At 56.9% G+C, this 56,870-nt stretch carries 57 protein-coding genes (1 of these 57 running past the window's edge); 30 read left to right on the top strand and 27 right to left on the bottom strand.

Annotation, left to right across the window (positions count from 1 at the left end; genetic code table 11):
• From EXR70_02510 to EXR70_02500, 3 genes are all read left to right on the top strand, one after another.
• A protein-coding gene (locus EXR70_02510) for an MFS transporter (GenBank protein MSP37352.1) crosses the window boundary here: on the top strand, positions 1–153 show its end. It extends 1,065 nt beyond the left edge of the window; 153 of the gene's 1,218 nt are visible here — the last part of the coding sequence; the start codon falls outside the window, past its left edge; the stop codon is at positions 151–153.
• 47 nt (positions 154–200) lie between these two features.
• Complete coding sequence (locus EXR70_02505) at positions 201–953, top strand: NAD-dependent deacetylase (protein ID MSP37351.1); 753 nt, start codon at positions 201–203, stop codon at positions 951–953.
• 212 nt (positions 954–1,165) lie between these two features.
• Entirely contained in the window at positions 1,166–2,170 is a 1,005-nt protein-coding gene (locus EXR70_02500) for an amidohydrolase (GenBank protein ID MSP37350.1), read from the top strand.
• A 70-nt stretch (positions 2,171–2,240) separates the two neighbouring features.
• Here EXR70_02500 and EXR70_02495 read toward each other — a convergent pair whose 3' ends face one another.
• Positions 2,241–2,726: a cupin domain-containing protein gene (locus EXR70_02495; GenBank protein ID MSP37349.1), complete on the bottom strand. Its 486-nt coding sequence runs from the start codon at positions 2,724–2,726 to the stop codon at positions 2,241–2,243.
• Between the two features lie 8 nt (positions 2,727–2,734).
• On the bottom strand, positions 2,735–3,115 hold the full coding sequence (locus EXR70_02490; GenBank protein MSP37348.1) for a RidA family protein: 381 nt from the start codon (positions 3,113–3,115) through the stop codon (positions 2,735–2,737).
• A gap of 133 nt (positions 3,116–3,248) precedes the next feature.
• Between EXR70_02490 and EXR70_02485 the strand changes: the two genes are divergently transcribed.
• From EXR70_02485 to EXR70_02470, 4 genes are read left to right on the top strand one after another with little or no spacing between them, the layout of a single operon-like run.
• Positions 3,249–4,655, top strand: a complete 1,407-nt coding sequence (locus tag EXR70_02485; GenBank protein MSP37347.1) for a radical SAM protein — start codon at positions 3,249–3,251, stop codon at positions 4,653–4,655.
• 15 nt (positions 4,656–4,670) lie between these two features.
• Entirely contained in the window at positions 4,671–5,831 is a 1,161-nt protein-coding gene (locus tag EXR70_02480) for an ABC transporter substrate-binding protein (protein ID MSP37346.1), read from the top strand.
• 3 nt (positions 5,832–5,834) lie between these two features.
• Entirely contained in the window at positions 5,835–6,827 is a 993-nt protein-coding gene (locus tag EXR70_02475; GenBank protein ID MSP37345.1) for an ABC transporter substrate-binding protein, read from the top strand.
• A gap of 16 nt (positions 6,828–6,843) precedes the next feature.
• A complete protein-coding gene (locus tag EXR70_02470; GenBank protein ID MSP37344.1) occupies positions 6,844–8,244 on the top strand; it encodes an MmgE/PrpD family protein in 1,401 nt (466 codons plus the stop codon).
• A gap of 3 nt (positions 8,245–8,247) precedes the next feature.
• Here EXR70_02470 and EXR70_02465 read toward each other — a convergent pair whose 3' ends face one another.
• Together EXR70_02465 and EXR70_02460 are read right to left on the bottom strand one after the other, a co-directional pair.
• Positions 8,248–9,735 carry a TM0106 family RecB-like putative nuclease gene (locus EXR70_02465; GenBank protein MSP37343.1) on the bottom strand — a complete coding sequence of 496 codons (1,488 nt, stop codon included), beginning with the start codon at positions 9,733–9,735 and terminating at the stop codon, positions 8,248–8,250.
• 168 nt (positions 9,736–9,903) lie between these two features.
• Positions 9,904–11,481 (bottom strand): hypothetical protein, encoded by a 1,578-nt coding sequence (locus tag EXR70_02460; GenBank protein ID MSP37342.1) that lies wholly within the window; start codon positions 11,479–11,481, stop codon positions 9,904–9,906.
• A gap of 318 nt (positions 11,482–11,799) precedes the next feature.
• On the opposite strand from EXR70_02460, the gene EXR70_02455 reads away from it, so the two are divergent.
• Positions 11,800–13,224 carry an MFS transporter gene (locus EXR70_02455; protein ID MSP37341.1) on the top strand — a complete coding sequence of 475 codons (1,425 nt, stop codon included), beginning with the start codon at positions 11,800–11,802 and terminating at the stop codon, positions 13,222–13,224.
• A gap of 16 nt (positions 13,225–13,240) precedes the next feature.
• Positions 13,241–14,209 (top strand): hypothetical protein, encoded by a 969-nt coding sequence (locus EXR70_02450; protein ID MSP37340.1) that lies wholly within the window; start codon positions 13,241–13,243, stop codon positions 14,207–14,209.
• Between the two features lie 19 nt (positions 14,210–14,228).
• On the opposite strand, the gene EXR70_02445 is transcribed toward EXR70_02450, so the two are convergent.
• The 5 genes from EXR70_02445 to trpE form a co-directional block, all read right to left on the bottom strand.
• Entirely contained in the window at positions 14,229–14,378 is a 150-nt protein-coding gene (locus tag EXR70_02445; GenBank protein ID MSP37339.1) for a hypothetical protein, read from the bottom strand.
• Positions 14,351–14,812 carry a hypothetical protein gene (locus EXR70_02440; protein ID MSP37338.1) on the bottom strand — a complete coding sequence of 154 codons (462 nt, stop codon included), beginning with the start codon at positions 14,810–14,812 and terminating at the stop codon, positions 14,351–14,353. The genes EXR70_02445 and EXR70_02440 overlap by 28 nt, the downstream gene beginning before the upstream one ends.
• Positions 14,813–14,929: 117 nt before the next feature.
• On the bottom strand, positions 14,930–15,349 hold the full coding sequence (locus EXR70_02435) for a hypothetical protein (protein ID MSP37337.1): 420 nt from the start codon (positions 15,347–15,349) through the stop codon (positions 14,930–14,932).
• 3 nt (positions 15,350–15,352) lie between these two features.
• Positions 15,353–15,919: an aminodeoxychorismate/anthranilate synthase component II gene (locus EXR70_02430; GenBank protein ID MSP37336.1), complete on the bottom strand. Its 567-nt coding sequence runs from the start codon at positions 15,917–15,919 to the stop codon at positions 15,353–15,355.
• Positions 15,916–17,403, bottom strand: a complete 1,488-nt coding sequence (trpE, locus tag EXR70_02425) for an anthranilate synthase component I (GenBank protein ID MSP37335.1) — start codon at positions 17,401–17,403, stop codon at positions 15,916–15,918. Before trpE ends, EXR70_02430 begins: the two co-directional genes overlap by 4 nt.
• Before the next feature lie 292 nt (positions 17,404–17,695).
• Between trpE and EXR70_02420 the strand changes: the two genes are divergently transcribed.
• The 13 genes from EXR70_02420 to EXR70_02360 all read left to right on the top strand — a co-directional run bounded on the left by EXR70_02420 (position 17,696) and on the right by EXR70_02360 (position 31,869).
• Positions 17,696–19,393, top strand: a complete 1,698-nt coding sequence (locus EXR70_02420; protein ID MSP37334.1) for a hypothetical protein — start codon at positions 17,696–17,698, stop codon at positions 19,391–19,393.
• A 3-nt stretch (positions 19,394–19,396) separates the two neighbouring features.
• Positions 19,397–19,729 (top strand): hypothetical protein, encoded by a 333-nt coding sequence (locus tag EXR70_02415; protein ID MSP37333.1) that lies wholly within the window; start codon positions 19,397–19,399, stop codon positions 19,727–19,729.
• Positions 19,730–19,811: 82 nt separating this feature from the next.
• Positions 19,812–20,237: a TraB/GumN family protein gene (locus tag EXR70_02410; protein MSP37332.1), complete on the top strand. Its 426-nt coding sequence runs from the start codon at positions 19,812–19,814 to the stop codon at positions 20,235–20,237.
• The gene (locus EXR70_02405; GenBank protein ID MSP37331.1) at positions 20,234–20,701 is read left to right on the top strand and encodes a TraB/GumN family protein; all 468 of its coding nucleotides are present in this window, start codon (positions 20,234–20,236) and stop codon (positions 20,699–20,701) included. Before EXR70_02410 ends, EXR70_02405 begins: the two co-directional genes overlap by 4 nt.
• On the top strand, positions 20,701–21,201 hold the full coding sequence (locus tag EXR70_02400; protein MSP37330.1) for a CBS domain-containing protein: 501 nt from the start codon (positions 20,701–20,703) through the stop codon (positions 21,199–21,201). Before EXR70_02405 ends, EXR70_02400 begins: the two co-directional genes overlap by 1 nt.
• 15 nt (positions 21,202–21,216) lie before the next feature.
• The gene (locus tag EXR70_02395) at positions 21,217–21,711 is read left to right on the top strand and encodes a YajQ family cyclic di-GMP-binding protein (protein ID MSP37329.1); all 495 of its coding nucleotides are present in this window, start codon (positions 21,217–21,219) and stop codon (positions 21,709–21,711) included.
• A gap of 192 nt (positions 21,712–21,903) precedes the next feature.
• Positions 21,904–22,299 carry a peptide-methionine (R)-S-oxide reductase gene (gene msrB, locus EXR70_02390; GenBank protein MSP37328.1) on the top strand — a complete coding sequence of 132 codons (396 nt, stop codon included), beginning with the start codon at positions 21,904–21,906 and terminating at the stop codon, positions 22,297–22,299.
• 1 nt (position 22,300) lies between these two features.
• Positions 22,301–22,753, top strand: a complete 453-nt coding sequence (locus EXR70_02385; GenBank protein MSP37327.1) for a PaaI family thioesterase — start codon at positions 22,301–22,303, stop codon at positions 22,751–22,753.
• 26 nt (positions 22,754–22,779) lie between these two features.
• The gene (locus EXR70_02380; GenBank protein MSP37326.1) at positions 22,780–23,724 is read left to right on the top strand and encodes an aldo/keto reductase; all 945 of its coding nucleotides are present in this window, start codon (positions 22,780–22,782) and stop codon (positions 23,722–23,724) included.
• 225 nt (positions 23,725–23,949) lie between these two features.
• Complete coding sequence (locus EXR70_02375; GenBank protein ID MSP37325.1) at positions 23,950–24,960, top strand: hypothetical protein; 1,011 nt, start codon at positions 23,950–23,952, stop codon at positions 24,958–24,960.
• 12 nt (positions 24,961–24,972) lie between these two features.
• A complete protein-coding gene (locus EXR70_02370; protein ID MSP37324.1) occupies positions 24,973–25,977 on the top strand; it encodes an ABC transporter substrate-binding protein in 1,005 nt (334 codons plus the stop codon).
• A 33-nt stretch (positions 25,978–26,010) separates the two neighbouring features.
• Positions 26,011–28,863 carry a hybrid sensor histidine kinase/response regulator gene (locus tag EXR70_02365; protein ID MSP37323.1) on the top strand — a complete coding sequence of 951 codons (2,853 nt, stop codon included), beginning with the start codon at positions 26,011–26,013 and terminating at the stop codon, positions 28,861–28,863.
• Between the two features lie 12 nt (positions 28,864–28,875).
• Positions 28,876–31,869 (top strand): response regulator, encoded by a 2,994-nt coding sequence (locus EXR70_02360; protein ID MSP37322.1) that lies wholly within the window; start codon positions 28,876–28,878, stop codon positions 31,867–31,869.
• A gap of 9 nt (positions 31,870–31,878) precedes the next feature.
• On the opposite strand, the gene EXR70_02355 is transcribed toward EXR70_02360, so the two are convergent.
• On the bottom strand, positions 31,879–32,988 hold the full coding sequence (locus EXR70_02355; protein ID MSP37321.1) for an aldo/keto reductase: 1,110 nt from the start codon (positions 32,986–32,988) through the stop codon (positions 31,879–31,881).
• Positions 32,985–33,614 (bottom strand): DoxX family protein, encoded by a 630-nt coding sequence (locus EXR70_02350; GenBank protein MSP37320.1) that lies wholly within the window; start codon positions 33,612–33,614, stop codon positions 32,985–32,987. Before EXR70_02350 ends, EXR70_02355 begins: the two co-directional genes overlap by 4 nt.
• Before the next feature lie 15 nt (positions 33,615–33,629).
• Here EXR70_02350 and EXR70_02345 point away from each other — a divergent pair, with 15 nt between their 5' ends.
• Positions 33,630–34,976 (top strand): MFS transporter, encoded by a 1,347-nt coding sequence (locus tag EXR70_02345; GenBank protein ID MSP37319.1) that lies wholly within the window; start codon positions 33,630–33,632, stop codon positions 34,974–34,976.
• Positions 34,977–35,002: 26 nt separating this feature from the next.
• A complete protein-coding gene (locus EXR70_02340) occupies positions 35,003–35,965 on the top strand; it encodes an amidohydrolase (GenBank protein ID MSP37318.1) in 963 nt (320 codons plus the stop codon).
• A 19-nt stretch (positions 35,966–35,984) separates the two neighbouring features.
• Here the strand turns inward: EXR70_02340 and EXR70_02335 are convergent, their stop codons facing one another.
• Complete coding sequence (locus EXR70_02335; protein MSP37317.1) at positions 35,985–37,064, bottom strand: LLM class flavin-dependent oxidoreductase; 1,080 nt, start codon at positions 37,062–37,064, stop codon at positions 35,985–35,987.
• Here EXR70_02335 and EXR70_02330 point away from each other — a divergent pair.
• Positions 37,052–38,179, top strand: a complete 1,128-nt coding sequence (locus EXR70_02330; GenBank protein MSP37316.1) for a hypothetical protein — start codon at positions 37,052–37,054, stop codon at positions 38,177–38,179. The two genes, EXR70_02335 and EXR70_02330, sit on opposite strands and share 13 nt — an antisense overlap.
• Positions 38,180–38,232: 53 nt before the next feature.
• Here the strand turns inward: EXR70_02330 and EXR70_02325 are convergent, their stop codons facing one another.
• From EXR70_02325 to EXR70_02315, 3 genes are all read right to left on the bottom strand, one after another.
• Entirely contained in the window at positions 38,233–38,829 is a 597-nt protein-coding gene (locus tag EXR70_02325) for a hypothetical protein (protein ID MSP37315.1), read from the bottom strand.
• A 292-nt stretch (positions 38,830–39,121) separates the two neighbouring features.
• Complete coding sequence (locus EXR70_02320; GenBank protein MSP37314.1) at positions 39,122–40,408, bottom strand: MFS transporter; 1,287 nt, start codon at positions 40,406–40,408, stop codon at positions 39,122–39,124.
• Positions 40,409–40,435: 27 nt separating this feature from the next.
• Complete coding sequence (locus tag EXR70_02315) at positions 40,436–40,831, bottom strand: VOC family protein (GenBank protein MSP37313.1); 396 nt, start codon at positions 40,829–40,831, stop codon at positions 40,436–40,438.
• A 114-nt stretch (positions 40,832–40,945) separates the two neighbouring features.
• On the opposite strand from EXR70_02315, the gene EXR70_02310 reads away from it, so the two are divergent.
• Together EXR70_02310 and EXR70_02305 are read left to right on the top strand one after the other, a co-directional pair.
• A complete protein-coding gene (locus tag EXR70_02310; GenBank protein ID MSP37312.1) occupies positions 40,946–41,302 on the top strand; it encodes an ABC transporter substrate-binding protein in 357 nt (118 codons plus the stop codon).
• Positions 41,303–41,317: 15 nt separating this feature from the next.
• The gene (locus EXR70_02305) at positions 41,318–41,980 is read left to right on the top strand and encodes a hypothetical protein (GenBank protein MSP37311.1); all 663 of its coding nucleotides are present in this window, start codon (positions 41,318–41,320) and stop codon (positions 41,978–41,980) included.
• Positions 41,981–41,994: 14 nt separating this feature from the next.
• Here EXR70_02305 and EXR70_02300 read toward each other — a convergent pair whose 3' ends face one another.
• The 3 genes from EXR70_02300 to EXR70_02290 are packed head-to-tail and all read right to left on the bottom strand — an operon-like array spanning position 41,995 to position 44,524.
• Entirely contained in the window at positions 41,995–42,498 is a 504-nt protein-coding gene (locus tag EXR70_02300) for a hypothetical protein (GenBank protein ID MSP37310.1), read from the bottom strand.
• A gap of 23 nt (positions 42,499–42,521) precedes the next feature.
• Positions 42,522–43,526 (bottom strand): ABC transporter substrate-binding protein, encoded by a 1,005-nt coding sequence (locus tag EXR70_02295; GenBank protein ID MSP37309.1) that lies wholly within the window; start codon positions 43,524–43,526, stop codon positions 42,522–42,524.
• Positions 43,493–44,524, bottom strand: a complete 1,032-nt coding sequence (locus EXR70_02290; GenBank protein ID MSP37308.1) for an ABC transporter substrate-binding protein — start codon at positions 44,522–44,524, stop codon at positions 43,493–43,495. Before EXR70_02290 ends, EXR70_02295 begins: the two co-directional genes overlap by 34 nt.
• A gap of 165 nt (positions 44,525–44,689) precedes the next feature.
• On the opposite strand from EXR70_02290, the gene EXR70_02285 reads away from it, so the two are divergent.
• Complete coding sequence (locus EXR70_02285) at positions 44,690–45,490, top strand: hypothetical protein (GenBank protein ID MSP37307.1); 801 nt, start codon at positions 44,690–44,692, stop codon at positions 45,488–45,490.
• Between the two features lie 9 nt (positions 45,491–45,499).
• Entirely contained in the window at positions 45,500–46,054 is a 555-nt protein-coding gene (locus tag EXR70_02280; GenBank protein ID MSP37306.1) for a hypothetical protein, read from the top strand.
• A gap of 169 nt (positions 46,055–46,223) precedes the next feature.
• Here the strand turns inward: EXR70_02280 and EXR70_02275 are convergent, their stop codons facing one another.
• The 7 genes from EXR70_02275 to EXR70_02245 all read right to left on the bottom strand — a co-directional run bounded on the left by EXR70_02275 (position 46,224) and on the right by EXR70_02245 (position 53,167).
• Positions 46,224–47,219 carry an extracellular solute-binding protein gene (locus EXR70_02275; GenBank protein ID MSP37305.1) on the bottom strand — a complete coding sequence of 332 codons (996 nt, stop codon included), beginning with the start codon at positions 47,217–47,219 and terminating at the stop codon, positions 46,224–46,226.
• Positions 47,216–47,854: a cysteine hydrolase gene (locus EXR70_02270; protein MSP37304.1), complete on the bottom strand. Its 639-nt coding sequence runs from the start codon at positions 47,852–47,854 to the stop codon at positions 47,216–47,218. Before EXR70_02270 ends, EXR70_02275 begins: the two co-directional genes overlap by 4 nt.
• A gap of 355 nt (positions 47,855–48,209) precedes the next feature.
• Positions 48,210–49,136 (bottom strand): ABC transporter substrate-binding protein, encoded by a 927-nt coding sequence (locus EXR70_02265; protein ID MSP37303.1) that lies wholly within the window; start codon positions 49,134–49,136, stop codon positions 48,210–48,212.
• A 96-nt stretch (positions 49,137–49,232) separates the two neighbouring features.
• Positions 49,233–49,742: a hypothetical protein gene (locus EXR70_02260; protein ID MSP37302.1), complete on the bottom strand. Its 510-nt coding sequence runs from the start codon at positions 49,740–49,742 to the stop codon at positions 49,233–49,235.
• Between the two features lie 3 nt (positions 49,743–49,745).
• Positions 49,746–50,765, bottom strand: a complete 1,020-nt coding sequence (locus EXR70_02255) for an N-acetylmuramoyl-L-alanine amidase (GenBank protein ID MSP37301.1) — start codon at positions 50,763–50,765, stop codon at positions 49,746–49,748.
• 191 nt (positions 50,766–50,956) lie between these two features.
• On the bottom strand, positions 50,957–51,955 hold the full coding sequence (locus EXR70_02250; GenBank protein ID MSP37300.1) for an ABC transporter substrate-binding protein: 999 nt from the start codon (positions 51,953–51,955) through the stop codon (positions 50,957–50,959).
• 168 nt (positions 51,956–52,123) lie between these two features.
• Entirely contained in the window at positions 52,124–53,167 is a 1,044-nt protein-coding gene (locus EXR70_02245) for a hypothetical protein (GenBank protein MSP37299.1), read from the bottom strand.
• 294 nt (positions 53,168–53,461) lie between these two features.
• Between EXR70_02245 and EXR70_02240 the strand changes: the two genes are divergently transcribed.
• Positions 53,462–54,433: an ornithine cyclodeaminase family protein gene (locus EXR70_02240; protein MSP37298.1), complete on the top strand. Its 972-nt coding sequence runs from the start codon at positions 53,462–53,464 to the stop codon at positions 54,431–54,433.
• Between the two features lie 50 nt (positions 54,434–54,483).
• Here EXR70_02240 and EXR70_02235 read toward each other — a convergent pair whose 3' ends face one another.
• Both EXR70_02235 and EXR70_02230 read right to left on the bottom strand, forming a co-directional pair.
• Positions 54,484–55,857 carry a UbiD family decarboxylase gene (locus EXR70_02235; protein MSP37297.1) on the bottom strand — a complete coding sequence of 458 codons (1,374 nt, stop codon included), beginning with the start codon at positions 55,855–55,857 and terminating at the stop codon, positions 54,484–54,486.
• 165 nt (positions 55,858–56,022) lie between these two features.
• Positions 56,023–56,870: hypothetical protein (locus EXR70_02230; protein ID MSP37296.1), on the bottom strand; the 848-nt coding region annotated here is incomplete at its 5' end.

Here is a 56,870-nt window from a genome sequence, read left to right as displayed (position 1 = left end):
ATCGGTGGCGGCGCGATCCCGACGTTTATCGGCATGATGGGCGATGCCAAACTGTTCGCTTTGGGATTCACCCTTACCGGTCTGTTAATTACTGCTGCTGGCGTACTTGCGATGTCGCTCAAGTTGCCGGCGTCGGCCAAAGGCGGCCATTAGTTTTCGGTTGTAAGCGGCACATTGGCTGTTCTATAAATTGTTTTACCATGAAGCTCGATGAGTTCGCCGCAAAGATTCGCGGCAACGATCGGATCGTAGTTTTTACCGGCGCGTGTATCAGTACGGAATCCGGCATCCCGGACTTCCGCAGCCCCGGTGGAATTTGGACGCGCTATCGGCCGGTGACGTTTCAAGAATACCTGACGAGCGAAGCCGCGCGCATCGAAGCCTGGAAGCGGCGGCTCGACGGCTGGGAGCAATACAAAAACGCCAAGCCCAACGTCGGTCACTACTTCGTGCAGTCGCTGAGCGTGAAAGAAAAGCTCGTCGGTCTGATCACGCAGAATGTCGACGGTTTGCACAGCATCGCCGGCGTGCCGGACGGTAAGATCGTCGAGTTACATGGTTCGAACCGGAAGATCGTTTGCTTGAACTGCGCCAGGGAGTTCGAGCCCGAGCCGATCATCAATCGACTGGTCGGCGATTTTTCCTCGCCGAAGTGTGACAGCTGTGATGGCATTCTTAAATCGGCGACGGTTTCTTTTGGCCAGGCGATGCCCGAGCAGGCGATGCGCGTGGCGCAGGAGTGGACCGAGCAAGCGGAGATTTTCATCGTCATGGGCTCGTCGCTGCAAGTGCAGCCGGCGGCGTCATTCCCGGTGGTGGCGAAACGCAACGGCGCGCTGTTGGCGATCATCAATCGGGAAGAAGGGCCGTTGGACGACATGGCCGACTTCGTTCATAACGGCGCCATCGGCGAGTTCTGCGGCAAGTTCGGCGAGATGATCGCCGATGGCTGAGTCGGATTCGGAAAATTAGCTGCAAAGAACGCAAAGGACGCAAAGAGGAACCCAGTTTGCAGGGGCGTATGGCATACGCCCTCTTTTGCGCGGAGACGTAACCGACATCTTCACCACGAAGGACACGAAGCTCGGAGTTCTGATCATCCAAACCCTTCGTGCCTTCGTGGTGAAAAGTTCCGTGATCTAGTTGTGCTCAAGAAGGAGACTTTATGGCTGACTGGAAGATGATCGATGCTGACGGGCATATCCGCGAGGTCGAGAGCGATGTCTACGAATATCTACCGGACTATTACAAGGCGCGGCGCGAGGCGGTGATGTATTTCCCGCTGCTGCCGCATCATGGCTGGCACCGCCAGGCGGGGCGCGAGGGGATCGGCGCGTCGTTCTTGATTCCCTCGCTGCAAGACTGGCAACAGGCTTTGGATATCGGCCAGCTCGAAGCGGCGGTGATTTATCCGACGCGCTGGATGCATATCGGCCAGGTCGGCATGGCCGATTTCGCTGTCGATTTGAGCAAGGCCTACAACGATTATCTTTACGATCGTTTTCTGCGCCACGAGCCGCGCATGAAAGGCATGGCGATTTTGCCGATGCAAGACGTTCCCGCCGCCGTTGCCGAGCTGCGCCGCGTCGTCAAAGATCTCGGCATGGTCGGCGCGGTGCTGCCGGCGGACGGTTTGCCACGGCCGCTGGGTCATCCGGAGTTTCATCCGGTCTACGAAGAGGCCAATCGGCTGGGCTGCATGCTGGCGGTGCATTCGCAGAATTCCTTGCGCAACAACGATCTGTTCATGTACCGCGGCGAGGCGGCGACCTTGGCCCATGTCTGGCCGCAGATGCGCCAGTTCACCAACTTCATGTTCTCAGGAATTCTCGGCCGGCTGCCGGATTTAAAAATTGCTTTCTTAGAAGCCGGCTGCGGCTGGGTTCCCTATCTGATGAGCAAGATGGGCAACCGCATGGGCGAAGCATTGCCACCGGCAAAACTGATCGAGCGCGGACAAATATATTTTCAGTGCGGCGAAGAGATGACGACCGGGCGCGATTTAGAGTTGCTCGGCGATGAGTGTCTGTTCTGGGCGTCGGATTTTCCCCACGAAGGTATCGTCAGCATGAAAAAAGCCGTGCAGGAGTTTCTCGACCGCGACGATATTTCGGACGCGTCGAAGCGGAAAATTAGTTACGACAATCCGAAGAAGCTGTATGGGATTTAGAATCTCTGGCGTGCCGGGTTACGGAAACCGCCGGGGTACAGCATGCCGCACCCCGGCAAACATTTTTCGATTATCCCGCGTTTAAATCCGCTTGGACTTTCTGTCGGGTATCTTTGCGCGTGACGTAATCGATGATCTGAATATTTTCCGAAGGCCCGGAGCGGTTGCCCATCATGATCATCGGTTTGTCGTTGCAATTTTCCAATTGATAGAACGAGCCGCCGGTGATGGTCGCGGCCATGCCGGGTTTGAGCACGGCTGTGCCGCCGTCGGGGAAGCGCATGGTGCATTCGCCGTCGATGACATAAAACGTCTGGTCGGCGTTGTGGCAATGCATGTCGTCTTTATGTCCGGGTTTGTAATAGTGCATCCAGGCGTGGAAGCGCGGCGTGTTGAAAATCTCTTTGCGCTTTTTTTCCTGGTGGGCGAAATCGACCATGTCGATGACTTCGATGGGCATTGGGGTGTCCTCCTGATTATTTACAGTTTGAAATTTGTTCGGTTTGCGGAAACCCGCCCCTACGTTCGGATTTATTTTTGCGTTCTTTGTGGCCATTCTTTTTTCTAGAGCACCGCGGTGATTTCGATTTGAAATAAATTCTTGCCGCGCAGCTCGACTTTGAGGGCGTGGCGGGCGGGGCGGTCGTGGGCGTCGGGAAACATTTTCTCCCAAGGGCCGTTGACGTTGTCGCGATACTTCTCGTCTTTCAAATAGACTTTCATGTAGGCGATGTTGTCGACGCTGCCGCCGACGGTTTCCATGAACAGACGCAGATTGCGGAACATCGCTTCGGCCTGTTTGTCGGGATTATCCGAGAGCACTCCAGTCTTGGCGTCTTTGCCGCCGATGGCCGAGGAAAAAACCATATTGCCGATGACTACGCCATTGGGAATCGGCGCGCCATGTTCCATGCCGGGGACGTGAATGCTTTTGCGTTTTGCCATAGCGAAATCTCCTTGATTCGTATCGTTGCCCTTCTCATAGCACGGCGCCGCAAGCTGGTCCAGTTCGCTGGCGCCGGGGGAAAATCGGTGCTATGGGAAGGACCAACCTATAACCCCAACGAAGGAGTCGCCCATGGAAGCGGTTGCCCAAAGTGAAACTGGCCGGACGTTGAACGAGCTGGAAGCGTATTTCAAAAAATATTCGGACATGCCGCGCGAAGTCGTGCTCAAACACGATCTCTTGCGCGATGGCCATTGGTTCACCGATGCGGCGTTGGAGTTGGCGTCGGACGCGTTGGTGAAATCCTACCGGCTGTTTTCCTACGATCTGATGCCGATGAAAGACATGAAGCGCAAGGAGCATCGCAAGATCACCGAGTGGTTCACGATGCGCGGCGGGCAATACGGGCTCAGGCCGGTGACGGTGCAGACGACTTTGAATTCGGATTCGCCTTACGTGATCGACGCGGTCGATGGCAAGCCGAAGTTGTTTCTGCAAGGAAAAGAGCTGTGCGACGTAGCGTTTCCGCCGCCGCTGAAATATTACACGCGCAAGTTCGAAGACGGCACGGCATATCACGAGATCATCGCCTATGGTTACTTCGTTACGGCGTTTCGCAATTGCCAATACTGGGGACCGGATGAGGAATGCCGCTTTTGCGATATCAATATCAATGCCCGGCAGATGAAAGATTCGAAAGACTTCACCTTCAATCCGCCGGTGAAGCCGATGGACTACATGGTCGAAGTGGCGCGTTCCATCGAACAGGACGCGACTGACGAAGTCGGCTTCACGCCGCTGATCGATTACCTGATCACCGGCGGGACGATTACTAAAACATTGCACGGCAAAGACGAGGACACTTTTTATTGCGAATACGCCGAGGCGCTCAAGTGGAGCGGCCACCGTCGTCATGTTTATTTACAAACCAACGCCAAAGACAAAGACGCGCTCAAACGTTTCCGCGCCGCCGGCGTCGACGGCCACCACGCTAATATGGAAGTGTGGGACCGCAAATTATTCGAATGGATCAATCCCGGCAAGAACCGGAGGATCGGTTGGGACAACTGGGTGCAAGGGATGGTCGATGCGGTGGACGTCTTCGGCGAAACCAACGTGCGGCCGAACTTCGTTAGCGGCGTCGAGATGGCGCGTCCCTACGGGTTTGACAACGTTAAGGACGCGGTGAAATCGACCAGTTCGGGATTCGATTTCATGATGAAGCGGGGAATCTTTCCGCGTCTCAACCAATGGCGCCGGGAGCCTGGTTCCAATCTCGTATCGAGTCATGCGCAGCCGATGATCCCGTTGGAATTCTACTTGGAGTTGATGGCCAACTATTACGCGACGTGGAAAAAATACAGTCTGCCGATCGCGCCCCACAACAGCGTCCACCCCGAGACCCGCATCATGGGCCGCGGCCACGGCACCTACGACGACATTATTCTGCTTAATGAAGTTGTCGACTACGAAGCGCGAGTCGACGACGCGCTGAAAAATGGCTTGAAGGCTTGCGTGCACGGCCATACGAATGCGTGAGGATTCTATCTTTTTATTGGATTCTTCCGGGACTACTGTAAAGATGTTTTCACCACGAAGGACACGAAGAGCACGAAGTTCGGAGTCATAATTATCCGAAACCTTCGTGACCTTCGTGCTCTTCGTGGTGCACAAAATAGAGTGAACGTGGCACACTATCCTCACAAAAGCCTGAAGAACCTATTATTGCTTGGCTTCTTGTTCGGTATCTTGCCCGCGCGGGGGAGTGCCGCCGAGTTGCCGGTGGTGCGCTTGGCGCACGCCGCTTTCAACGAAAAAGTCGAAGCGTTGTGGTTGGGCGTCGAGCAAGGTTTGTTTCGCAAACAGGGAGTCGACGTTCAACTGGTCTACATTCGCACCGGGCCGCAGACCATCGCCGCGTTGGTTAGCGGCGAGATTCAGATGATCTACAGCATTCCCGCCGTGGTGTTGAGCGCGGCCGCGAGCGGCATGGACCTGGCGATGTTCGGCGGCATCGTCAACAAAGCTGAAGGCGATATTGTCGTCGCGCCGGCGATTCGTTCGCCGGAAGATCTGAAAGGCAAACGCATCGGCGTGCAGAGCATCGGCGGCGGTATTTGGTCCCAGACCATGCTGGCGCTGGAACATTTCGGCTTGGAACCGACCCGCGACAAGATCAACGTGATGGTGATAGGCGGCGACCAGTCGGTGATCGCCCAGGCGCTGGCCAACGGCATTATCGATGCGGCTTATCTCGGCTACACTTTCAGCACTGGACTCAAGGCCAAAGGCTTTCGCGTGATTCTCGATCTCGGCAAAGCGACGATTCCTTATCAAGGGTTGGCGCTGATCGGCCGCAATTCGGATTTAAAGCAAAACCCGGCGGTGGCCGACGCGGTCCTGCGCGGCGTGCTCGATGCGGTGGCGTTCGTGCAGACGCCGGCGCGCAAAGATACGGTGGTCAGATCGCTGATGAAAAATTTGCGCCTCTCGGACATGCGCGAAGCGGAAAGCGGTTACAACGCGCTTCAGTGGCTCTACAACTTGGACGTCACTCCGGAGATAACCGGGATCAGAAACATGCAGCGGCTATTGGCGACGACCAACCCCAAGGTTAAAACGGTTCGAACCGAAGATGTCGTGAACGAAGACTCGGTGCGCCGGGTCAAGCAGAGCGCTTTTTACCGCGAGCTGGTCGAGCGCGCGAAGAGATAGTCGATGGTTATGACTGTAAGGTCAATATTATTTCTGTTGCTGCTGTTCGTGGCAACAACTTTATCACCGGCAACTTCGCCAGCCGCGGACAAACTGCGCATCGGCTATGGCGCGCCGTCGGTGACCATGGCGCCGCTGTGGATCGCCCAAGAAGGTAAAGTTTTCGCGCGCAACGGTTTAGATATCGAGGTGCTTTATTTGGAGAGCGCGCTGGTGCAGCGGGCGTTGATCGCCGGGGAGATTTCATTCGGCGAGATGACCGGTGCATTACTTTCGGCGCCGCGTTTGCAGGGCGCGGATGTCACCATGGTCTTGGGCTTCGTCGACCGTTTGCTGTTTCGCCTGGTGGTGCGCGCCGATATCAAAAGCGCCGCCGATCTCAAAGGCAAACGGTTCGGCACATCGCGTTTCGGCGCCGCCCTCGATCGCGCCGCGCGCTTGGCGCTGCCCAAGCTCGGCATCCATCCCGACAAAGACGTGATCTTCGTGCAGATCGGCAGCGAAGCGACTTTGCTGACGGCGCTGCTCGGCAAGTCGGTGGATGCGACCTTGTTGCAGCCGCCGCGTTACAATAAGGCGGTCGAGGCCGGCATGAATGTGCTGGCTAATTTAGAAGAAATGAAGATCCCATTCCAACATACAGGTTTGGTGACGACGCAGCGGTTTATCGCTAAGAATCCGGATATTTCACGACGGGTGGTAAAGTCGTTCGTCGACGCCATTCATCTGATGCGGAGCAATCCTGACCTCGCCAAGAAGGCGATCAACCGTCATATGCGGCTCAACGACGAGCGCGAGTTGGAAGAGAGCTATCAGCTGCTCAAGCGCGTCGCGTTGATCAAGCCGTATCCTTCGTTAGAAGGCATTAAAACTATTCTCAACGATTTGATCGACCAGCTTCCGGCGGCTAAAACCGCCGATCCTAAAGACTTTGTCGACACGCGATTTCTCGAAGAACTCGACAAATCGGGTTACATCGATCGCTTGTATCGCTGAGGTCTCAGGTGAAATCATGATCGGCAGCGGCACGCTTACAAAAACACTAGCCAGCTATTTCGCCACCGTCAACTATAACGCTCTCGACGGCGATTCGTTGCGCGTAACCAAGGAGCATATTCTTTACACGCTCGGCACGGTGCTCGCGGGTTCGAGCGCGCCGGGCGCTCAAGAAGTGCTGGCTGGCGTGCGCGCATTCGGCGCGGGGCAGGAGAGTTCGGTGTTGCCGCGCGGCGAGAAGTTGCCCGCGCCATCGGCCGCGCTGGTTAATGCCGCGATGGCGCACAGCCGAGAGTTGGACATCAACGACGACCGCATCGCCTATAAGTCGAGTGTCGCCGCGGTTCCCGCCGCGCTGGCACTCGCGGAAAAAATCGGCGGCGTCAGCGGCAAAGATTTTATCGCCGCGGTTTGTGTCGGCGTCGATTTCGGCATTCGCGTTGGCTTGGCGACCAATCCTAAGCCGGTGCACGCTCAGGCCATCGCGCTTGGTCCGCTCGCCGCCGCGGTGACTTGCGGCAAGATTCTCGGTCTCGATGAAGCCGCTATGGCGAATGCGTTGGGCATCGCCTACTGCCGCGTTTCATTCACCGGGAACAGCACGGTTTCGCCATCACTGACCAAGCGGTTGGGCATCGGTTTCGCAGCGCAAAGCGGTGTGCTGGCGGCATTGCTCGCTTCGGCTGGTTTCCCCGGCGCCGGCGAACTGTTTCAGGGCAAAGGCGGCTATTACAATTTCTTCTTCAATCAAGACGGCGATTACGAGTTAATCTTAGATCAACTGGGCAAGCGCTTCGAGATCGTCGAAGTTGGACCGAAGCCGTATCCCTCTTGCCGCTACACCCATCCGGCGGTGACCGGCGTGTTGAGTTTACTCGGCAAACATTCGCTGGGCTGCGCTGACATTGCGGAAGTGCGCGTGCAGATCGGCGCGCGCGATATGCGCTCGGTGGGCGGCTGGACCGATGCAGATAAAAAGAATAAGTATCGCCCCGAAGGGATCGTCGACGCGCAGTTCAGTATTCCTTACACGGTGGCGGCGACGCTGGTGCATGGCCGGCTCTCGTTGGCGGAATTCACCGACGACAAATTGCGCAGCGAAGAAATTTTGAATGTCGCCAGCCGGGTGAAAACGATTCTCAACCCCGAGCTCGACAACTGGCCGCTGGACGTCAAGCCGCAGCTATTGGAAATCGTCACCCACGATGGCAGGTCGTACCGCGAGCGCATCGATTATCCCAAGGGCAATCCGAAAAATCCCGTGACTTCCGCTGAATTGGTCGAAAGCTTTCGCTCCATGGCGAGCTATTCCGTGCAACCCTTGGCCCCGGCGCAAGTTGACGATGCCATCGATTTTATTTTGCACTTAGAAAACGCTCGCGATGTGTCGGCCGTTGCAAAACTCCTGACTGCATAGCCGTTACAGCTTTAGCCGGCGCGACAATTCCTCATCGACATGCCACATGGCCTTGCAGTCGTCCTCGTTGTAGATCAGCGCGCGGTCGATGGCGAACAGATCGGCGTTGTCGAGATAGTCCCAGTAACAAACCATCGATTGATAGGCGCCGAACTCTTTTTGGCGCCAGTGAAAGCCGAGGGCCGGGGCGACGGATTTGATCGAGAAGCTTGGCACCGGCAAGTAGACGGCCGACTGAATCGCGCTTTTCAAATCGACGCATTTGTCGATTATTTGTTCGATCATGCCGGCGAGCAGCGGCCAGCGGCGCACAACAGCGCGCATTTGGTGAATCTCAAAATCGGTCCAATGATAAAGACAAACCTCGCGCGGGTCGCCGATGTAATCGAAGAATTCGCCGAATATCCGCTCTTCGTCTTCGGCGCCGCGGGCGAGAAATTTTACAAATTGATTACCGCCGGCATCATAACATCCAATTAGATAAGTATGCGGCGGCTCGCTCGGATGAACCGAGTCGGAAGTTTCAAAATCGAAATAGAGCCGGCGTTTGGCGCGGGGAATATTGAGCCGCTTGCCCGGCATCACAACCGGCGCGTCGAGCTTGTAAGCTTGGCCGACGTGATAGGCGCTCTCGCCGTGGCGCGCGCCGATGATTTCGACAATTTCTTCTAGGCGTAGATTCCACAGCCAATCAACTCTCTGGATGCCCGCCTGGCGCAATTTTTCGCGTTCGCGTTTCTGGATGCCCGCCAGCAACAGTAAATCTTTCTCGTCCAGCAGCCGTTGGTTGGCGTAGAGCCGCCATGGCGAGCTGGCGGCGTTGGGCGGCCGTTTGGCTTCGGGGACGACGCTGCCTTCGCGCAGCGAGCGCCAGAGTTGGCGCGCCGCGTCGATCTCCATTTCTTTGCCATCGTAGGCAACCGTTTCGCTGCTGTCTTTGAGCACGATGATCATTTGCGGCGGACAATAACCTTGCAGCAGGGCGAGGTTTTGATTGTAAAAGCTTGCTTGCAAGATGTGAGAAATTTGCAGCGCCGCCGATCTTTTGATTTCCACCACGCGATAATGAAATGGACCGAGATCGGACGGCGCCGAGTGGTCGCGGATCAACAGATCGCCTTTGCCGTAGCTGTCGCGGCGCAAATCCCACAGCTGCGGCTGGTAAATCGTCGCGGCGCCGTCGAGCATAGCGCGCAAGGTATTTTTCAGCGCCGCGAAGCCGAAGCCTGGTTTGATTTCGACGGCGTCGGGAAAGTTCGTCTCGACCCAGCGCGCTTCGTAATCGAGGCCTTGCTGCATTCTGAGCTTTTCGTAGCGCGTGGTTTCATCGACCGCGGCGTCTTTGGGCGCATGATGCTCGCACCAGAGCCAAAAGGGATCTTTCACGAGGTAATAGCTCAACGACGGGCGGAAGAGATCGTGGCGATTGAATTTCTTACCAGCGGTGGCGCGCTGGATCAGTGCTTCTAGTGTGATCGGCTGCTTGGTCATATTCGATGGTCATCGTCGGCCAATGACTCGAACAGTGACAAGATCGCCATGAAAATGAAAGCGCCGCTGGCACGGCAAGAATGCAGTCACTGCAAAACCACACAGGGCGCGTTCAACAGTCGGGTGACAAAACGCCTCGGGACTATTTTTACGCGGAGCAGCGCTGGCTTAGTTGGCGGCGGCGAGCCGAGCGCTATCTTTTCTGATGTAGCCGGGCGGCCGACCATATTTGGAATGGATCTCCAACCAGCCGTTCTTACCGCTCACCACGCTGACTTTAGTGCCTGGCTCGACTTCCCCCATGGCTTGAGAGAGTTCGCTGGGCGCGGTGTAGACGCGGCTTGAGTGGGTGACTTCATAGGTGCCGGATATGTTGGCCTCGATGCGCGCGGTTTGGATTGGCTTTACCGGCGCGACTTTTCGCTCGGCGTTGGGCGGCGTGGCCTGCGACTCGCTGGCGGCGGGTTCATCGATTTTTTTAGCTTCGACGGTGTCCACGGCGACGACGGGCGGCGCTTCCACTTTGAGTTGCCGATGTTCCGGTAAGGCACTGGCGGTGACGCTGGCCGGCGCGGTGGTGCCGCTGTTGTTCATGTGCCATAACCCGGCTGCTAATGTGCCGCCGGCGGCTACCATGATGACCGCGGGAAATAGACCGAACAAGCGGCGCGGTTTTTTGTCGCTGTTCGCCGCGGCGATCACTTGTTCAGATGTGGCGATCGCGGCGTCCTCGGTGAAGTTGCGCTCGTTGGTCGTTGTCTGAAGCTCGGCCAATGGCGCGGCACGAAATTCATTGAAGCCCGCCACCGGTGATGTGCTGACTTCCGGTTTGGCGACGACTTTCGACAATTCCGCCAAAGCTTGCTGATATTCGCGCTGCTGTTCTTCCAGCAACGCTTGTTTGGCGAGCAATTTGTCGAAAGGTTCGCGTAGCGCGGTGAGCCTACGGCTATCATCCTCGGCGCTCTTGGCGCGCGCTTCCCAAGTCGCTAGCTCTTCATCGAAACTTTGCCGCTCAGCGCGCAGCGACTGTAGGAACCGTTCCGACTCCGCCAAGCGCTGGGTCAAGGTTTCGAACTCGTTGGCGTTGATTGTTGCCACCGCCAGTTCCTTTTCTAACTCGGCGATTCTTGCTTCCAGGCTATGTTTCTCTTCTCGGTGGTTCATCTCGATGGCGTCGACGTTCTCAAGCTTGTGCTCGAGGTTCTCGACATCGCGGATCTTCGCCCGCTGGTCGGCCAGTTGCTGCTGCAAGTCGGCGACTTCATTTTCGAGCTGTCGTTGGCGCTCATCCGCGCTGGCACTATTGGCCGCTTGTGGCACCGCATGATGCTGCGCGCTATTGGTTTCGAAGCGTTTTTGCAAATCGTCGAGTTCGTTCTTGAGCTTCTCGTTGGTCGATTGCAGCCATTGGGCGTTGGTTTGAGCGATCTCGACATTGCGCAGCGCCATCGTCAGCTCTTCATCGCTGGATTTGCCCGACTCCGAATGGCTTGCCGCCGCGGCGAGGTTTCGTTCGAGTTCCTGGTTGCGCGCACGCAGCTCAACGAGTTCGGTGCGATTGCCGCTACTGCTGGCTGGCGATTCGGCCGCTGTCATGGGCGTGCCGCCTTCCAATTTGGCGAGCACGGTGTCGAGCTCTTGGCGTTTTTTCTTGAGCTCCTTTTCGGAAGCGACTAGAAAGACCCCCAACATTGCGATGGCGGCCCCGGCGATCATTACGATCCAGATAAATAGGCTTTCCATATCCGACTCCTTAAATAACCAATTACATGGGCTGAGATGTTTTAACTTCGCTAGAATTGTGCCAAGTGAAAAAACCCTTCCGTTTACGCCCTGGAATACCGAGTTGTGACAGCCGGCAACACCGATCGATAGAGCAATCGTGATCACCTCGAACCGCGACTTTGGACAAAATCGTGAGTCGAGGTAAAAGTTGTAATTTGCCGTCCTCGCAACTCGCTATGGGAATGTTTTGATTCACGGCAAATTACCATGAAATTTCCTTGGTACCTAGAGATCGTCGCGGACTTGGAGTATGCCAATTGAAACTCAAATCGTTTGATGACTCAGATGACGACGCCAGCGCAACTTGATCTCACACCGCTTTCACGCGCCGAAGAACGGGCGATGCTTACGGTTACTTGTTTGGCGGCGTTTCTCTTTTTCAACAGCTTCGGCAGCATCGCAGTGGCGCTTCCGGCGATGCAAAAACAGTTCGGCAACAGCTTGTCGGAAATTCAATGGATCACCTTGATGGGCGTGGTGACGATTTCCAGTTTGTCGTTTTGTTTCGGTCGTGCCGGCGCCATCCTCGGTCAGCGTCGGCTCTACAAGATCGGCGTGGCACTCTACGCCGTCGGCGCCGGCTTGGGCGCGCTGGCGAATTCTTTTTCCCGGCTACTGATCGCCAGAGCGGTGATGGCGGTGGGACTGGCGATGGCGCTGCCGATGTCAACGGCGTTGCTTGCCGGTAGTTTCGCCGCCGAGCGGCGCGGCCAAGTGCTCGGTACCTTCGCCTCGGCCATCGCCGTGGGCCGCATGACCGGACCGACCGTCGGTGGCTTTCTCTTGCAGCTCGGCGACTGGACCTGGATCTTCTGGATGAACTTCATCGTCGGTTTCGCCGTGACCGGGGCGGTAATAAAAATTTTTCGCGGTAGCGGCGAGCGGCGGCCGGAGAAATTCGACCTCTGGGGGTCTCTGACGTTGCTAGTCGGCTATCCGTCGTTATTGATCGGTTTGAGCTTCGGCGCTAGGCTCGGTTGGAATTCGCCCTGGGTGCTCGCTTGGTTTGTCGTCGCTGCCGTCGGCCTGGCGAGCTTTGTCTTGATCGAGTTGCGCGCCGAGAAACCCTTGATAGATGTCGCGATCTTTCGCAACCTGAACCTTTCCGCGGCCATCGTCGCGCTGATTCTCTGTCACATGATCTACAATCCGATCGCCTTGGCCTCGCCGCTTTACCTGCAAAATGTTCTTGGTGCCAGCGCCGTCGGCGCCGGTTTCCTGTTGGCGATCTTACCGCTGTCGACGGCGTTGGCGTCGCCGTTGAGCGGCCGCATGGCCGATCGCTTCGATTCTTCGTCAGTGGCTGCGGTCGGCATCGCGTTGATCGTCGCCGGGATTGCTTGCTACGCGGCCTTGGGCGTCGATTCCCATTTCGCCGTGGTCGGCGCGGTGCTCGGCCTGCTCGGCGCGGGCATCGGCTGCTTCACGCCGGCGAATCAGAAATCGGCCTTCGCCGCGGTGGAGCAAAATGATTACGGCGTGTTGGCGGCGATGCTGAGTTCTTTCGGTACCGCGGCTGGGACCATCGGCACGACCATCGTCGTGGCGCTGATGGAAATCGACGGCGGGCCTAAGCTCTGGTCTTCTCAGGCGGTGTTCGCTGGGGCACAGCGTTTTTCATTTGCGTGGTTGGTGCCGATTGGGCTAGTAGCCATAGTGATTTCTTGGCGGGCGCGCTCGCGCGCCGGTAAAAATAATTGAGCGAAGAGGAGCAAACATGGTTGTCGATTTTCAGCATCACTATATTCCGATCGAATTGGCGAAAAAACGCGGCCTCTATTCCGAGACCGGCAATACCTTGCTTCAGGAAGGCGGTCTGCCGGCGACCACCATGCATCGGCGGCTCTACGATTTGGATTTGCAGCTGCAAGACATGGCCGAGGCGGGAGTCGATATGTCAGTCTTGTCTTGTCTGCTCGGCTGGTCGGCGCCGCTCGACGAATGCCGCTTCATCAACGACGATCTTGCCGCGATTGAGAAAAAATATCCGCGTCGCTTCGTCGGCTTGGCCCAGGCGCCGATCTTGGAAGGGCCGCCGGCCATCGCCGAACTGCGCCGGGCGATCGTCGATTTAAATTTACGCGGCGTTACTATCACATCCCAGGTCAACGGCCTTTCTCTCGACGCGCCGGAGCTTTTCCCGCTTTATGAATTGCTTTGCGAACTCGATGTCCCGTTGTTCGTCCATCCGGCGCTGGTGCCCACCGGTTACGAGCATTTGAAAGACTACGATCTGCCGCGGGTGCTCGGCCGTGAAGTGGATTTGACCGTGGCAACCACGCGCTTGATCGCCGGCGGGGTTTTCGACCGCTATCCTGATTTGAAAATCGTCATGGCCCACTTTGGCGGCGGCATCGCCGCGGTGAAAGACCGTTTAGTCGCCAAGGGTTATCGCTTCGGCTCGCTGAAAAAAAACTTCGGAGAATATTACGACATGGTTTTCTTCGACATGGCTGGCTTTGAAGGCGGCGTTACCGCGCTCAACTGCGCTCTCGCAGGCATCCGCCCCGAGCGCTTGGTTTTCGCCAGCGATTATCCGCAGGATTTTACCGGCGTGAACACCGACACCGGCAAGGGCATGGCGGCGCTAAAAAATTATGTGGAGACAATTCGAAATCTATCGCTCAGCGAAAGCGCCAAAGCAGATATGCTTGGCGGCACCGCGTTGCGGCTGCTGAAACTTTGATGGCGCTGTTGTCGGGCGGTTACTGAACTTCCGCCGGGCGGGCGAAGCTGGCGTCGATGTAGCCGGGCTTGTTGCCTTTTTTCGATTCGATTCGTAACCAGCCGTGATCGTTTTCGACAACTTCGACGCTGGTGCCCTTGGTCAGGTCGGCGACCACCGGATACTGCAATCCCGGTCTGCTGCGTAACGGCGTGGCGGAAACGGCGTGGCGGAAATGGTCAAATACTTGCCTTCGCCCGTATGCCGCTCGCTGCTAACGATGCCGGCAGCTTCGCGCGCGTCGCCTTGCCAGGCGCGCACGCCAGACATGGCGATGAAGCCAGGCGCGTTGCCTTTCTTGGAGACGATCAACAGCCAGTCGCCGTCGCGGCCGACGACGATGACTTTGGCGTCGCTGGGAATATCCGCTAAAACTCGGAATTGCGGTCCCGGTCCGGCGCGCACTTTGGTGTTTTCAGTGGTGACGAAGTTGCGCGCCTGTTCGTTGAGATCCGGCAGCCCGCGCATGTCGCCAACTTTAGGCTTGGCCTTGCAGGCAACTATGCTCAAAAAGATCGCGCATAGGATCAGCTTTATGAAAATTGATTTTCGCTCGCGGCACATCGATCGCCTCCGAACTATCTTTACTCAACGCGAGTATAACACGCTTTGCCGGAGGTAGGCGGGGATTTCGCCGTCGCTCGGCGAGTCCTTAACGCTACCGAGAGGAGCCCGCGGACTTCAGTGGATTTCTTTCCACACCTTGGCGAGGCTTTCGCCGTAAACGCTTAAATCCCATTCGCAAAAATAACCGAAGGGCGTGCGCCAAACTTGGTAGCCGGTTTCTTGCAGCCGTTGATCTAATGTCGTGATGAAAGTCTCCGCGTATGTGGGTTCGGCGCTGGCGCCGCCAAGATGCGTGAACGAATGAAGCACGATGTTTTTAAGGTCGCGTTTGTTGGCGAGCCATTTGATGTGCTTCAAGCTCTGGCGCAGCACCGAAGCGCTTCTTTCGCTATCGTTGTCGGCGGCTTCGGCGTGGATGAATACTATGACGGCTTCGGCGACTTCCTGGTCGACTTCTTGATCCGCGACTTCAGGCAGCGTCTTTGAGTGGGTTTTCCAGCGAAAGCGCTTGGCTTGGAAGCACAACAGTTTCATCGGTTAAAAGTTGTCGAGAAAGTTTTTCAAGAGCTTCTTGCCTTCTTCGGCGAGAATCGACTCAGGATGAAACTGCACGCCTTCGACGGGAAATTTTTTGTGCCGCACCGCCATGATAACTCCGTCGGCGCTGCGCGCGCTGACGGTTAATTGCGCCGGCAGAGTTTTCGGATCGATCACCAATGAGTGATAGCGCATGGCGGCGAAGGGGTTTTTTACGTCGCGGAAAATGGTCTTGGAGTCGTGGGTTACATTCGACAGCTTGCCGTGCATGATCGACGGCGCGCGCACGATCCGGCCGCCGTAAGCGGCGCCGATGGATTGATGGCCCAAACAGACGCCGAGGATCGGAATGCGTGCGCCGAAGCGCTCGATCGTAGCGCAGGAGATGCCCGCTTCTTTGGGCGTGCAGGGGCCGGGCGAGATGACGATTTTTTCCGGTCGTAGCGCTGCGATTTCGTCTAGGGTGATTTTGTCGTTTAGATAAACTCTAACCTCGGCGCCCAGCTCGCCGAGATAGTGATAGAGGTTGTAGGTGAAGGAGTCGTAATTATCGATGAGCAGGATCATCGCTTACTCCACTGTTCGGCGAGCTCGACGGCTCTGAGCATGGCGCGCGCCTTGTTGAGGGTCTCTTGATACTCCAGCGTGGGATCGGAATCGGCGACGATGCCGGCGCCGGCGTTGATAAAAACCTTTTTGCCTTTCATGACGATGGTGCGAATGACGATGCAGGTGTCGAGATTGCCGTTATAACCGAAATAGCCGATGGCGCCGCCGTAAAGTGCGCGCTTTTGCGGTTCGAGCTCGCTGATGATCTGCATGGCGCGAACTTTCGGCGCGCCGGACAGCGTGCCGGCGGGAAAGGCCGAGACAAATAAGTCGAAAGCGGATTTGCCGGCGGCCAATTTGCCGCGCACGTTGGAGACGATGTGGATGACATGGGAGTAGCGCTCGATGGCCATCAGTTCATTGACCTCGACGCTGCCGATGGCGGCGACCCGGCCGACATCGTTGCGGCCGAGATCGACCAGCATGATATGTTCGGCGCGCTCCTTGGGATCGGCGAGCAAGTCGGCTTCGAGTTCCCGTTCTTCCTCCGCCGTGGCGCCGCGCTTGCGCGTGCCGGCGATGGGACGGAGCTCGATGACATTATCCGTCAGCCGCACCATGGTTTCCGGCGACGAACCGATGATTCTTAACTCTTCCAGCTCGAAGTAGAACATGTAAGGCGACGGGTTGACGTAACGCAGGGCGCGATAAATCTCGAAGGGGTCGCTGTCGGTCTCGGTTTCGAGCCGTTGGCAGAGCACTGCCTGAATGATGTCGCCGGCTTTAATATATTCTTTGGCCCGGCCCACCGCTTTCTTGAAATCGTTCTGGGAAAGATTGGAGCGAAACCTGCGCGTCCCTTTGCCTTGGCTCAAATCGCGCGGTTCGATGCCGCGCGGCTTCTTTTGCAGGCTAGAGATGACTTTGCCGATGCGTTTGACTGAAGCGTCGTAGGCCCGGCGCAAATCGGTTTTCGGCTCGACAAAAACATTGTCGATGACCTTGATGGTGTGCTTCAAGTTGTCGAAGGCGACCAGAGTCTGGACGAACAAGAAAAAAATCTCCGGCATGCCTAGCGGATCTTTTTTGTCGTTCTTGATTTCATGAAACTGCTCAATGGCGTCGTAGGCGACGTAGCCCAGGGCCCCGCCGAAAAACGGCGGCACGCCGGCCACCGCCACCGGCCGGTAGCCTTGCATGAGTTCTTCGAGCACGCGCAGCGGCGCCGGCGATTGGAGTTTTTTTACTTTGCCGTTCTCGATGATCTCAATCTGGTCGCCGCGGGCTTTGAAAATGCGCCGCGGTTGGGTGCCGAGAAACGAATAGCGCGCCCAGCGTTCGCTGCCTTCGACGCTTTCAAGTAAGAATGAGTAGCGGTCCCGTTCGAGGCGCTTGAAAAACGATAGCGGGGTTTCCAAGTCCATCAATAGTTCTTGGTAGACCGGTATCAAGTTGCCTTGCTTGGCCAATTTGCGGAATTCTTGAAAGCTCGGTTGAATCATTTTTTGCAATAACAAAAAGGGCCATAAGTTTTGCACCTATGGCCCTTTCCAATTTTAATTTTATTAGCGCTGGGAATTAGCCATGATGACGACACTGTTCGAATTGCCAGCGCCGCCAACACAAGAATAAGTTGGTATGAACCAATGGAGCGTTCATGTCCGTCATATTGCCGGATACACGGAGAGGCGTCAAGCGACTCGGGCGATTTGACAGTCTGGCGGCAGTTGTCGTATCGTGGGTCCGGTTCGTTGAATTGAGACAAAACTCGTCAGCATCGATTGGAGGTTTCCCATGGCTAATGATCTAGTGATTCGCGGTGGACGCGTGGTCGACGGTTCCGGTCTACCGTCTTACGTCGCCGATGTCGCCGTCAAGGACGGCAGAGTCGTCGAAATCGGTAAAGTGAAAGATGGCGCGGCGAAGACGATCGACGCCGGCGGTTTAGCGGTTTCGCCCGGCTTCATCGATCATCATACCCATCTCGACGCGCAGATGCTTTGGGATCCCTACGGCACCTGCGAGCCGCAGCATGGCGTGACCTCGGTGGTGATGGGTAACTGCGGTTTGTCCTTGGCACCGGTCAGGTCGGGCATCGAAGATGCCATAGTCAAGAGTTTCGTTCGTGTCGAAGCGATTCCGCGCATCGCTCTGGAACAGGGCGTGAAGTGGAACTGGCACAGCTACGGCGAGTATCTCGACAACTTCGAGGGTAAAGTCGGCATCAACGTCGGCGGCTTAGTCGGTCACATTGCCGTGCGCCATCATGCCATGGGTGAAGAAGCCGTCGAAAGAACCGCGACGGGCGGCGAAGTGCAAAAGATGAAGGGCTTGGTGCTCGACGCCATGGAAGGCGGCGCCCTCGGCATGTCGACCAACCGCAACGATCGCCATATGCGCGAAGACGGCAAACCGGTGTCGAGCCGTTTGGCCGACGATGACGAGTTTTTTGCTCTCTGCGACGTGCTCGGCGAGCGCAACGCCGGCGTCATCGAAACCATTCTCGGCCGCAACAAGGTCGAACATTTCGAATGGTATCATGAACTGGCGAAGCGAACGCAGCGGCCGATTCTCTGGCAGAGCTTGCAACATCGTTGGTCCGAACCGAATCTCTGGCGCGAACAGTTGGCAGCCGTCGAGCCGATCTTCAAGGCCGGCTATCAAGCCTACGGCTTGACCCACACGGTGCCGCTGGTGCGCCACTTCACTTTGAAAGACTGCCAGATCTTCGACGAGTTCCCGACCTGGAAAAATTTGATGTTTCTGCCGGTGGAAGTGCGTAAGCAGGCCTTCGCCGATGCCGACACGCGGGTCAAGTTGCAGTACGAGATCGATAACCTGCGCCTGACCAACTATCACAAACGCTGGGACATCCCGAAAGTCGAAAAGGTTTTCAAACCTGAAAACCAAAAATTCCAAGGCAAGACCATCGCCGAGATGGCGGCCATGCGCAATCAAGCGCCGATCGACGCTTTTCTCGATCTCGCGCTTGACGAAAATCTCGAAACGATTTTTTGGAACGCCAACAACGGCGGCGATTGGAACGCCATGGGCGAGATTCTCCGCAGCCCTTACGTATTGATCGGCACTTCCGACGCCGGCGCCCATGTTTTGTTCGGCGCGGATTTCGGCTATGGCACGATTCTTCTCGGATTGTGGGTGCGCGAGCGCCAAGTGATGTCGCTGGAGCAGGCGATTCACAAGCTGACTTTTCATCCGGCGTCGATCTTCGGCCTGCAAGGCCGCGGCTTGCTGCGTCCTGGCTACGCCGCCGATATTACGATCTTCGACCCCAAGACGGTCCATGCCGAAGAGCCGACCTGGGCGAATGATTTTCCCGCCAACACCAAACGCATGGTGCAGAAATCCATCGGCATGCACTACACCATCGTCAACGGCACGGTGATCAACGATCAGGGTCGCATGACCGGCGATCTACCTGGCCAGGTGATGCGCGGGCCGCTCTATCGTCAACATAAGGCGGCGGCGTAAATAATGGGCGTCAGTTATATTCCCCTCGCGCGCATCGGCGAATTGACCGCCGGTGCCATGAAAGCAGTCGACCTCGGCGGACGCCAAGTGGTCTTGGCGTTCGTCGAGGGCAAATATTATTGCTTCTCCCGGCAATGTCCCCATGAAGACGCAGACCTGAAAGAAGCCGGCCAGCTGGTCAATCTCAATCATGGCACGCAGATCCGCTGCAACAACCACAGCTACTGCTTCGATCTGCAATCCGGCGAATGCACGTTGCCCAAGGGCGGCGCGCCGCTAACGGTGTTGCCGATTGAAGAGCGCGGCGAAGAGGTTTGTGTTCGTCTTGAGTGGTAGAACTCTGCCGGCTTCCTTAGAATTCCTCAATCCATTTGGTTTTTTGCCGCCGCCGTTGTCGACCGTCGTTCGGAGATTGCCCATGAAGAACTCGCCCATTCCGCCGCGTGTGTCGACCGCAATCTTTTTGCTGTTGGCATTCGGCTGGTGCGCCGGTTCGCTGTGCGCCCAGGAAAAAAGCTTTCTTTGGCAGGTCGAGGGCAATAACCGCGTCTACATTCTCGGCTCGATCCATCTACTTAGAAAAGCCGACAGCGCGCTCAAGCCGATCATCGACGAAACAATCGCCAAGGCAAAGAGGCTGGTCTTCGAGATCGATTTGCTCAACGAAGGGCCGGAGAAGATGCAGCAGCTGGTGCTCAAACGGGGCATGAATCTCGATGGCAAGACTTTGTCGCAAAAAGTTTCTTCAGAGACCATGCAAATGGCGACCGTTTGGGCCAACGATCTCGGCATCGAAATCAAAATGCTGAGCCCATTCAAACCTTGGGTCGCGGGCATGACATGATTGTTAGGCAGTTGCAAAAGCTTGGCTACGATCCGAACTTGGGTGTGGACCGCCTTTTGGCCGAGCGTGCGAAATTGGCAGGCAAACCGGTGAGCGGTTTGGAAAGCGGCGAATTTCAGATCGAACTCCTGGATGGTTTACCGGCGGATCTGCAAGAAATGATGTTGCGCCAATCCTTCGCTGAAATGGAGCAGTTCGACAAGACCGTCGATACCATGGTGCGAGCGTGGCGCAAAGGCGATGTCGTCGCCGCGGAAAAATTATTCTTGGAGAGCATGGCGGATTATCCGGCGCTGCGCGAGAAGCTGCTCGACCAGCGCAATCGGAATTGGCTGCCGCAGATCGAAAATTTCTTAAAGCTCGACGAAGATGTTTTGGTGGTGGTGGGCGCGGCCCATTTAGTCGGCAAGAACGGCCTCATTGAGTTGCTCAAAGGACGCGGCTATAAAATGGAGCAAAAGTAATGGCCCGGCAAAAAAACCAGAGCAAAGCGATCTGCGTGGCCGATTGGATGAGCACCGGCGTGCTCGCCGTCGAAACATTCGACAGCATCGCCATCGCGCGCCAATTGATGGCCAAGCATCGGATCAACCAATTGCCGGTGCTCGACGACGATCGTTTGATCGGCATCGTCACCGATCGCGACATCCGCGACGCTTATCCGACCAGCATGATGATCGACCGCACCGAGGCGATCGACGAGTTCGCTGAAAAGGTCACGGTGGAAGAAGTCATGACCCGCGACATATTCATCGTCCGGCCCGAGACGCCGCTGCTTCAGGCCGTCGCCCTGTTGCGCAAACATCGCATCGGTTCTCTGCCGGTGGTGCGGGACGAACAACTTGAGGGAATTATCACGCGCAGCGATATTCTCGATTTCGTTCTCGGCGGCTCCGTCAAAGGTCAGCGTGACGCGCCGCCACGGGCAAAGAAAAAGCCGACTCCGGGTCGGAAAAAAGATTGAAAGGAAATTTGCGCCATGCCGTCGTTCGATATCGTTAGCCGCATCGATATGCAGGAGGTGGATAACGCCGTTAACATCACCACCAAGACGATTCTCACGCGCTACGATTTTCGTAACTCCAAAACGGAGATTCGCTTGGACAAGAAAGAGCAGAAAATTCATGTCACCACCGAAGACGACATGAAGATGCGCGCGGTGCAGGACACGCTGATAGAGAATCTGGTCAAGCGCAAGGTCGACCGGCGCTGCTTGGACTCGAAAAGTTCGGAAGCGGCCGCCCTCGGCATGCTCAAGCGCGAGATCGCCATCAAAGACGGCGTCGACTCCGACAACGCCCGCGCCATCGTCAAGATGATCAAGGACAAGAAATTCAAAGTCCAAGCAGCGATGCAAGACAGCCAAGTGCGCGTCACCGGCAAAAGCATCGACGATTTGCAGGCGGTGATTCAAATGCTGCGTGGCGCGGATATTCCGATACCGCTGCAATTTGTCAACATGCAGAGCCGGTGAGACGTAATAATACTTATTCCAAGTCTAACGTTAAAATGTTTTCACCACGAAGGACACGAAGAGCACGAAGTTCGGGGCAATAATTGTGCGAACCCTTCGTGATCTTCGTGGTGAAAGAACAAATCCGAACTTGGGACATCAACGACGCTAACTCTTAATTGATCGGAATTATAAATATGATCGGAGCCGACGATGGACAAAATCAAAAAGAACGACGACGAGTGGAAGAAACAACTGACCGACGAGCAGTTTTCTGTGGCGCGGAAGAAGGGCACCGAGCGCGCTTTCACGGGCGAGTATTGGGACAATCATGAGAAGGGAACTTACCGTTGCATTTGCTGCGGCAACGAACTGTTCAGTTCGGAGACCAAGTTCGACTCCGGCACCGGCTGGCCGAGTTTTTACGCGCCGGTGGCGGCCGACAACGTCGAAACCGAAACCGACACCAGCTACGGCATGCGCCGGGTCGAAGCGCTGTGCAGCAAGTGCGACGCTCACTTGGGCCATGTTTTCGACGACGGTCCCAAGCCGACTAGCCTGCGCTACTGCATCAACTCGGCGTCGCTGAAGTTCGAAAAAGACAAATAGCGTGAGCGATCTCGCTTTTCAGGATCAAGGCTCGGTACATCATTGCCATGGTTGCGGCGCCGCCAATGAGAAAGGCTTGCAGCTAAAAAGTTTTTGGAACGGCGATGAGGCGGTTGCCACCTGGCGCGCCCAGCCGCATCACTGCGGCGGCGCCCAGGATAATTTAAACGGCGGCATTATCGCTTCGCTAATCGATTGCCACAGCTTGAACCTCGCCATCGCCCACGCCTATCGCGCCGAAGGGCGCGCCATCGGCAGCGCGCCGCGCATCGGTTACGTCACGGCGAATTTGAATGTTTCCTATTTGAAGCCAACGCCGCTGCACGAACAAATTGATTTACGCGCACGGATTGCCAAGTTGGATGGCCGAAAGGCTTGGGTCGATTGCGCATTGAGCGTCGCCGGACTGATTCGCGCTACCGGCGAAGTGCTGGGCGTACGGGTGGAATGGTGAATCGCGCCCCTACAGGATCGATGGCGATGGAATACACAACTTTAGGTAGAACAGGTTTGAAAGTTAGCGTCGCTGGACTGGGCTGCGGCGGGCCGAGCCGGCTCGGCATGCGCGGCGATGCCGGGGCGGAAGAACATGCGGTTCGCTTGATCAAGCAGGCGCTCGATCTCGGCGTCAACTTTCTCGACACGGCGCAGAATTACGGCACCGAAGGGGTGGTCGGCAAAGCGATCGCCGGACGGCCGCGGGATCAGGTGGTGATCTCCACTAAGATAACCTTACCGAAGCCCGACGATACCGATCCTGCGGCGGCGATTTTTGCCGGTGTCGAGAAGAGTTTAAGATTGCTCGGCACCGACTACATCGACATCTATCATCTGCACGGCGTCGAGCCCAAGGATTACCAGTTCGCGCAAGATCGTTTGATCGAACCGATGCGCCGGTTGAAGGAGCAGGGCAAGATTCGTTTCATCGGCGTCACCGAAGGGTTTGTCGTCGACACCGCGCACACGATGTTGGAAGACAGTCTCAAAAAAAATCTCTGGGACGTGGTGATGGTCGGCTTCAGTTTGCTCAATCCGTCGGCGCGCAAAAACATTTTTCCGCTGACGCTGCAAGCCGGCGTCGGGGTCCTCGACATGTTCGCCGTGCGGCGCGCCTTAAGCCAAACTAAGCGGCTCATGGAGATGTGCGCAGAGCTGGTTGAGAAGGGTACCCTGGCAAAAGATGCACTCGAACTGAACGACCCGCTGGGTTTCTTACTCAAAGAAACTGACGCCGCGACGTTGCCGGAAGCGGCCTACCGTTTTTGCCGTCATGAGCAAGGTGTCGATGTGGTTCTCACGGGCACCGGCAATCTGGATCATCTGAATGAAAACTTAAACGCGATCACCAAACCGCCGTTACCCAAAGCCGCGCTTGCCAAGCTCGACAAGTTGTTCGGCGATTTAGACACCCTGACTGGCAACTAAATCAATCCATCACGTTTCCATTTTTAAGCGAGCATCCGTCCGTCTCTGTCCTACGAATCCCAACGCGCGCTGCCGCAGTGCGTCGTTTGTTCCATAGCTTCCTGCCAACAATTCCAAGTGCTGCCGCTAGGGTTCCTCCAATTCGCTCAGAGGGAATCGGGCGCGCTAAAGTCCTACGTAGTCTTACCGATCTATGGATCAATAAACTTGAATGTATCTTGTTCGATGGCTTGGAAAGAACCTGACACTATGAAGAGATCGTATCCGATTAGAAGGTTAATCGCCGGTTATTTCATAATCGCAGCGGCGGGAATCAGTGTTCCTGTCTACGTCATCGCGCAAACCCACCGCATCGGCGTGCTGACGCCCGGTCTGACTTTCGAACCGGCGCTGGACGGCCTCAAAGAGGGGCTGGAGCGGTTAGGTTTCCGCCCGGATAAGGAGCTGAGCTTCGCGGTCCAGGATACTAAGGGATCGAACTCCGATCTCGCCGAACCGATCAAGAAAATTCTTGAGTTCCGTCCCAGCGTGTTGTTCGCCGTGACCACCGCCCATGCGGTTGCCGTTAAGCAATTGGCTGGCGAGCTGCCGATTGTATTTGTTTGGGTCAGCGACCCGGTGAAGTCAGGCTTGACCACCGGCTACGGCAATTCGAAAAGCAATGCCACCGGCATCATGAGTCATTCCGTGCTGCTGTCGGGAAAACGCTTGGAGGTTCTCAAGGAGCTGGTGCCGGGAGTGAAGCGGATCTTGGCGCTGGTTGCGGCGAAGGACGGTATCTCTTTGGATTCCCTCAAGCTCGTCGAAAGCAGCGCCGAGAAGTTGCGGATTGAAATCGTCCGCCGTGAGGTTTCGAGCCGAGAGGACATCGAGAAAGCTCTGGCAGCTCTCCCCCGCGGCGCTGTCGATGCGATCTACCATGTGCCGTCGGTCCTGGCGAGCACCCATATCGACATGCTGATCAAAAAGTCCAAGCAAGAAAAGCTGCCGATGATAACCCATGAGACGACGATGGCTGAACGGGGCGCGCTGTTTTCCTACGGCGCCGATTTTCACCAGAGCGGTCTTCAATCGGCCAGGTTGCTGGCCAAGATTCTCAAAGGGGGCAAGCCGTCAGAAATTCCCACGGAGGCGCCGGATAAACTCGTGCTCGTGATCAATCAGACGACCGCCAAATTGTTAGGCTCAAGGATTTCCCGTGAGGCGATGTCCCGCGTGGATCGCATTGTCGAATAAGAATCGTCAAAAATGAAGGTGATAAGCATGGAGTCAAGCAAATTGAAAAATATCGCAATCACGACTTGCCTGTTAGCGGCGGCAATCGGATTCTGCGGCGCGGTACCCGTGAGCGCGCAGCCGGCGCCGGCGAATATTGGAGTGCTGACGCCGGGAGTGAACTTTGCGCCGGTGTTGGACGGACTGCGCGAGGGGCTGATGAAATTCGGTTACCGCGAAGGTAAGAATCTGAGTTTTATCGTCGAGGATAGCAAAGGCGAGACGGCCAACCTTGACGGGCATGTGGCAAAACTGATCGAGGCGAAGCCGGATCTGATTTTTACGGTGGCAACAGCGCACACGACTGCGGTCAAACGAGCCACCGCAACGATTCCGATTGTCTTTACCGTGGTGGGCGATCCGGTGCGTGCTCAGCTCGTCGACAGCTTCGCCTCGTCGCGCAACAATGTCACGGGGGTATCCAATCACGCAGCGCTGCTAACGGCGAAGCGGCTAGAACTGTTAAAGGACCTCGCGCCCAGGGCGAAGTCGGTCTTGGTGATCGTTTCGATAAATGAAACCAGTGCCAAGGTCGTGCTGCCCTATTTAAACGAGCCCGCCAAAAAGATGGGTTTCCGTCTGGTAAGCAAAGACGTCGTCGGCACCGAAGACTTTGGCAAACTGCTGGCAGAAAGATGGCAGAGCATTGACGCGATCTTTCCTATTCCGTCCGTTCTAATCGGGATGAATATTCAGGGATTGATCGCCAAAGCGAAAATGGAACGTATACCTTTAGTTGTTCACGAGGACTCTTGGGTTAAAGCGGGCGCGCTGGGTTCTTACGGTTCCGACTTCCATTTGATGGGCGCGCAAGCGGCCAAACTCGTGGTTAAAGTTTTGAAAGGCGTGAAACCCGCCGAGATCCCGATCGAGACGCCGTATCCTCTGGTGCTCACGATCAATCGTAGCACCGCCAAAGCGATCGGTCTCAAAGTTCCTGAAAAAATCTTGGAGCGGGCCGATAAAATATTCGACTAAGGCGTTCGACGATTCAGGTAAAAGAAAGACGTGATGAAACTTCTCCGAGCGTCGACACTGCGCGCCAAATTCTTTAGTTTGCTATTGATCAATTTAGCCGTGATCGGCGTCGCGGTCTTGGTACTTTGGCAGTGGCGCATCGATCCGACCTTGCGCGCGGGCGTGAGCCAACGGCAAGAGCAGTTGTTGCTGCGCGCCTCCGCGCATATCGTTGAGTTCGTCGACCAACGGGCCAGCCGTCTTGCGACCGCCGGTGAAATCGGCAGATTTTGGGAAGCCAAGGCCGACGCGCAAAGACAAGCGTTGACCCGGTTGATGAAACTCGACCCACAAATTCGTCAACTCTCGTTCGTAGACGCCACCGGCAAACGGATCGAGCAAGTCTCCCGCGATCAAGTCTATGAAGAGGCGCAAGTCGTCGATCTCACATTCGCGCCGATATTTCTCGAACCGATGCGCGGCAAGGTTTTCTACGGCCCAGTGGAGTACGAGTTTACCGCGGAACCCTTCGTAACGGTTGCGGTGCCGGTGCGCTATACGGCGGCCGAGATCGCCGGCGCGATGATCGCTCGAGTGAGTCTCAAAAATCTTTGGGAGGCGGTGGCCGATATCAGCGCGGAAACCAGCGGAGTGGTTTCCGTCGCCGATGCTAAGGGCCGGCTGATCGCTCATCCGGATTATTCAAAGGTTTTGTTGGCGGCGAATACCGCCAAGTTAAATGTTGCGGCGAACCAGCGCAGCGCGGCCTCCGGCGCGACGATTGAAAGCCGTTTGATAATTCCCAAACTCGGCTGGACGGTGATCGTCGAAGAGCCCGAGGCCACAGCGTTGGGACAATTGCTGGCGGTTAAGTGGGCATTCTTCGCGATCCTCGGTCTTAGCATCGTCGTTGCCTTTGGCTTTAGTGCATTTTTTAGTAACCGCATTACCGGCGCGGTGCGTGATCTGGCGGCCGGCGCGCGTTCGATCGCCGAGGGCAACTTAGATCATCGACTGAATATCCGCACCGGCGACGAGCTTGAAAGTTTGGCTGAGCAGTTCAACGGCATGGCCGCGACGTTGAAAGAGTCGTACCAGGGTCTGGAAGAAAAGATCGCCGAACGGACTCAAGAGCTGACGACGCTCTACTCCGAAAGCGTCAAGCAAGGCGAGCAGTTGGAGACGGCCAAAGACGAGGCCGAAGCGGCAACCCAAGCCAAGAGCGACTTTCTCGCCAACATGAGCCACGAGATTCGCACGCCGATGAACGCGGTGATCGGCATGACCGGGCTGCTGCTCGATACCAAGCTCAACGACGAACAGCGCGACTTCACCCAGACGATCCGCAAGAGCGGCGACGCGTTGCTGGAACTGATCAATGATATTCTAGATTTTTCCAAGATCGAAGCCGGACAACTCGACATCGAACAAGCGCCGTTCGATGTGCGTCAGTGCGTCGAGGAGGCCGCCGATTTGGTTACTGGACGGGCTAGCGAGAAAGGTCTGGAGCTGATTTATTCCATCGACCCGAGTGTCCCGTGGGGCATTGTCGGCGATCTCGCCCGGGTGCGCCAGGTGGTGGTCAATCTGGTCAACAACGCGGTGAAGTTCACCGAGAAGGGCATTGTGTTTATCGATGTGAAGCGCGGAGACGGACAAATCGATAATGGACAATTGAAAATTGAAAATGGCATCGGAGTGAGCGCTGATCTTGGAGCGAAGTCTGAAACTCGAAACTTGCAACTCGAAACCCGAAACCAGGTAGGCGGAGGGGACGAGCTGGAGGTGGTTTTTTCGGTGCGCGATACCGGTATCGGTATTCCCGCCGATCGGTTGAATCGGTTGTTCAAATCTTTTAGCCAAGTCGATAGTTCGACGACGCGACTGTATGGCGGCACGGGTTTGGGTTTAGCGATCTCAAAACAGCTGGTCGAACTGATGGGCGGTAAAATTTGGGTCGAGAGCGAAGTGGGCAAAGGTTCAACCTTCTCGTTTACCATCCGCGGCACGGCCGTCGCGGCTCCAAGTGTCGAGAAGCAGCGCTCTGAGTTGACTGGAAAACGGGTTTTGTCGGTGGACGATCAGGAGATCAACCTTGCCATCGTTACGCGCCAACTCGAAGCTCAGGGTATGGTCGTCAGATCGGCCGCTTCAGGCGCTGATGCGTTGAGATTTATTAAGAACGGCGAAAAATTCGATGTCGCGCTGTTGGACATGCAGATGCCGGAGATGGACGGTATCGAGTTGGCGGCGCGAATCCACTCGCGCCAAGGCTGTGAATCCCTGCCGTTGGTCATGCTGACCTCGGCGCGGCCGGAATTCGCCAACCATGACTTTGTCCGGGTGTTGGTCAAACCGGTTAAGGCGTCACAGCTCTGCGATGTGCTAGTGAAAGTGCTCGGCGGTTCGTCGAAGAATGGCGCTTCACTGGCCAAGCCCAAAGTTGAGCAAAAATTGGCTGAACGATTTCCGCTAAAAATACTTCTCGCCGAGGACAACGTCGTGAACCAGAAGGTCGCGATCAAGATTCTCGACCGCATGGGTTATCGCCCGGACGTGGTCGCCAACGGCAAAGAAGCGGTGGCGGCGGTGAAACGGCAACACTACGACGTGGTGTTGATGGACGTGCAGATGCCTGAAATGGACGGGCTCGAAGCGACCAGTGTGATTCGTCAGCGGCTCGGCGATCAGCGCCCGTGGATTATCGCGCTGACGGCGAACGCGCTGCAAGGCGACCGGGAAAAATATCTTGGCGTCGGCATGGACGACTACTTGAGCAAACCGATTCGGGTCGCGGAGTTGGCCAGGGTGTTGGCGCAGGCGGGACAAAGGACTTTAGCGGCCGCCAACGTGGAGTGCACCGTGGCGGACAAGATGCCTGACGCTGACGCTCTCAGGACACTTTAGGAGGATATCACGATGGCATTGATGGAAAGAAAAACTCCTCCCGCCCTTCGATCCGCCCATCTGTCGGGTTTCACTCCGGGAAAGGGCGGCTTTTGGACCACAACGAAGACTCGCGTGAGCATCGGCAAAAAGATATTGCTGATCGCGGCGGCGAGCTTCGCCTTGCCGATCGGTGTCTTGGCGTACCTGATCGTTGCTAACATCAATGCCTCCATCGACTTTGCCACCCAAGAGCTTCGTGGTAACGCCTATCAACGCCGCCTCGAAGAACTGCTTCAGCTGATCCAGGGGTACCAATTGACGAGTCTGGTGACGACCAACGCGCCGATGGCCCGGGACCCACGAGAAACCATCGCCGCGAGCTTTCAACGCCTCATCGACGAAGACCGTCGCTTGGGAACTGCCTTGCAATTTACCGAAGAGGGATTAGCCAAACGCAACCGGCTACACGCGCAAGTGAAAAACCTCCACGGTGAGTGGCAGGCCCTGGCGCGGGCCTGGTCGGAGGGCGGTCTTGGGCGAGCAGATGCCGACAAACAATTCGATCACCTGGCGGGGGATTTGAGGACGATGATCAACCATGCCGGTGACACATCGAATCTGATATTGGATCCCGATCTGGATAGCTACTATCTGATGGATGTGACGCTTTTAGTTTTGCCACAAACCCAGGAACGCCTCGCCCGCGTCGCTCGGTTCGGCTACGCAATTCTCTCACGCGGCAAAGCGACTCCAGACGAGCAAATGCAAATGGCGGTGCATGCCGCCATGCTGCAAGAGTCGGATCTCGACCGCATTACCGCGAGCACCGAAACCTCGATTATTGAAGACGCAAATTTTCATGGCACCAGTCCGACGCTGCAGAAAAATTTGCGACCGGCATTGATAAAATATCGAGACGCCGCGAAGAAGTTTATCGCGCTGACACAACAGGCCGCAGCCACGGAGGGCGGCGGGGTCACGCCGGCAGTTTACTTGCCAGCGGCGATAGAAGCTCGTGAAGCGAGCTTCGAATACTGGAAGGTTGCGGTGGGCGAACTCGATATATTACTGCGGACTCGCGTCGGTATCTTTGAGTCGGAACGCGCATGGTCGATGGGTGTGTCGGCGCTGGGAATTATCGCCGCGAGTTTGATGGCCTGGTTTCTTGCGCGGATGGTTGAAACCAGTACCCGAGAGATCGTCCACCTCAATGCAACGCTGGAAGGGGAAATCACCGAACGATGCAGCGCCGAGCGACAGCTGCAAATCCAAATGGTTGAACTCCAGGACGTAAAGGTGCAGGTCGAACAGCAGGCTGCTCAAGTGACGAGAAAAGCTGATGAGCTAGCTGAGGCCCTCGAGAAGGCGGAGGTGGCGACCCGCGCCAAATCGGAATTCTTAGCCAACATGAGCCACGAGATCCGCACACCGATGAATGCGGTGATTGGCATGACCGGTTTGTTACTCGATACCGAGCAGACGAAAGACCAGCGCGACTTTACCGAGACCATCCGCTCGAGCGGCGATGCGTTGCTGACGCTGATCAACGATATCTTGGATTTCTCCAAAATCGAAGCGGGCAAACTAGAAGTCGAGCAGGTGCCCTTCGATATCCGCCAGAGCATCGAAGAGACCGCCGACCTGGTGTTGCCGCGAGCGACGGAGAAAAATATCGAACTGGTCTACTCCATCGACCCGAGTGTGCCGTTTGGCATCGTCGGCGATCTCTCGCGGGTGCGCCAGGTGCTGGTTAATCTGGCCAACAACGCGGTTAAGTTCACCGAGCAGGGGTTGGTGCTGATTGAGGTCAAGTGCGGGGAAGGCAATAGGCAGCAGGCAACAGGCAGAAGTGAGAACGGGGAAGTCGGAAGTCAGAAGTCAGAATCGGCCGACGAAAATCGCGTTGTCGAGATCGAATTTTCGGTTCGCGATACCGGTATTGGTATTCCCGCCGAACGAATGGATCGGCTATTCAAGTCGTTCAGCCAGGTCGACACCTCGACGACGCGCCAGTTCGGCGGCACGGGATTGGGACTGGCGATTTCAAAGCAATTAGTCGAGCTGATGGGTGGGCGGATCTGGGTGGAAAGTGAAGCGGGGAAGGGATCGACTTTTAGTTTTACCGTTGTCGGGAAGGCTCACGACGCGCGGCAGAAAACTGGGCAACGTGCCGCGCTCAAAGGCAAGCGTGTCCTGGCGGTCGACGATCTCGATGTAAACCGCAAAATCCTCAAGCGCCAATTGGAGTCCGAAGGCTTGATCGTGATTTCAGCGGATTCAGGAAGCGCGGCGCTGGAGCTTTTTAAGGCTCAAGAAAAGTTCGACGTGGCGATCCTCGACATGCAGATGCCGGGAATGGACGGGATCGAGCTGGCAAGCAAGACTCGCGAGTTGCCGGACTACCGCGAGCTACCGCTTATCTTACTGAGCTCGATGGGGCGGCGCGATGGCGCTAAACAGTTATTTACCGCCGAGTTGACCAAACCGGTTAGGGAAGCGCGGCTCCTTGACGCTCTGTCGATGGTATTTGGCGCTCAGGTGAAAGAAGCCGTGAATGGCAACTTGAGCCTTGATCCCGGGATCGCGGCGCGCCAACCGCTGCGGATTCTATTGGCCGAAGACAACGTGGTGAATCAAAAAGTCGCCGGCAAAATTCTCGAGCGCATGGGTTATCGCGCCGACGTGGTCTCTAACGGCAAGGAAGCGGTGGAAGCGGTGGAACGGCAACACTACGATGTGGTGTTGATGGACGTGCAGATGCCTGAAATGGACGGGCTCGAAGCGACCAGCGTGATTCGTCAGCGGCTCGGCGACCGGCGCCCGTGGATAATCGCGCTGACCGCCAACGCGCTGCAAGGCGACCGGGAAAAATATCTTGGCGTCGGCATGGACGACTACTTGAGCAAACCGATTCGGGTCGAGGAGTTGGCCAAGGTGTTGAGCCACGCGGCGACGCAGGCTACGCGTGTGCGTGCGCCGCAAATTTTGGCGTCCAGCGAGCCGGCGATCTTCGATCTGCGCTGACGCGCACAATTACTCGGACTGAAATAGCTTTGAATATTGCTGCCAAGACGCCGGCGCGATTTTCGCCGTGCGCAGATTCTCATCCACATGCTTTTGCTGTTTCATGCCGACCAGCGCGGTGGTGACGCCGGGCGTGGAGCGGACGAATTGCAGCGCCCGCTGGCCGTCGGTTTCGAGGCCGGTAAAGGTTTCTTCGATGATCGGCGGTAGATTCTTTGTCAGCTGTCCTTGCAGCACCGAGGCGCTGCACATGACCGTGATGCCGAGCTCCTGCGCGGTGTCGAGCAGCGTGTGATGATGGCCGTGGAGCGGTTGGTTGGCGTTGGACAGCGCTTCGCTCATGCCCAAGTTGAGCGGCAGCTGCAGCGCTTTGAAATGATGGCCTTTGCCGCCGACTTGCTCCGCTAGACCGACGACTTCCGGTAGCGACAAATAATCTTTGGCGTTCGGCTCGCCGCGAAAAGCGTTCCAGCTCGCCACGCCGTACATGGCGATCTTACCGTCCGCCACCGCGCCTTCCAACGCTTCGAAGGCGGCGCTGAGTCGGCGGTTGAATTTGTCTTTGGGGATTTTGCCGAGTTGGGTTTCCGGATTGTGGACGTAGTAGATGTCGAGGCATTCCAGATCGAGATTGCGCCGGCTGGCGTCGAGCTGATTGAGCAAGTAGGCCGGCGTCATGCAATGAACCGCGCCGACGATTTCCTCCGCGCTGGCGAGTCCGGTGGCGATGAATGTCGCTTCGATATATTGCTTTACATCTTTTGGCGGCGCGCCGTCGTAGGGAATGAAGCCGCCCTTGGTAGCGACGACGATTTCGTCGCGGTTGTAGGCTTTGGCCGCCAGCTCTTTGAGCGCCGTGCCGATGGCGCGCTCGCTTCTTTGCATGCGGTAGTTGATGGCGCTGTCGATGACGTTGCAGCCCGACGCGACGGCGTGGACCACCGCTTGGTGGTACTCTTGATCGGTGGCGTCGTCATGATTGCCCAAATAGGTGCCGATGCCGATGGAGGAAAGCCAGAGTTCCTGTGCCTGGCGAAAGTGTTCCGGCGCCAACTTATCGCTGAAGCGCTGGCGATAGCGCTCCGTGCCCGCCGCGCTCGCCGAACCAGGACTTTTCATTTTGCGACCTTTCCTTTGCCGCCGCCGCGAAATAGCAGACCGTCGAGACCCAAAGTGCGTCCGGGCCGGGCCAAGACGAAAATCGCCAGGACGATGAGAAAAATTTCTTGCTGGGTGCGCAGCGTGCCGCCGCGGGCGATGCCCATTGCCAAGAAGTAATTGCCGACCATGAACAGGCCGGCCAGCGCGCTCAATCGGCTGAACAGTCCGACCAGCAGGCAAGCGCCGACGGCGATCTCGCCGATCATGACTAAATAGCCGATCAGTTCATGGTGCGGCGCGACATAGTCGGTCAATAGTTTTTTGTACCAGGAAAAAGTTTCAAGGGTGGCGAGGTCGCCGATTTGCCGGCCGATCCAATCGCCCTTGGGAAAGTCCTGCTGAAATTTTCGCACGCCTTGGCGGAGCAAATAGTAGCCGACGTAAAGGCGCAGCACGGCGAGATACCACAGATAGGTTCTTTCCCGAAGATTCATCAAACTCCCGGCAAAATTATCGAGTGCGGCCAAGATAGCTCCGATGGTGCGGCGGATCAAGTTATTCGGAGAGAATCCAGTAGTCAGTAGTCCGTCGTCCGTCGTCGGCGCTGGACGTTTTCGTTCGGCGCGTGTTATAGCCAACAGCATCTACTTGGCGATGCCATGGGTTCGGCCTCGGGACCGCTGGAGAAAATTCTGAGCTCGCTGCCCACCGATCATGATCCTACCGGCGATTCGCCGCCTGAGATTGAACAGACGACCGCGCGATTCTCCGATCGCCTGTTCCAACACCGCGCCGTGGAAGTCCTGCGCTACCGCGACTTTCGTGTGCTCTGGTTTGGCCACGTGTTCGGTTCGATGGCGTTTTGGATGGATCAGGTGACGCGCGGTTGGCTCATCTACGAGTTAACTAATTCGACCGTCCAACTCGGGATGATCCGCGGCGTGCAGGCGATTCCGATTCTTTTTCTCTCGCCCATCGCGGGCAGCGTCGCCGATCGTTATTCGCGCCGGATGCAGATTCTCATTACCCAGTGCGCCGACGGCGCGATGTTCGCCGTGTTGGCGATACTGATCGTTACCGGCGCCATCGAACCTTGGCATGTTTATGCCACGGCTTTCGGCATGGCGGTGGTTCAGACGTTTCATCAGCCGGCCCGAGCGGCGATTATCGCCGATGTCGTGCCGCGAACTCATCTGACCAATGCGATTGGGCTGGGCTCGATGATTTTTAATGTCGCGCGCAGCCTCGGCCCGGCGCTGGCGGGGGTGCTGATCACGGTATTTGGCACCGGCGGTGCGTACGCGGCCCAGGCATTTTTTTTCGTGCTCGCGACTTTTTGGACTTGGCAGTTGAGCGGTGCTGAATCAGGCGCGGCAAAGTCGCGCGCTCATGCGAGTCAGCACGCGTCGTTGGCTAGCAGCATCGTCGAGGGTTGGCGCTTCAGCTGGCAAAATGAAACCGTGCGCACGGCGCTCTTGATTACCATGCTCGCCGCTTTGTTCATCGTGCCGTTCACGGCGCTGTTGCCGGTGTTCGCCCGCGACATACTGCGGGTCGGCGCCAGCGGGCAGAGTTTGCTATTGACCGCCATGGGCGTGGGCGCGCTCGGCAGCGCGGTGATGATCACCGGTTTCGGCGATCGCATGCCGCGCGGCAAGATCATGCTCGGCGGCGTGGCGCTTTACGGACTCGGCGCCGCCGCGTTCGGCGCGTCGCCGTGGTTTCATTTCTCCATGTTGGTGATGATCGTCATCGGTTTCGCCAACGTCTGCTCCCATGCGCTGGTGCAAACCGTGCTGCAAACTTACTCGCCGCCGGAATTTCGCGGCCGCACGATTGCGCTGTTTCACATGAGCCAGGTGGTGATGACCCTGGGCAGCATGATCATCGGAGCGTTAGCGGCGCTGTTCGGCGCTCAGTGGTCGGTGGTACTGATGGGCAGCGCCGGCGCGCTGGCGATGCTGGGGATTCATCTCGCGCTGCCGAAGGCGTGGCATATTCGCTGAGGTTGCAGAAATCGGATGGGTTGTTTATGGAAGCACCGCTAGAACCTGATTTGCCGATCTGCGACGCGCATCATCATCTTTGGGAGCGGCCGCCGCGAGATTATTTGCTCGACGATTTGCTCGCGGATCTGCGTAGCGGCCACAATATCGTTTCCACCGTGGCCGTCGAATGCGGTTACGGCTACCGCCGCGCTGGCGCGACGGAATTCAAACCGCTGGGCGAGACCGAGTTCCTCGAAGCTGTCGCCGAGCGCGTGGCGGCCGATGCGGCGATCAACACTCGCATCGCCGCGGCTATTGTCGGTCACGCAAACTTGGCTTTGGGCGACGGCGTCGCGCCGGTGCTGGAAGCGCATCTCGCCGCCAGTCCGAAGCGCTTTCGCGGCATTCGTCATTCGGCGACTTGGGATGGTAGCGGCGCGTTGCGCAATGAAGCGGCGCGGGGATTGTTGGCCGATGGAAAGTTTCGCGCCGGTTTTACCTGGCTCAAAAAGCTCGGTCTCAGTTTTGAAGCGTGGGTGTATCATCCGCAGGTAATCGAGGTCGCCGATCTGGCGCGCGCTTTTCCCGAGGTGACGATTATTCTCAACCATATTGGCGCGCCGTTGGGCGTCGGTCCCTACGCCGGCAAACGGGACGAAGTGTTTCGAGAATGGCGCAAAGGAATCGCCGCGCTTGCCACTTGTCCGAATGTGGTGGTTAAATTGGGCGGCGTCGGCTCGCTGCGTTCCGGATACGATTGGCATGAACGCACAGCCAAGCCGTCGTCCGAAGAGTTGACGCATGTCTTGCGGCCTTACTTCGAACATTGCATCGATCGATTCGGCGTCGAGCGCTGTATGTTCGAGAGCAATTTCCCCGTGGAAAAAGCTTCCAACCATTACGTCAATCTGTGGAACGCCTTCAAGCGGATCACCGAGAACTACTCGGCCGGCGAACGGGCGGCGCTGTTTCACGACTCGGCGGCGCGAGCTTATCGCATTGTCTGACTGCTTGAATCTCGTTTCGTTAACGCAGCGCCGGAAGAATTTCTTTACCCCACAGATCGATCGCTTCGGGAACGTCCGGTCCGAGTGGCACACCGATGGCGATTTCACTGAAACCATGGCGAACCGCCAGCGAAAATAGTTCGCGCAGCCGGTCGATGCACTGTTCCGGAGTACCGGCGATAATCAAGCGATCGACGGCTTCATCTGGAGTCAGCGCCGCAGCGACGTCGATGCCGCGATTTTCCGCGTAGGCTTGTCGCACAGCTTGAATCGCCTTGGGATCGATGCCCTTTGCGGCGAGCGCGTCATCTGGCCAACCCGACACGATGTGCGAGACAAAACGCTTGGCGTGTTGGCGCGCGGCTTCGCTGTCGCGCGAGACTGAAGCATTGAGCAACATCGTTTTGCGCAGCGGCGGGAGCGTGTCGAACTCAGACCGAGCTGAATCGAGACGCGCCAGCGACGCTTCCATGTCGGCGATGCCATAAAGGGTTTGCAGAATGACGCCGTCAAAATGGCGCGCGACGAGATCGAGCACCGCGGGTTTGAGCAAACTCGGCCCGTAGTAAAGATGAATCGGCGCCGCGGTCTTGAAGCGCAGCGCGTAGTGCTCGGAGTTTAGATGAAAGTATTCGGCCAAGGTCGGAATGTCGCGGCGATTGAGAGTTTCGCCAGCGAACAGTGTTCGCAATGACACGGCCAACTCCGCCATGATCGTCAGCGGCTTGGTCCGCACCACGTGACGCGTCAGTATGGATCGGGAACCTGGCCCTAAGCCGAGGGAAATTTCCCGCCCGTTGGCAAGCTCGGACATCGTCGCGAAGGCCATCGCAACGTCAATCGGATTACGAAAGTACGGAACCGTGACAGCGGTACCGAGCTTTACCGGCAAGCGCGCCAAGATCGCGGCCGAGCTGGCGAGCACGCTGCGATATTCGAGATTGTCGTTGGTCCAAACTCGGGTGAAACCGAATGGCCCCATGATTTGCAAAGCGCGCTCGGCGAGGCCGATGAGCTCGGGCAGGGAGTAGCGATTGAGCACGTGCAGGGGAAAGTGAATGCCGATTTCACCGGCGAACTTTTGCGTTGGGGTTGCCATTAAGACCGGGGTACCATGGCCGGCGCGATGATGTCAAAGGAATTGCATTTCTTCCCCGCGCTTGCGCTCGCGCCAAAATTCGATTACCGGTCAAGTTGGCATCTAAATTTTTTTTGCCGGAGGAAGCGATCGTGAATTTACTCGAGAACCAGAACGGCATCGTTAATTGTCTCGGCGCGCCGTGGCCGGAGGATTTGTCGCTCGCGTTTCTCGACAGATTGCACTCTCAAGGCGTGCGCGTGGTCGGTTGCACGGCGAATCTCACCTGGGACGATACGCTGGAGAGTATCGAAGGTTTCGAGACCGTGAAAGCGATCGTGCGCGCGCATTCACGCGCTTACATTTTACGCGGCGTGAACGATTTGGATCAAGCGGAGAATCGCGACAAGGTCGGCGTGCTGCTTGGACTGCAAAATCCCAAAGCGCTGAGCGACAGCCTGCGTTTGCTCGACGCATTTTACGATCTCGGTCTGCGTTGCTTGTCGTTGGCCTTTAGCGAGAACAGTTACTACGGCTGCGGTCACGCCTGCGAAGTCGACACTGGGCTGACTTCCCTTGGCCGCCGAGCGATCGAGCGCATGAATCAGCTCGGCATCGTCATCGATCTATCTCACTCTGGCGACCGCACCGCGCTCGAAGCGTTGGAGGTGTCGGAGCAGCCGGTGATCTTCAGCCACTCGACTAGCCGTAATCTTTTTAACCGGCCGCGCAGCGTGCCCGATCCGCTGATCGTTGCCGCGGCGAAAAAGGGCGGCGTGGTCTGCCAAGACGTGCGCGCCAACACCAGTGTCGCCGAATATGTCGATTGGGTCGACTACTGTGTCAAACTCGTCGGCGTCGATCACGTCGGCGTCGCGGCGCAAGACGATTTTCACCGGTCGTACAAAGACACGTTGCGCATCGCACCCTATGTGCCGACCTATGCGGCGGAATTAAAGAAAAGGGACTGGAACGACGACCGGGTTGTCCGGCGTGAAGGGATCGGCGCCGGTTTGCTTGACCGAGAAAATCTTGCGGCAGAGTTCAGTCGGCGAAATTATTCCGACGACGCCTTCGGCAAAATTCTCGGCGGCAATTTATTGCGGGTGTTGAGAAAAGTCCTGGCGCATAACTAGGGAAGGATATCGAGTTCTCGGCTGCGAAAGAAACTTGCGCGCGCAAAAAATCATTAGCGCGGTTTTCTTTTCCGCGTGTCGCTCAGAATCTTTTCCAGATCGGTGAGAATATCTGGCATGTCGAGAGCCCGTGAAAATTCTCGGACCCATCGATGAATTCTCCGATGGTCCAGCTTAGGATTGGCATCCGCCAAAGCGCCGATATCGGCCATGTCCTGCGGCCGATGCGCGATAGCTTTCATAATGATCAAGTTCTCGGGCGTGGGAAGAGGCAGGATCAGTTTGCCAATCCGCCGCAGTTTTACCTGCTGAATGGCTTCTTCCTCGAATGGTAAGCCGGCTAAAGCAATATCGACGTGGATTCCCGTTGGTTGATGCTGCACCAGGAAAACTCGGGCCTTCCGAGCGAAGTCCGCTGCATCGCTGATGCGTGGAGTGAATCCGAATTGCGTGCCGGCGCTAAGAAATCTTTCCCAGTGTTTCTCATCGAGTGAGATTAGTGCGTCGACATCCTGGGTGAAGCGTGGCCGGCCCAATAGAGATGCCGCAACGCCGCCGATGATCAGCCCCGGGACGTTCTCCGCCTTTAGCCAGTCGGTGAGAGAGTGAAGCGTTGCCTCCGGAGGAGAGATTAACGGCTTATTAGCCATGATGCGAACGATAGAGCTGGGACCATCTGCTTCGGACTGAGTCGACTTCGCGTGTCCGGAGAGTGTTGGGGGCAAAGAATTCTCCCCATGCCGACAACTCGTTCAATTGTTGGAGCTTGCGGCGCATCGATGTTCGCCGGAGTTGCTTACACTCTTGGGCATTGACGATTTCCCAACGGGTTCGAAAAGCTTGTGCTTCGGCCTTTGTCGTTTTAGATCTCATCGGAATTGCCTGGAATAATACCATGTTTACCTATGGAATGCGCATGCAACAACCGGGCGCGATTTCTTGCTAGCCAACTTCTTGCCGTAGTCTTGCCCATGGCTTGATCAGCAGTGACGTAAGCGCTGTCGAGATCAGCAATGAAATCGTGATGCCGCTAAACACTAAATCATAGCTCTCCGTGCGATCGTAGACGTAGCCGGCGAGCACGGGGCCGAGCACGCTGCCCCAAGTGTAAAACAGATTCATATTGCCGCGGATCGTGCCGAAGGATTTTCTGCCAAAGAAATCGCCGACGGCAGCCCAATAGATTGGAATCGATGCGTCGAGCACGGTGTACAGGCCGGCGAAGAACCACAATGCCCAAAGGGATTTGCTAAACAGCATCGGGATCACGGCGACGACGCCAAGGAATAAACAGGCGGTGACCAGTTTCGGTTTGTTGACGTAGTCGGCGATCCAGCCGAGTAGGAAATGAATCGGCAAATTCAAAATGGCGAAGCCGGCAAGCAGCACCGACGCTTCGGTTTGAGTCAAACCTTTCCACACCATCATCGGAATGAAGTGGGTCGTGACGGTGGTGAACGCCACCGAGCGGCAGGTCATGGCGCAAATCAGATTCCAAAAAATTGGCGAGCGAAAGGCGTCGCGCGCCGAGATGTTCGGATCGATTTTGTTGCTGGTGTTGTGTTCGTTCGAAGTGCTTGGAGTCTTATCCGATACCAGCGGCAACCCGTCAGGGTGCATGCCAATACTTTCCGGCGAGCGCTTGATACCGAGACAGCAGGGCACGCCGGCAATTAGAAAAAGTGTGCCGGCGAGAAATGCCGCCGGGCGCCAACCGAAGTTTCTCACTGCCATGGCGAGTAGCGGCGTGATCAGCGCGCCGCCCACCGGCACCGCGGCGCTGACCACCGTCATGGCGCGGGCGCGCAGTTGAATGAACCAACTGTTGGCGACCACCGTCGGCGCGTGGACGAAGCCGGCGGTGAAGGCGAGCGAAATGACGCCCAGATAGACGATCAGAAACGTCGTGTAGCTATTCACAAACGCAAATAGAATATAGCCGATGCCCGCCAGCGTGGTCGCCGCGATCATCAGCGGCTTGGGGCCGTAACGGTCGAGCAAGTAGCCGACCAGCGGCGCGGCGAGGGAACCTTCGGCGCGGGCGAGAGAAAATGCCAGCGACGTGGACGCGCGCGTCAAGCCGAGATCCTGAGTCAGCGGCAGAAAGAAAACCGTGAAACCGTATTGATGTAACCCGCCGCCGAGAATACGCAGCGCGGTGACGATGCCGATCATGCGCCAGCCGTAATAAAGGCCGGCGATACGTTTCTTAAAATCGTCGAGGATCACGGATGTGGTGCCAAAGCTGCGGGAAAATTATTTGCTGGCGCCGACCCAGCCGGCGTTGGAGACGTCGATCACTTGATCGTCTACGACGACGCATTTGACTTCGAAATAGGATTGCGGCTTGGACGGATCGGCGTGCTGCACTTCGTTGCGCTCGTTGAGCGACTTGCCGCCCAGTTGGCGAATTTTTGCCACCACGGCATCGACGTCGTCGACTTGAAAGCCGACGTGGTCAACGCCCAGCTTCATGGTTTCGCCTTCGACCACGCCGCGCATGCTGAGAATCGCGATGTTGAGATAGCCGTCGGTGAGATAGATGCCGCTCTGGCCGACGCCGACTTGTTCCAAGCCGAAGGCGTCTTTGTAGAACGAGGCGGTCTTTTCGATGTCGTTGGTGCGAATGGCGATATGTTTGATCTTGGCCATGATTTTCCCTCCTGTTTCGTCTACCACGCGGCGCCAGTTGACCGCAATGCGAAAGCAATTCGTTTGACGGCGTTGAGGTTGATCTGCTATCGACCCAGCAATAGGGAGGGTCTCATGCTATTTGCAATTCGTTATCGGCATCGCGGCGAGTTCGGAATTTTCCTGTTGGCGACCTTCCTCACTGCGGTCTTTCCCGCGCTTACGCGAGCCGAGCTCGGCGGCAAACCTGAAAAGAGCAACTTTACGCTTTCGTATACGCAGCCTAGCGGCGCGTTTACGCCGCTCTGGGTGGCGCAGGAAGCCGGGCTGTTCAAGAAGCATGGGCTCGATGCGACGCTGAAAATTCTCAACTCCCAGGTCGCGCATCAGGCGCTGGTGGCGGGTGAACTCGAGGTGATTTCCACCGGACCGGAGCTGGTCAATGCGCGCCTGCAAGGCGCGACGGTGAAATATATCGGCGGCACGCTGTAACGGTTCGTCTTTCAACTGTGGGGCGGCAAAAGTGTTAAGACGTTGGGCAATCTCAAAGGCAAGACTATCGCGGCAACGACGCCCAAGACCTCGACTGAAATCGCCACCCGCGAAGCGATTAAGAAGACCGCGGTGATTTCTGAAAAAGACGTGAGCTTTATTTATCTGCAAACGATTCCGGCGATACTCACCGCGGTGATCAACGGCAACGTCGCCGCCGGGACGATGTCCGCGCCGAACACGCTGAAGGCTCGCGACGCCGGGCTGAGCCTCTTGATCGACATCGCCCAGGTCAACGTGCCGGGATTTCATCTCGCCTATGCCACCACAGAGAAGACCCTTAAAGCTTATCCCAATTCGCTCTACGCTTTTCTCAAGGCCACCGCCGAAGCGACGGTGCTGGCAAAACAAAATCCGGCGATAGCGAAGAAGGCGATCGCTAAATACACCGACACCGACGACGCAAAAATCATCGACGGCACCTACGAACAGTTCTCGCTCTACTGGGACGGCGCGCTTGCCGTGCGCAGCGAACCGATTCAAAGCCAGTTGAGCTATCTCGACGAAAAAGATTTTCCCCGCGCCAAAGAGGCGCGGCCGGGAGATTTTTTCAACAACTCGTTCGCGGATTTATTGCGATCTTCAGGATTTTTGCAGGGGCTGGGGTTGAAGCAGTAAGCGAATTGTCGTGGTTAGCGAAGCCGAAGCATTTTGACTTCAGATGCGGGTAGCAAATCGAGATGCTTGACGCCTTCGCCGACGTCGAGCGGGATCGATTCCCATTTCACCGATGCCTCGCTGTTCTCGAAGCGTGAGTTCATGCACAGCACCAGGAAGCCGCGCTTGGCGAACTCGCCGCAGGCGACGTGGTTCATATGATTCGACTCTCTGTGCATCACGACGATGCCGATGCGCGGATTGGGTCCGGCGTCCAGTTTGTAAAGCGCGCCCTTGGCGCGGCCGAGCTGGATAAAAACCGGGTGGCTTTGGGCGCAGCATTGGAGCCAATTGCGATAGCAACTAGATGCATCAGTGTTGCGGTTGACCTGCGTTGCCCCATAACCAATAGAAATATCCCTAGAAAAGTGTTTACGCGAAACATGGTGCGGATATAATCTGGCGCTGATGGAGATGCAATTATCGATTGGATTCGACCGGCTGTAGAGGCGAAAGATTTTTCGCTCCTGCCACTTCAACCAATCATCACACGTGAACTCGATTACTTCTGGCCCAACACTTCCTTGAGGAAGCGCCAGTCCATGATTTTTTCTTTGCTGATTTCTTCGGTCAGCTTGAGCTGTTCTTTGGCCAAGCGGATTTCCGCGTCCATGGTGTTTTTCGCCACCAGGCCGTCGGCGTTGAGGGAGCGCATGGCGAAGTCGTGGATTTTCACCGCGGCGTCGGCGCTGACTTTCAAATAGTCGTGCATGAGCGTGAGAGTCTCTTGCTTGTTATTACGAATAAAGCGGACGCCTCTCAGCGTCCCTCGGATGACGCGGACGATTTGGCTTGGATTCTTGCGGATTTTTTCCAGCGAGACGCCGAAACCGCCCAGGCGCGTGTGGACGACATCGCCGAAATAAATCACCGAAACCAAGCCGAGCTTTTCGGCTTTCTCGACGTAAGCGACGTCCAGCGGTGTCGCGTCCACCATGCCGGCGATCAGGGCGGCGAGCCGTTCGCCGGAGCCGCCTAGTGCAAGCGTCGTGATGTCGCGATCAGGATTCATTCCCGCTTGCGACAAGGCTTCGCGCAGAACGAAATGCGGTGCCGAGCCCAGGCCGCTGACGCCGATTCTTTTGCCTTTGAAATCGGTGAGCCGTTTGAAGCCGGGCTTGGCGATCAAAATATGCAGCGGCCGGTCGAACCAACCCATGACGCCTTTGACCGGCAAACCTTGAATGGTTGCTCGCCCGATCAGCCCGCTGACCGTCGAGTAATCGAGTTCGCCGGCGATCAACGCGGCAACATGTAAGTTAGTCCGGATCACGATTTTGCGCACGTCGAGATTTTCTTCGCGGTAAAATCCTTTGCGTTGGGCGATCTCGGTGGGAATCTCGTAGAGGCCCGGCGTCGAGATGCCGAGGTGGACGACTTCGCCAGTGGCATTGGCTAGAAACCCAAAGTTGAGAGCCACGATAATAAAAAGTATTCCAAGCATGACGAACGATATTTCATGAGTCTGAGTTATTACCATTTTCGCCCCGGCATTTCGCCGCCCCATAGTTCGCGCAGCCAGCCGCTTTTCTCCAAGTTGTCGGCGAAGCTATTATCGTAGGTGTCCTGCGCTTGGCGCCGCACCTGAGTGCCGGCTTGGCGCGCGAGCTCGATGGTCTCGGCGACGCGACTTGGCGGCACAGTGAGGCGGCGGTTGACGATCTGCTTGGCGTAGGCGTCGTAGGCGGATTGCAACGACTCTTGATCTTTGAGCGCCAGGGCTTTGCCCACCGAGGCTTTGGCTTTGTCGGGATTTTTCTCGACGAAGTGAACGGCTTCGGCGATCGCCGCGACGAATTTTTGCACCGCCTCGGGGCGCTCTTTGAGATATTTGTAATTGCTGAAAACGCTGCTGTAGATCGCCGGCAAATTCAGCTCGTCCATCTGATAAATCACATTGAGCCCGTCACGTTTGGCGCGGGCGTCGAGCGGCGGCGTAACGAAGGTCGCATGGGCGATGTTTTGCAGCAGCGCATTATAGACTTCGGTCTGGCCGGCGCCGCCGAGATGGCGTATAGCGACGTCGTTGGCGCCGAAGCTGAATTTTTTCATGATTGCTCTGGCGAGTAAATCCTGCGTACCGCCGGGCCGGGTCGAAGCGATGATTTTGCCTTTCAATTCCTCGGGCCGCTTGATCTCCTTGCGCGCGATCATCACCCAGGGCAAACCGACCAGCGGCGAGGCGATCAGTTTCGCTTCCGCGCCGGCGGCGAGACTGGGAATCAGCGAATCCGCCGTGCAATAAAGAAACTGAATCTCGTTGGTTGCCAACGCGGCGATGGAGACGCCGCCGCCGCGCACGAACAGATGCTCGACTTTGAAGCCGTATTTGTCGAACAGGCGATTGTCGAGGGCAGTGTAAATGTGGATGAAGCCGCCGGTGAGGGCGCAGGTGGCGATGCGAATCGGTATCGGCGCGTCGGTTGATTTCGCGAGATAGGGATTGGCCTGCGCCGATGGTGACAATGTTAGCAGTAGAAGAAACGTGACGTAGATAAGCTTCATGGCGCTCGTTCCCTGTAGCAGATGTTCCAATCTGAAAGCGGGCCGGTCGTGATCGGCCCCGACATTAGTTAATGTCAACGTTCTTGTCTTTTAGCCTTGCCGGGCTTGCGGTTGCAATCGATCTTTTCAGCTTCGTCAAAGCGTGCGACAATCTGGGTCACGATTATGAATACAAGTTGCTGTGCTTTTTTGATGCTGGCCCTTTGGCTTTGCATGTTTCGTGGCGATGTTAACGGCGAGACTTTCGAGATCTATCCGCCCAATTCTGACTCCTGCGACGAAGAATTCGAAAACCTCGCCAATAAGTTGAAACCGGGCGACGAGCTGATTTTGCACGACGGGGTTTATTCCCAAGCCTGCCGGCGCGCGATCACAGCGAAAGGTGAAGCCGATAAGCCGATCATGATTCGCGCGGCGCCCGGCGCGCGGCCGCTGATCACTCGGCCGGCGCAGAGCAACACGACGCAAAACAATATTGAAATCGTCGACTCGGCTTATCTGACGATTCGCGGTTTGCACTTTCGCGGCGGCAGCATCGGCTTTCGGATCATTCGCGGCCATCACATTACCTTGGAAGACAACGAGATCGAGGAAACCCAGAACAACGCGCTGGCGGTCAACGCCGGCGATGTCGACGCGTTGGTGGTGCGGCGCAACCATATTCATCACACCGGGCTTCACCCGACCGTACCAACCGAGGGCGAAGGCATGTATATCGGCTGCCACGATGGCAAATGCAGGGTGACCAATAGCCTAATCGAGGGCAACTATATTCACCATCTGCGCGGCACCAGCGAAGGCGGCAACGACGGCATCGAAATCAAACTCGGATCGTTTGGCAACGTGGTGCGTGACAACGTTATTCACGACACCAACATCGGCACCCAGTATCCTTGTATTTTCGTTTACGGCGGCGGCGCCGGCATCAATATTATCGAACGCAACGTTATGTGGAATTGCGGCTAGGGCATTCAAGTGGTCGCCGACGCGCTGGTGCAAAACAATCTGATTCTCAATTCCTCGCTCACCGGCATCACCGCCGCGCCGCAAACCGCCAATCGCCGGGTGCGCAACGTGACCATCGTCAGTAATACCGTGGTCGGTCATCCCAAGTGTCTCGACCTACGCTGGGAAGGCGCGGAAAACATGGTGCTGGCGAACAACGCTTTTTACTGCGCCGGCGGTGTGTCGGTTGACGCTCTCGGCTTGAACGGCTCTGGCGTCACGGTGCGGGCCAATGTTGTCGAAGGTACGCTCGTCGGTGTGCACCTCGATGGCCAAAAGTTTCGCGGCGGCGGCCGCGCCGGGAATACATTCAAAAGTTCCGATTCATTCGATCTGTGGCCGCGGGCCAATTCGGCGCTACTCGGTGCCGGCGATGTAAAGTTTGCGCCGCGCGACGATTTCAATGGCCGACCGCGGGCTGCGGCAAAAGTAGATATCGGCGCCTACGAAGCGAAAGGCCAGTCGGATAATCCCGGCTGGAAGATCGCGCCGGGTTTTAAACCGCTCAACGGACAAAATAAGTAAGACGCATTTTGCCGATTGTATATTCCTTCCTGTCATCCTGAGCGCGAGCGAAGGATCTCGACTTGGATGCTACGGACGAAGACGAGATCCTTCGCCGGAGTTTATCCTGAGCAGCGTCGAAGGGGCTCAGGATGACATTCGCGTCAGCGTTGCGCTTGCGACGCAATTGTCAGTTTAAATAGCGTTTGTAGTCTTCGATGACGCTCGGCAGACGGTCGACGATGGTCGGATCGTCGAAGATCATTTTGGTCTTGGCGAATTCTTCCTGCGGGATGTCGCTGCGTGAAATCACCCGGCCCATGTTCTTGATAAAAGTCTGGCCTTCTTTCGAGAGCACGTAGTCGATAAAAACTTTGCCGGCGTTGGGATGGGGCGCGTGGGCGGCGAGGGCGAGAGGGTGAATGTTCTTGGTGATGAACGGCATGGGCGCGATATCGATGGGCGCGCCGCGTTTTTTGAAACGCAGCACTTGGGTGTCGTAAACGAAGCCGAGACTAAATTCGCCGGCGGCGACGAACTGGGTGACCAGCACTTGGGAATTGCGATAGTGGAGATTCTGCCGCGCCAGCCCTTGAAAGAATTTTTTGCCGGCCTCCTCGCCCATGATTTTCAGCATAGTGGCGAACCAGGAATACTGTCCTTCAGGAAAACCGATTTGGCCTTTCCACAGGGGCTCTAATAAATCTTCGTAGCGGCGGGGAATTTTGTCTTTAGTCACCGCGCGAGTGTTGAAGGCTACCAAACGCAGGTTCGAATACATGTCGGCCCAGCCCAGGTTGGCGTCGCGGGATTCCGGCATGAACGACGAGAACTCGGGCGTCATATGGCGCGCCAGCATTTTCGCTCTGCCGAGCATGACGATTTCCATGCCGCTGTTGGTAACGGTGTCGAACAGATGGCTGCCGGCGCGGTATTCATTGAGCATGCGCTGCAAGAGTTTTTCGCTGCCTAGCCGGGTGATCTCGACTTTGATCGCTGGATACTTGGCTTGAAAGGCATCGGCGACCATCTTGCTCTCGTCGGCGCCCATGGAGGTGTAGAAGCTGACGCGCCCTTCTTTTTTCGCCAGTTCGAGAGTTTTTTCGTCGGCGCTTTTCGCGGGCATTGCGTTGCCTATCGCGAGAAATAACCCGATCGCACAAACGACCACCGGCTTCGCGTTCATGGACGTTCCCAGATCGCGGCGATCTCAGCCGCGGTGGCGACATCGAAGTGGGTTTGCTCGATCAATTTCAAAGCCATCTCGTGCAGTTCGCGGCTGCGCGAGCCGACGCCGTCCTTGAGCACGACGATGTCGTAGCCGAGATTGCGCGCGCTGCGCGCCGTGCCTTCGATGCCGCCTTCGGTGGCGACGCCGCCGATGACGATAGATTTAATATTTCGGCTGCGCAGCATGAGCTCGAAGTCGGTGCCGACAAAGCCGTCGGGGCGGCGCTTGTGAAAGACGATGTCTTGGGGCGCGGGTTTGAGCGCTTCGACGATTTCGCTGTCGTGGGGATTTTCTTTTTCGTTCAAGAGCTGCTTGGGATCGCTGGCTTTGGCTCGCTTCATGCGCACGCGCACCCAAACGTCGGCTTCTTCCTTGACGAGATCGAAACCGTGCTGGACGGAATAAAAGACCGGCACACCGATCTGGCGCGCGAGCGCCGCGAGTTTTTGCAGCCGCGGTAAAATTTCTTGGTAGTTGAACGCGTTGGGAGCGATGCCGTATTCCATGTCCCATAGGAGCAAGGCGCTACGCTGCGGCGCGGCGATTTCGCTCAGGGTGCTGGGAATTTTTCGGCCGGCGATGTCGTACATGGCTAACTTCCATTTGTCGGTTCGGTCGAGGAGTTGAAGGTAGCTAAACACTCGGTGAAAGCGCAAGCGAAAAATTTCGCCTGCGGGAAAATCCCCCTTGGTCCCCCTTTAAAAAAGGGGATTGGGAGATTCGAATCGGTTCCCCTCTTTGAAAAAGAGGGGCTAGGGGAGATTTTCTGCTAGCAGGGTGCTGAAAAAAATGGAACATGCTTCGACAAGCTCAGCATGAACGGATTTCCCTCAATGATTTCAATCTCCGAACCGTTCGTCCTGAGCTTGTCGAAGGACTCCGAGTGGTTTTTCAGCACCCTGCTACACGGAGCGGCAATGTTTCTGGATTCGTTAACCCGCGCGGTCACCGTGCCAACGTCGCGAGCGCTTTTTGGTAAAAACGTTCGTCGACATATTTTTCCGGTTTCGGTACCGGCGCTTTTATCAGGCCGGCGGTTTCGCGCAGCTCGATGATCGTGCGGATGCCCTCCATGTCGATGCGGCTGCGCGGTGTCAGTCCCATGGTCGGGCTGAGCGTATTGTCGTACATCGCTTCGGCGCGGGTTTGATTGTTTTTGGTCTCGACGAGCAGCAACTGCATCACGGCGTTTTTGTTTTTTGGATCTTGCAGCCAATCGGTGGCGCGGATCATGGCGCGGTTGAAGCGCACGACCAGCTCTTCGTTGGCGTTGGCCCATTGGCGCCGCGTGGCGCCCAGGCCGCGGGCGTAATGTTTGACGTGGTCTTTGGCTTCGGTGAGGATTTTAAAATTGCGCTTTTTGATTTCGTCGTCGGCCATGCTCATCATCGCGCCGGCCGCCTCACCGCGGCTCATGGCATCGGCGCGGGCGACGGTGTTGCCGAAGGATTTCACTTCGTAGTCGCGTTTCCACTCGATACCGTACTTTTTCAAGATCGCCATGGCGACCACGGCGTAGCCGGTGGTGACGGCGTCGGCGGCCAACAGTTTGCCTTTGAGATCTTTGTAGTCGTTGATCCCCGGCGCGACGACTAATTTTTGATCGACACCCTGGCTGCCGCCGAGGAAAATCACGAAGTCGTTCTTTTGTGGGTCCTCGCCTTGGCCTTCGGCCCAAGCGATGACGTTGTCGGCGTTGGTCGAAATCAAATCGTACTTGCCGGTGATCAAGTTGCGCAGCAGCGTCGGCGAGTCGGTGACCGTGTGGATCTCGACGCGAATGTTTTCCTGTTTGAGAAAGCCTTTTTTGTCGGCGGCGATGATCGCCGCGTCCTGATTGAACAGACCTATTTGGATCACGTCTTCAGCCATAAGTATTGCGGCCACAGCGTCAGCGCCAGTGCCAATCCTCCCTTTAGTAGTTTCATCGAGATAACCTCCGGTCGTCGAGTTGTTATGGAATGGTTTTCAGTTCGGCTTGACCGGTTCGGAGAGCTGGATCATCGGTTTGCCGCGATTGTTCGCCGGTTGGCTGGCGGCGGGCAACATGGTGTCCAAAGTCTGACGCAGAGTTTCCATGGATTTATCGAGCTCGCCGTGGATTTCTTCGGCGGCGCGAAACGCTTCGGCGGGCACGCCGACCACGGCGCGCACCCGGGCTTTGCCTTTATTTTTTTGCTTGATGCCGGCGACGTTGATCAGATGACGGAGGATTTCCTGCACCGCTTCCTGATCTTTTTCCGAACCCTCTTTCATGACGCCGCGTTCCAGCGGCCGGCGCAGATCGAGCATGGAGCGGTTGTCGAGCGCTTCGCGGCCGACCAGCACCGACTTTTTGACCAACTTGCGCGCCACCATGTCCAAGGGCCAGCCAACGTAGCTATCGATGACATGGCGCTCGCCGTTGGATGCCGAGATCGAGCTGCGCGATGTGCCGAGGTCGATGCCGACGCAAAGCGTTTCGTTGGATTCTTCCATGAGTCAATTACCTTTCTTGCCGGGGCCGTTGAGGTTGCGCGCGTAGGCACGAATCCCTTGAAACAATGCCAACGCGATATTTTCGCGATACGCCTCTTTTGTCAATAACAGCGCTTCATCGTCGTTCGAAAGACAGGCGATCTCCGCCAGGATCGCCGGCATCTGGGTGCCGATCAAAACCACGAAGGGTGCGCTTTTGACGCCGCGATTTTCCACCGCCGGATTGGCCGGCTTGAGCGTGTGATAGAGCTGGGTTTGAATGGTTTTGGCCAGCACTCGCGATTCGTCGTGGCGCGCGTCGACGTAAATCTTTTCGAGAATTTTTTTATAGTCCGACAAGGAATAGCCGGAATCTTTATTCTCCCGCCCGGCGAGTTTGAGCGTGGCGGGATCGTCGCTGGGGCCGACATAATAGGTTTCCAAGGCGCGAATGGTGCGCGGCTCCATCCAGTTGACGTGAATCGACACGAACAGGTCGGCTTTGTTTTCGTTGGCGAAGGCGACCCGTTTGTCGAGGGGCACGAGACGGTCGGTTTGGCGGGTTAAGAACACTTCAAACGGCTCCTGCGCCATCAGCCGGCGCAAACGAAGAGCGATATCCAAAGTAATCTCTTTTTCCGTCACGCCGGATTCCGACAACGCGCCGGGCTCGCCGCCGTGACCGGGATCGATAACGATTCTTCGCACCGATAGCGGAATCGCGCCGCGGTCGATGGGGCGCGGATTGTCGAGGGAAGCTGCCGACTCCGGCGTCTGGTCGATGTTCAGCGCCGGGATGGGCGCAGTCATTGGATTCGTCAGGGCGTGATCGCTGTTGGCGCTCGCCGCGCGGTGGGCCGCGTCCCAAGCGCCCGGCCGGATGAAATAGGTTCCACTGGCCAACGCCAAACTAGCGAAAAGCCAGGGCAGGACGAAACGGCGGCGCCGGTCAATTCGGCGTAGCTTGACGCCTTGCAGGACCTCCATGTTGGCCTGCACCACGCCGCGCATAAGCCGTGACTTGGTTTCGTCGACCGTCGCCATGATGATTTAAATTTATCTGAGAACCGGACCCCGTCAGCCGAAAGAAAGCTATCGACGATGGTGTGCCATGTCAACCTTTAACCGCGAAATAGAGGTGTCGGTTGGGAGAAGATAATTAACCACAGAAGGCACAGAGATTACAGAGAATAAATTCCCGTCGGGTGCGCGGCACGCACCGGTCGGTCGACGGCCTACTTGGGTCGCCGCAGTTCGTCATTGAGCGCTCGGATCATGGCGAAATCGTAGACTTGCTCGGGAGCGACTTCGCGTTCGATCTTGAGGGCGCGGCGCTGGAAGGCGATCATCTTTTCTTGCAGGCTGCGCGGGATGGTGCCGTCGCTGGACATGACTTTGAGCGCAGATTTATACACGTCGGCGGCTTCGCTGTCGGTGATCTTCATGGCGGCGGCGAAGCGCGGCACCACCTCTTTTTCACTCGCTTTGAGCCACAGGAAGCCGCGCAGTGTTGCGCGCAGAAAGCGCCGCACCATGTCGGGGTTTTGCGCCAGGGTCTTTTCCGCGGTGACAGCGCCGGCGGTGACGAATTCCAGATCGTCGCCATAAAACAGCAGCTCGTTGAAGCCGTTCTTCTTGGCGATCAAACGATCGGATTGGTTGAACACCGTGGCGTCTACAGCGCCGGTCATTAGCGCGGCGAGCCGGTTAGGCGTCGGCTCGATGGCGCGCAGCACGACATCTTTTTGCGGATCGATGCCATGCTTGGGCAAAAGTTCGCGAGTCATTTGATCGATCGCCGCGCCGAAGCTCGACACCGCGATCTGCTTGCCGCCTTTTAAATCTTGCAGCGTCTTGATGTGTTTCGCGGCGTAAAGCCAGTTGAGCGGGCGGGTGTCGAAGACCATTAAAATCTTCAACGGCAGGCCGCGCAGAATCGCACCGGCGCCTTGGCCGAGAATTTGACTGAACTGAAAGCTGCCGCCAACCAGTCCTTGAATTCCCGGCAGCATGCCGGCTTGGATCATCAACAGATCGATGCCTTCTTCGCGGTAGAACCCTTTCTCCTTGGTGAAACGGTAAAGCAGCGCGTTGGGACTGATGCCGGCGGAGATATGCAGATTGACGGTGTCGAGGGCGAAGGCGAAATCAGTAACATTGAACGCTGCCCATACCAATGCCGTGATCATGGTCTTTGTTGCAAATCGTTCGATGAATCTGGTTGTACCCATCATCTCAATTCTCCGCGCGGTCTCGCTGCGCGCAATTCAAGTTCAGGACTTTTCTTGCTTCCCACTTTGAAAAAGGGGAACCGAGGGGGATTTGAATTTTGCGCGTAGAAGAAAATCCCCCCTCATTCCCCCCTTTTTCAAAGGGGGGATGTTCGGACAAATTTATTTTCGCTAAAAACCGTACTTCTCCTGCGCCGCTAAGGCGATGTTGAACGCGGGCTGTAATTCATTGCGCCTGCTCACGTCACGATAAGCGGCGATCACCGCGTCGTCGCGGAGAATTTCTTTGACGGCGATGGGCGTGGCGAGCTTGCCGGACTTCACCATCTCGCCGACGATGCGTTCGATCGCCGTGGCCGCGACCGCGCCGTCGATGGGCAGCGCCCAGCTGTCGCAGCGGTCGGGGGAGGTGACGATCGCCACGTTGCCGCGCTCGTCTTCGTTGTGGGTGTTGGTTTTTCTCAGCCGCGCTTCGAGTTCGCGCAGGTATTCGAAGTGCGTGACATCGCGCATGAACCAGAAGGCACGAATGATGGCGCGAAAATACGCGGTCAATTCGTCCCTGCGTTTGTCGATCATCTGGCCGGTGGCGACGGTGAGTTTGCCGGGACGGCGCGGAAAGATTTTATTGGGATCGAGAATCATCGGATAGCCTTCCCGTTCCAATTGATCGGCGAAGGGCGGCTGCGAAGTGATCGCTTCGATCTTGCCCGAGCGCAACATTTCCATGTGCGCTGGGCTGTTGCGGTAGCCGAAGACCGGATCGTAGACCCAGGTGACATCTTTAAACGGTTCGACGCCGGCGGCGCGCAGGGCGTCGGTGATGAAGACTTCGACCAAGCCTTCTTTTTCGCGCATGCCGATACGGCCGCCGCGCAGTTTGCTCATGTCGGTGACATGCTTGGCGCCGTACCATTTGAGAAACGGCGTGTAGCGCCAGCCGCCGACGATGTAAACATCGGCGCCCTTGGCGCGCTGGTGGATCGCCGCTTCGACGTCGACGGCGGGCGCGATGTCGACGCCGTGATTTTTGATCGCCATCGCCAAGCCGTCTTTTTCGATGGGGCCGGGGATCAAGCCGCGCGAATCGTAGTCGAATTCTTTCAGTCCTTCTTCGGTGAAATAGTTTTGCTCTTTGGCGACGGCGATGGCGACCTGATGACCGACGTGGTAGTTGCTGTTGGCGATGAGAAGCGGTTGGTCGAGAGTGCTCATGGCGGCTCCTTTTACGCAGGCAATCTTGTTTACAATCTGACACTACAATAACGTCGCGTTAAAGTCCCGTGGCGCGAAACCAAAATCCCTCTAAATCTCCCTTTACAAAGGGAGACTTTCAATCAGCGCCGGTAGTTCTTTCCCCCTTTGAAAAAGGGGGACTAAGGGGGATTTCTGCACCGACGGCATGGATGAAATACAGTTTGCTGAGACGAGACTGACTTCGACCAGTCAGCGAGTTCTTCGGCACCCGTTAATTGTATGCGAGAAGTAAGAGAACGCTAGGAGAAGAGAATGCCAATCATCTTGAGTGAAAAAGACTTGGCGCCGCTCTATGGCGCGCCAGCGCGCATGGATGACTTGTTGCCGCTGATCGAGGATTCGCTGCGGGCGCAAAGTAGCGGCGCCAACGCCGGTCTAGCCCGCGTCGAAACCAGTTTGCTCGACGGCAAGAAAAAATATCGCATCATGACTTCCGCCGTGCCAGGGGCAGGGCAGGGGATGCGCGTCAGCGCGCTGTTTCGCGGCGCGAAGGATTCGTATTTTATCTTGCTCTTCGACGGCGAGCGCGGCGATTTGCTGGCGCTGGTGGCGGGGAAAAATTTAAACATCTGGCGCACCGGCGCGCCGGGCGGGGTGGCGGGCAAATATTTAGCGCCCAAGGGCGCCGATCGCTTGGGCCTCCTCGGCAGCGGCCGGCAAGCGCGCGGCCAGTTGGTGGCGATCGCCCGTGCGGTTCCATCATTGAAACGAGTCAAAATATTCAGTTCGACCAAAGAACATCGTGAGTCGTTCGCGCGCGAGATGAGTTCGTGGCTCGGCATTGAAGTCGAAGCGGCGGGCAGTGCGCGGGCCGCGGTGGAAAACATGCCGATTGTCAGTTTGGCGACAAGTTCACGATCACAGGTGATTGATCCGCAGTGGATTCAGCCGGGCGCTTTAGTCATTTCAATTACCAGCGGCCAATTGCCGCGTGAGACGGTGGCGAATTCCCGTGTGATCGTTTCGTGGAAAGAAGAATTGCTCGGCGGCGAGGCACCGCGCCAGCCTTATATGTCAATGATCGCCGACGGCAGTTGGTCGGCGGAAAAGATCGCCGGCGAGTTGGGCGACGTGATCGTCGGTAAAACTCCCGCGCGTGTCAGTGAAAACGAAACCGTTGTCTTCGAATCCATCGGCATGCCGATCTGGGACACGGTGGCGGCGGCGTGGGCTTACCGGTGGGCGGTGGCGAATGGTGTCGGCACGAAATTTTCTTTAAGTTAGGCCAGTTCTCGTTGTGCTATGCGAGCAAAAGGGCGACCGGCCGGTCGCCCCTACATTTTTTTAAACTTGGGCAGAAAATCTTCCAGGCGAATCTTCTTCATCACTTCTTCCGGCACGCGCAGCTCCGGCGCGAAGCCGGTTAACGGCTTGGTTGCATCGAGGCCCATTTTCGCGTTGACGCCGCCGGGGCCGGCGGAGGGATCGAGCTCGCTGCCTTGGGCGTTGGCGATGACGACCAAATCTTTGTCGGCTTGAAAACGGTTCGACACCGCCCAGAGAACTTGTTCTTCGTCAAAGACATCAATGTCGTCGTCGACGATCACCACATGTTTGAGCAACATGTCGGCGGCGAAGGCGGCGCAGATGGCGTTCTTCGCTTGGCCAGGGCCGCGCTTGGCAATCGATATATACGCGTGAAAGCGGCAGTTGCCCGACACCGGCATACAGACGCTTTTCACCGTCGGCACGGTCTGGCGCACGGCGCGAATCAGCGCCGCCTCGCGCGGCACGGCGCCCATGAGTTTATGCTCGGTGTAGCCGGCGTGAACGTCTTGGAAAAGATAATTCTTGCGATGGGTGATCGCGGTCACTTCGATCACCGGGCGGTCATCCTTCGACACCGCGTGGCCGGTGAATTCTCCGAACGGTCCTTCTTCGCGGCGGACGTTGGGCAAAATATTTCCTTCAATAATCAGTTCCGCGTCGGCGGGAACTAAGATCGGCACGGTCTTGGCTTTCACCACGCGCAATGGTTCGTTCATCATGCCGCCGATGACCGCGTATTCATCATCCGTCGACGGCGTGAACGCCTGGGCGCCGAGTGAAAACAACGGATGGACACCGACGACAATCGCGATCGGCAGCGCTTCGTTGCGCCGTTCCATTTTATTGTGCAGCGTCCACAGGTGGCGGCCGATGGCCATGAAGATGCGCAGCTCGCGCTTGCCCGCCATCATCAGCCGATTGTAGCTGGTATTTCTCACGCCGCTGTCGGGATCGGCGGCGACGACGATGCCCGCCGTTACATACGGCGCCGCGTTGACATCGTAGTGGGTGAGCAGCGGGATTTTTGCCAAATCGATGTCGTCGCCGAGTTTGACCACTTCGTGCACCGGCGTGTCGGAGACTTCGACCGGCGCGATCGGTTTACCTTGGCGCTCGGTGAATCTCGCCGCTAAATCATCTTGCTTGCAATCCAACGCCAGCGCCATCAGTTTGCGGCTCGCTTGCGCGTTGATCACCACCGGTGCATCGCCGCCTGCGACTTTCTCGCAGATGAGCAGCGGGAACCGTTTGGCTTTTTCCAATTGGGTGAGCAGCGCGGTGATCTCATAGCGCGGCGAAATCGATTTTGCGACGCGCGCGACTTCTTCGGGATGTTTGGCTTCCAGCTCGGCGATGAAACTGCGGAGGTCTTTGGGCATGCTGGTGCGATCCTTTGAAAGCAAATTTCAATTCCGCTGAATATTGATTAGCAGCCTTGGCCAGTCAAACGGGCGAGTTCTCACTGTAGGGTGCGTACGCGCACCATTCGCACGCCGGCGCGCGTGGCGCACGCTACAGATCTCGAAAATGTTTAACTGAACAAATCATATGCCGTACAGCCGGCGCGGGTTGTCGTCCAAGATTTTCCTCTTCACCGGATCGGTGACTTCTTTGTTCGCTCGGAAAATATCGATGGCGTCGACTTCGCTCGACGCGTCGGTGTGGCCGAAGTCGGTGCCGATGACGACATTGTCTTCGCCGGCGTAGCGCAGCACGAAGTCGAAGTCGTCGTTGGTTTCGGTGGTGACGTAAATATTGAAATCCTTGAAGGGCAGCTTGGGGAAGCCCTTGCTGCCGCTTCTCCGCGTCGCTTCCTTGACCACCCAGGGCACCCATTGCGCCGACGCTTCGACGAAGCTCCAACGCAGTTTTGGAAATGTTTTTGGCAGCTCGCTCATCATCACCGACAAACAAGTGATCACCGTCGGGACGCGGAACTGGGCGAAGCCGCCCATCTTGTCGTAGCGAGGTTTGAATTGCTCCATCAGTGCCGGGCTGCCGTTGGCGATGTGCACGGCGACGGCGAGATCGAGCCGGATCGCTTCTTCGTAGATCGGATAGAAATAGGGATCGACCAGATGCCGGTCATTCTCAAATGGCCGCAAGCTAACGGCGACGGCGCCGTTCTTCTTGGCGAAGCGCATTTGCTGTACCGCTTCGCTTAGCGTCATCGCTGGCACGACGCAGGAATAACGCAGGCGATTTTTGCCGGCCTTCCACATGTCGGCCATCCAGCGGTTCCACGAGCCGCAGAGCGCGATCTCGGCCTCCGCTTTGTCGGCGACCCGGGCGATCCACATGGTGTTGAACAGCACTTGGACGTCGATGCCGAGCTTGTCCATATGAGCTAAACGTAAGTCGACGTCGCGCAGCTCGCGCGCGCCGGCGGCAG

The sequence above is a fragment of the Deltaproteobacteria bacterium genome, assembly GCA_009692615.1.
Classification (GTDB): Bacteria; Desulfobacterota; Binatia; order UBA9968; family UBA9968; genus DP-20.
The sequence above is the reverse complement of the archived record's forward strand: the minus strand, read 5'-3'. Positions and strand labels throughout refer to the sequence as shown.

Bases quoted from the DNA above. Each gene is read 5' to 3' on its own strand.
- EXR70_02315 (MSP37313.1), bottom strand. From the start codon at position 40,831: ATGGCCAAGATCAAACATATCGCCATTCGCACCAACGACATCGAAAAG.
- EXR70_02500 (MSP37350.1), top strand. From the start codon at position 1,166: ATGGCTGACTGGAAGATGATCGATGCTGACGGGCATATCCGCGAGGTC.
- EXR70_02475 (MSP37345.1), top strand. From the start codon at position 5,835: ATGGTTATGACTGTAAGGTCAATATTATTTCTGTTGCTGCTGTTCGTG.
- EXR70_02370 (MSP37324.1), top strand. From the start codon at position 24,973: ATGAAGGTGATAAGCATGGAGTCAAGCAAATTGAAAAATATCGCAATC.
- EXR70_02310 (MSP37312.1), top strand. From the start codon at position 40,946: ATGCTATTTGCAATTCGTTATCGGCATCGCGGCGAGTTCGGAATTTTC.
- EXR70_02360 (MSP37322.1), top strand. From the start codon at position 28,876: ATGGCATTGATGGAAAGAAAAACTCCTCCCGCCCTTCGATCCGCCCAT.
- EXR70_02250 (MSP37300.1), bottom strand. From the start codon at position 51,955: ATGATGGGTACAACCAGATTCATCGAACGATTTGCAACAAAGACCATG.
- EXR70_02255 (MSP37301.1), bottom strand. From the start codon at position 50,765: ATGGCGACGGTCGACGAAACCAAGTCACGGCTTATGCGCGGCGTGGTG.
- EXR70_02325 (MSP37315.1), bottom strand. From the start codon at position 38,829: ATGGCTAATAAGCCGTTAATCTCTCCTCCGGAGGCAACGCTTCACTCT.
- EXR70_02350 (MSP37320.1), bottom strand. From the start codon at position 33,614: ATGCTGTTGGCTATAACACGCGCCGAACGAAAACGTCCAGCGCCGACG.
- EXR70_02240 (MSP37298.1), top strand. From the start codon at position 53,462: ATGCCAATCATCTTGAGTGAAAAAGACTTGGCGCCGCTCTATGGCGCG.
- EXR70_02490 (MSP37348.1), bottom strand. From the start codon at position 3,115: ATGGCAAAACGCAAAAGCATTCACGTCCCCGGCATGGAACATGGCGCG.
- EXR70_02235 (MSP37297.1), bottom strand. From the start codon at position 55,857: ATGCCCAAAGACCTCCGCAGTTTCATCGCCGAGCTGGAAGCCAAACAT.
- EXR70_02410 (MSP37332.1), top strand. From the start codon at position 19,812: ATGAAGAACTCGCCCATTCCGCCGCGTGTGTCGACCGCAATCTTTTTG.
- EXR70_02270 (MSP37304.1), bottom strand. From the start codon at position 47,854: ATGTACGACATCGCCGGCCGAAAAATTCCCAGCACCCTGAGCGAAATC.
- EXR70_02440 (MSP37338.1), bottom strand. From the start codon at position 14,812: ATGTGCCGCGAGCGAAAATCAATTTTCATAAAGCTGATCCTATGCGCG.
- EXR70_02295 (MSP37309.1), bottom strand. From the start codon at position 43,526: ATGGGGCGGCGAAATGCCGGGGCGAAAATGGTAATAACTCAGACTCAT.
- EXR70_02285 (MSP37307.1), top strand. From the start codon at position 44,690: ATGAATACAAGTTGCTGTGCTTTTTTGATGCTGGCCCTTTGGCTTTGC.
- EXR70_02505 (MSP37351.1), top strand. From the start codon at position 201: ATGAAGCTCGATGAGTTCGCCGCAAAGATTCGCGGCAACGATCGGATC.
- trpE (MSP37335.1), bottom strand. From the start codon at position 17,403: ATGATTCAACCGAGCTTTCAAGAATTCCGCAAATTGGCCAAGCAAGGC.
- EXR70_02355 (MSP37321.1), bottom strand. From the start codon at position 32,988: ATGAAAAGTCCTGGTTCGGCGAGCGCGGCGGGCACGGAGCGCTATCGC.
- EXR70_02265 (MSP37303.1), bottom strand. From the start codon at position 49,136: ATGGCTGAAGACGTGATCCAAATAGGTCTGTTCAATCAGGACGCGGCG.
- EXR70_02290 (MSP37308.1), bottom strand. From the start codon at position 44,524: ATGAAGCTTATCTACGTCACGTTTCTTCTACTGCTAACATTGTCACCA.
- msrB (MSP37328.1), top strand. From the start codon at position 21,904: ATGGACAAAATCAAAAAGAACGACGACGAGTGGAAGAAACAACTGACC.
- EXR70_02435 (MSP37337.1), bottom strand. From the start codon at position 15,349: ATGAAACTGTTGTGCTTCCAAGCCAAGCGCTTTCGCTGGAAAACCCAC.
- EXR70_02395 (MSP37329.1), top strand. From the start codon at position 21,217: ATGCCGTCGTTCGATATCGTTAGCCGCATCGATATGCAGGAGGTGGAT.
- EXR70_02495 (MSP37349.1), bottom strand. From the start codon at position 2,726: ATGGCCACAAAGAACGCAAAAATAAATCCGAACGTAGGGGCGGGTTTC.
- EXR70_02405 (MSP37331.1), top strand. From the start codon at position 20,234: ATGATTGTTAGGCAGTTGCAAAAGCTTGGCTACGATCCGAACTTGGGT.
- EXR70_02460 (MSP37342.1), bottom strand. From the start codon at position 11,481: ATGGAAAGCCTATTTATCTGGATCGTAATGATCGCCGGGGCCGCCATC.
- EXR70_02275 (MSP37305.1), bottom strand. From the start codon at position 47,219: ATGAACGCGAAGCCGGTGGTCGTTTGTGCGATCGGGTTATTTCTCGCG.
- EXR70_02465 (MSP37343.1), bottom strand. From the start codon at position 9,735: ATGACCAAGCAGCCGATCACACTAGAAGCACTGATCCAGCGCGCCACC.
- EXR70_02400 (MSP37330.1), top strand. From the start codon at position 20,701: ATGGCCCGGCAAAAAAACCAGAGCAAAGCGATCTGCGTGGCCGATTGG.
- EXR70_02340 (MSP37318.1), top strand. From the start codon at position 35,003: ATGGAAGCACCGCTAGAACCTGATTTGCCGATCTGCGACGCGCATCAT.
- EXR70_02450 (MSP37340.1), top strand. From the start codon at position 13,241: ATGGTTGTCGATTTTCAGCATCACTATATTCCGATCGAATTGGCGAAA.
- EXR70_02375 (MSP37325.1), top strand. From the start codon at position 23,950: ATGGCTTGGAAAGAACCTGACACTATGAAGAGATCGTATCCGATTAGA.
- EXR70_02420 (MSP37334.1), top strand. From the start codon at position 17,696: ATGGCTAATGATCTAGTGATTCGCGGTGGACGCGTGGTCGACGGTTCC.
- EXR70_02470 (MSP37344.1), top strand. From the start codon at position 6,844: ATGATCGGCAGCGGCACGCTTACAAAAACACTAGCCAGCTATTTCGCC.
- EXR70_02380 (MSP37326.1), top strand. From the start codon at position 22,780: ATGGAATACACAACTTTAGGTAGAACAGGTTTGAAAGTTAGCGTCGCT.
- EXR70_02415 (MSP37333.1), top strand. From the start codon at position 19,397: ATGGGCGTCAGTTATATTCCCCTCGCGCGCATCGGCGAATTGACCGCC.
- EXR70_02345 (MSP37319.1), top strand. From the start codon at position 33,630: ATGGGTTCGGCCTCGGGACCGCTGGAGAAAATTCTGAGCTCGCTGCCC.
- EXR70_02335 (MSP37317.1), bottom strand. From the start codon at position 37,064: ATGGCAACCCCAACGCAAAAGTTCGCCGGTGAAATCGGCATTCACTTT.
- EXR70_02485 (MSP37347.1), top strand. From the start codon at position 3,249: ATGGAAGCGGTTGCCCAAAGTGAAACTGGCCGGACGTTGAACGAGCTG.
- EXR70_02260 (MSP37302.1), bottom strand. From the start codon at position 49,742: ATGGAAGAATCCAACGAAACGCTTTGCGTCGGCATCGACCTCGGCACA.
- EXR70_02245 (MSP37299.1), bottom strand. From the start codon at position 53,167: ATGAGCACTCTCGACCAACCGCTTCTCATCGCCAACAGCAACTACCAC.
- EXR70_02365 (MSP37323.1), top strand. From the start codon at position 26,011: ATGAAACTTCTCCGAGCGTCGACACTGCGCGCCAAATTCTTTAGTTTG.
- EXR70_02430 (MSP37336.1), bottom strand. From the start codon at position 15,919: ATGATCCTGCTCATCGATAATTACGACTCCTTCACCTACAACCTCTAT.
- EXR70_02455 (MSP37341.1), top strand. From the start codon at position 11,800: ATGACTCAGATGACGACGCCAGCGCAACTTGATCTCACACCGCTTTCA.